This window comes from Thiopseudomonas alkaliphila, from assembly GCF_001267175.1.
GTDB classification, from domain to species: Bacteria; Pseudomonadota; Gammaproteobacteria; order Pseudomonadales; family Pseudomonadaceae; genus Oblitimonas; species Oblitimonas alkaliphila.
On the sequence record NZ_CP012358.1, the window covers coordinates 2,388,676 to 2,446,346 of the forward strand.

53 protein-coding genes and 1 tRNA gene (1 of these 54 running past the window's edge) are annotated in these 57,671 nt (G+C 47.8%); 50 read left to right on the top strand and 4 right to left on the bottom strand.

Going from position 1 to position 57,671, the window contains the following annotated elements; translation table 11 throughout:
• The first annotated feature begins 48 nt into the window (after positions 1-48).
• Entirely contained in the window at positions 49-3,873 is a 3,825-nt protein-coding gene (locus AKN87_RS11515) for a YhdP family protein (RefSeq protein WP_053103535.1), read from the top strand.
• A 56-nt stretch (positions 3,874-3,929) separates the two neighbouring features.
• On the opposite strand, the gene recN is transcribed toward AKN87_RS11515, so the two are convergent.
• On the bottom strand, positions 3,930-5,621 hold the full coding sequence (gene recN / locus AKN87_RS11520; protein ID WP_053103536.1) for a DNA repair protein RecN: 1,692 nt from the start codon (positions 5,619-5,621) through the stop codon (positions 3,930-3,932).
• A gap of 160 nt (positions 5,622-5,781) precedes the next feature.
• Here recN and grpE point away from each other — a divergent pair, with 160 nt between their 5' ends.
• From grpE to AKN87_RS11565, 9 genes are all read left to right on the top strand, one after another.
• Complete coding sequence (grpE, locus tag AKN87_RS11525) at positions 5,782-6,339, top strand: nucleotide exchange factor GrpE (RefSeq protein ID WP_053101331.1); 558 nt, start codon at positions 5,782-5,784, stop codon at positions 6,337-6,339.
• Positions 6,340-6,489: 150 nt separating this feature from the next.
• Positions 6,490-8,406 carry a molecular chaperone DnaK gene (gene dnaK, locus AKN87_RS11530; protein ID WP_053101333.1) on the top strand — a complete coding sequence of 639 codons (1,917 nt, stop codon included), beginning with the start codon at positions 6,490-6,492 and terminating at the stop codon, positions 8,404-8,406.
• Positions 8,407-8,528: 122 nt separating this feature from the next.
• Positions 8,529-9,656: a molecular chaperone DnaJ gene (gene dnaJ, locus AKN87_RS11535; protein ID WP_053103537.1), complete on the top strand. Its 1,128-nt coding sequence runs from the start codon at positions 8,529-8,531 to the stop codon at positions 9,654-9,656.
• A 146-nt stretch (positions 9,657-9,802) separates the two neighbouring features.
• Positions 9,803-10,606 carry a 4-hydroxy-tetrahydrodipicolinate reductase gene (dapB, locus tag AKN87_RS11540; RefSeq protein WP_053101339.1) on the top strand — a complete coding sequence of 268 codons (804 nt, stop codon included), beginning with the start codon at positions 9,803-9,805 and terminating at the stop codon, positions 10,604-10,606.
• 160 nt (positions 10,607-10,766) lie between these two features.
• A complete protein-coding gene (gene carA, locus AKN87_RS11545; RefSeq protein ID WP_053101341.1) occupies positions 10,767-11,897 on the top strand; it encodes a glutamine-hydrolyzing carbamoyl-phosphate synthase small subunit in 1,131 nt (376 codons plus the stop codon).
• Between the two features lie 5 nt (positions 11,898-11,902).
• Positions 11,903-12,574, top strand: a complete 672-nt coding sequence (gene leuE, locus AKN87_RS11550; RefSeq protein WP_231692627.1) for a leucine efflux protein LeuE — start codon at positions 11,903-11,905, stop codon at positions 12,572-12,574.
• 16 nt (positions 12,575-12,590) lie between these two features.
• Positions 12,591-15,812 carry a carbamoyl-phosphate synthase large subunit gene (gene carB, locus AKN87_RS11555; protein ID WP_053101345.1) on the top strand — a complete coding sequence of 1,074 codons (3,222 nt, stop codon included), beginning with the start codon at positions 12,591-12,593 and terminating at the stop codon, positions 15,810-15,812.
• The gene (gene greA / locus AKN87_RS11560; RefSeq protein WP_053101347.1) at positions 15,809-16,285 is read left to right on the top strand and encodes a transcription elongation factor GreA; all 477 of its coding nucleotides are present in this window, start codon (positions 15,809-15,811) and stop codon (positions 16,283-16,285) included. The genes carB and greA overlap by 4 nt, the downstream gene beginning before the upstream one ends.
• Positions 16,257-16,721 (top strand): hypothetical protein, encoded by a 465-nt coding sequence (locus AKN87_RS11565; RefSeq protein WP_148561509.1) that lies wholly within the window; start codon positions 16,257-16,259, stop codon positions 16,719-16,721. Before greA ends, AKN87_RS11565 begins: the two co-directional genes overlap by 29 nt.
• Here AKN87_RS11565 and yhbY read toward each other — a convergent pair.
• A complete protein-coding gene (gene yhbY, locus AKN87_RS11570; RefSeq protein WP_053101350.1) occupies positions 16,718-17,029 on the bottom strand; it encodes a ribosome assembly RNA-binding protein YhbY in 312 nt (103 codons plus the stop codon). The two genes, AKN87_RS11565 and yhbY, sit on opposite strands and share 4 nt — an antisense overlap.
• 85 nt (positions 17,030-17,114) lie before the next feature.
• On the opposite strand from yhbY, the gene rlmE reads away from it, so the two are divergent.
• The 17 genes from rlmE (at position 17,115) to AKN87_RS11655 (ending at position 33,983) form a co-directional block, all read left to right on the top strand.
• A complete protein-coding gene (gene rlmE, locus AKN87_RS11575; RefSeq protein ID WP_053101351.1) occupies positions 17,115-17,738 on the top strand; it encodes a 23S rRNA (uridine(2552)-2'-O)-methyltransferase RlmE in 624 nt (207 codons plus the stop codon).
• Between the two features lie 122 nt (positions 17,739-17,860).
• On the top strand, positions 17,861-19,780 hold the full coding sequence (gene ftsH / locus AKN87_RS11580; protein WP_053101353.1) for an ATP-dependent zinc metalloprotease FtsH: 1,920 nt from the start codon (positions 17,861-17,863) through the stop codon (positions 19,778-19,780).
• A 49-nt stretch (positions 19,781-19,829) separates the two neighbouring features.
• Positions 19,830-20,681 (top strand): dihydropteroate synthase, encoded by an 852-nt coding sequence (folP, locus tag AKN87_RS11585; RefSeq protein WP_053103540.1) that lies wholly within the window; start codon positions 19,830-19,832, stop codon positions 20,679-20,681.
• Between the two features lie 9 nt (positions 20,682-20,690).
• Positions 20,691-22,034, top strand: a complete 1,344-nt coding sequence (gene glmM / locus AKN87_RS11590) for a phosphoglucosamine mutase (RefSeq protein ID WP_053103541.1) — start codon at positions 20,691-20,693, stop codon at positions 22,032-22,034.
• Between the two features lie 57 nt (positions 22,035-22,091).
• Complete coding sequence (gene tpiA / locus AKN87_RS11595; protein WP_053103542.1) at positions 22,092-22,850, top strand: triose-phosphate isomerase; 759 nt, start codon at positions 22,092-22,094, stop codon at positions 22,848-22,850.
• 1 nt (position 22,851) lies between these two features.
• Entirely contained in the window at positions 22,852-23,217 is a 366-nt protein-coding gene (secG, locus tag AKN87_RS11600) for a preprotein translocase subunit SecG (RefSeq protein WP_053101364.1), read from the top strand.
• Between the two features lie 11 nt (positions 23,218-23,228).
• Positions 23,229-23,314 (top strand) — tRNA-Leu (locus tag AKN87_RS11605).
• Between the two features lie 234 nt (positions 23,315-23,548).
• Positions 23,549-24,007 (top strand): ribosome maturation factor RimP, encoded by a 459-nt coding sequence (rimP, locus tag AKN87_RS11610; protein ID WP_053101367.1) that lies wholly within the window; start codon positions 23,549-23,551, stop codon positions 24,005-24,007.
• A 50-nt stretch (positions 24,008-24,057) separates the two neighbouring features.
• Positions 24,058-25,539, top strand: a complete 1,482-nt coding sequence (nusA, locus tag AKN87_RS11615; protein ID WP_053101369.1) for a transcription termination factor NusA — start codon at positions 24,058-24,060, stop codon at positions 25,537-25,539.
• 27 nt (positions 25,540-25,566) lie between these two features.
• Positions 25,567-28,131, top strand: coding sequence for a translation initiation factor IF-2 (infB, locus tag AKN87_RS11620; protein WP_053101371.1), 2,565 nt, complete (start codon positions 25,567-25,569; stop codon positions 28,129-28,131).
• Positions 28,132-28,275: 144 nt separating this feature from the next.
• Positions 28,276-28,662, top strand: coding sequence for a 30S ribosome-binding factor RbfA (rbfA, locus tag AKN87_RS11625; RefSeq protein ID WP_053101372.1), 387 nt, complete (start codon positions 28,276-28,278; stop codon positions 28,660-28,662).
• A gap of 3 nt (positions 28,663-28,665) precedes the next feature.
• On the top strand, positions 28,666-29,592 hold the full coding sequence (gene truB, locus AKN87_RS11630) for a tRNA pseudouridine(55) synthase TruB (RefSeq protein WP_053103543.1): 927 nt from the start codon (positions 28,666-28,668) through the stop codon (positions 29,590-29,592).
• Between the two features lie 122 nt (positions 29,593-29,714).
• On the top strand, positions 29,715-29,984 hold the full coding sequence (rpsO, locus tag AKN87_RS11635; protein ID WP_053101374.1) for a 30S ribosomal protein S15: 270 nt from the start codon (positions 29,715-29,717) through the stop codon (positions 29,982-29,984).
• 234 nt (positions 29,985-30,218) lie between these two features.
• Complete coding sequence (pnp, locus tag AKN87_RS11640) at positions 30,219-32,330, top strand: polyribonucleotide nucleotidyltransferase (RefSeq protein WP_053101375.1); 2,112 nt, start codon at positions 30,219-30,221, stop codon at positions 32,328-32,330.
• A gap of 81 nt (positions 32,331-32,411) precedes the next feature.
• Complete coding sequence (locus AKN87_RS11645) at positions 32,412-32,594, top strand: hypothetical protein (protein WP_053101376.1); 183 nt, start codon at positions 32,412-32,414, stop codon at positions 32,592-32,594.
• A 32-nt stretch (positions 32,595-32,626) separates the two neighbouring features.
• Complete coding sequence (gene loiP / locus AKN87_RS11650) at positions 32,627-33,388, top strand: metalloprotease LoiP (protein ID WP_053101377.1); 762 nt, start codon at positions 32,627-32,629, stop codon at positions 33,386-33,388.
• Between the two features lie 82 nt (positions 33,389-33,470).
• The gene (locus AKN87_RS11655; protein ID WP_053103544.1) at positions 33,471-33,983 is read left to right on the top strand and encodes a SprT-like domain-containing protein; all 513 of its coding nucleotides are present in this window, start codon (positions 33,471-33,473) and stop codon (positions 33,981-33,983) included.
• A gap of 6 nt (positions 33,984-33,989) precedes the next feature.
• On the opposite strand, the gene AKN87_RS11660 is transcribed toward AKN87_RS11655, so the two are convergent.
• Both AKN87_RS11660 and AKN87_RS11665 read right to left on the bottom strand, forming a co-directional pair.
• Positions 33,990-35,309, bottom strand: a complete 1,320-nt coding sequence (locus AKN87_RS11660) for an ATP-binding protein (RefSeq protein WP_053103545.1) — start codon at positions 35,307-35,309, stop codon at positions 33,990-33,992.
• Between the two features lie 56 nt (positions 35,310-35,365).
• Positions 35,366-36,043, bottom strand: coding sequence for a response regulator (locus tag AKN87_RS11665; protein ID WP_053101380.1), 678 nt, complete (start codon positions 36,041-36,043; stop codon positions 35,366-35,368).
• A 156-nt stretch (positions 36,044-36,199) separates the two neighbouring features.
• Here AKN87_RS11665 and AKN87_RS11670 point away from each other — a divergent pair, with 156 nt between their 5' ends.
• The 23 genes from AKN87_RS11670 to AKN87_RS11780 form a co-directional block, all read left to right on the top strand.
• Positions 36,200-37,354: a pyridoxal phosphate-dependent aminotransferase gene (locus AKN87_RS11670; protein WP_053103546.1), complete on the top strand. Its 1,155-nt coding sequence runs from the start codon at positions 36,200-36,202 to the stop codon at positions 37,352-37,354.
• A complete protein-coding gene (locus tag AKN87_RS11675; protein WP_053101382.1) occupies positions 37,342-38,151 on the top strand; it encodes an amidohydrolase in 810 nt (269 codons plus the stop codon). The genes AKN87_RS11670 and AKN87_RS11675 overlap by 13 nt, the downstream gene beginning before the upstream one ends.
• A 101-nt stretch (positions 38,152-38,252) precedes the next feature.
• Positions 38,253-39,044, top strand: coding sequence for an RNA methyltransferase (locus AKN87_RS11680; RefSeq protein WP_053103547.1), 792 nt, complete (start codon positions 38,253-38,255; stop codon positions 39,042-39,044).
• Positions 39,037-39,831 (top strand): serine O-acetyltransferase, encoded by a 795-nt coding sequence (gene cysE / locus AKN87_RS11685; RefSeq protein WP_080995562.1) that lies wholly within the window; start codon positions 39,037-39,039, stop codon positions 39,829-39,831. Before AKN87_RS11680 ends, cysE begins: the two co-directional genes overlap by 8 nt.
• Before the next feature lie 106 nt (positions 39,832-39,937).
• Complete coding sequence (gene iscR / locus AKN87_RS11690; RefSeq protein WP_053103548.1) at positions 39,938-40,435, top strand: Fe-S cluster assembly transcriptional regulator IscR; 498 nt, start codon at positions 39,938-39,940, stop codon at positions 40,433-40,435.
• A 57-nt stretch (positions 40,436-40,492) separates the two neighbouring features.
• Positions 40,493-41,707 (top strand): IscS subfamily cysteine desulfurase, encoded by a 1,215-nt coding sequence (locus AKN87_RS11695; protein ID WP_053101385.1) that lies wholly within the window; start codon positions 40,493-40,495, stop codon positions 41,705-41,707.
• A gap of 28 nt (positions 41,708-41,735) precedes the next feature.
• The gene (iscU, locus tag AKN87_RS11700) at positions 41,736-42,122 is read left to right on the top strand and encodes a Fe-S cluster assembly scaffold IscU (RefSeq protein WP_053101386.1); all 387 of its coding nucleotides are present in this window, start codon (positions 41,736-41,738) and stop codon (positions 42,120-42,122) included.
• 11 nt (positions 42,123-42,133) lie between these two features.
• Positions 42,134-42,457 carry an iron-sulfur cluster assembly protein IscA gene (gene iscA, locus AKN87_RS11705; protein WP_053101387.1) on the top strand — a complete coding sequence of 108 codons (324 nt, stop codon included), beginning with the start codon at positions 42,134-42,136 and terminating at the stop codon, positions 42,455-42,457.
• A gap of 2 nt (positions 42,458-42,459) precedes the next feature.
• Entirely contained in the window at positions 42,460-42,984 is a 525-nt protein-coding gene (gene hscB / locus AKN87_RS11710; RefSeq protein ID WP_053101388.1) for a co-chaperone HscB, read from the top strand.
• Positions 42,985-43,022: 38 nt separating this feature from the next.
• Complete coding sequence (gene hscA / locus AKN87_RS11715; RefSeq protein ID WP_053103689.1) at positions 43,023-44,885, top strand: Fe-S protein assembly chaperone HscA; 1,863 nt, start codon at positions 43,023-43,025, stop codon at positions 44,883-44,885.
• Between the two features lie 4 nt (positions 44,886-44,889).
• On the top strand, positions 44,890-45,228 hold the full coding sequence (gene fdx, locus AKN87_RS11720) for an ISC system 2Fe-2S type ferredoxin (protein WP_053101389.1): 339 nt from the start codon (positions 44,890-44,892) through the stop codon (positions 45,226-45,228).
• A 29-nt stretch (positions 45,229-45,257) separates the two neighbouring features.
• Positions 45,258-45,458 (top strand): Fe-S cluster assembly protein IscX, encoded by a 201-nt coding sequence (gene iscX / locus AKN87_RS11725; RefSeq protein ID WP_096334868.1) that lies wholly within the window; start codon positions 45,258-45,260, stop codon positions 45,456-45,458.
• Between the two features lie 120 nt (positions 45,459-45,578).
• Positions 45,579-46,010, top strand: coding sequence for a nucleoside-diphosphate kinase (gene ndk, locus AKN87_RS11730; RefSeq protein ID WP_053101390.1), 432 nt, complete (start codon positions 45,579-45,581; stop codon positions 46,008-46,010).
• Positions 46,011-46,034: 24 nt separating this feature from the next.
• Positions 46,035-47,168: a 23S rRNA (adenine(2503)-C(2))-methyltransferase RlmN gene (gene rlmN, locus AKN87_RS11735; protein ID WP_053103549.1), complete on the top strand. Its 1,134-nt coding sequence runs from the start codon at positions 46,035-46,037 to the stop codon at positions 47,166-47,168.
• 31 nt (positions 47,169-47,199) lie between these two features.
• Positions 47,200-47,961, top strand: a complete 762-nt coding sequence (pilW, locus tag AKN87_RS11740) for a type IV pilus biogenesis/stability protein PilW (RefSeq protein WP_053103550.1) — start codon at positions 47,200-47,202, stop codon at positions 47,959-47,961.
• Positions 47,958-48,908, top strand: coding sequence for a RodZ domain-containing protein (locus tag AKN87_RS11745; RefSeq protein ID WP_053103551.1), 951 nt, complete (start codon positions 47,958-47,960; stop codon positions 48,906-48,908). Before pilW ends, AKN87_RS11745 begins: the two co-directional genes overlap by 4 nt.
• Complete coding sequence (gene ispG, locus AKN87_RS11750) at positions 48,898-50,010, top strand: flavodoxin-dependent (E)-4-hydroxy-3-methylbut-2-enyl-diphosphate synthase (protein WP_053103552.1); 1,113 nt, start codon at positions 48,898-48,900, stop codon at positions 50,008-50,010. The genes AKN87_RS11745 and ispG overlap by 11 nt, the downstream gene beginning before the upstream one ends.
• Positions 50,011-50,019: 9 nt before the next feature.
• Complete coding sequence (gene hisS, locus AKN87_RS11755) at positions 50,020-51,309, top strand: histidine--tRNA ligase (protein WP_053101395.1); 1,290 nt, start codon at positions 50,020-50,022, stop codon at positions 51,307-51,309.
• A gap of 24 nt (positions 51,310-51,333) precedes the next feature.
• The gene (locus tag AKN87_RS11760; RefSeq protein WP_053101396.1) at positions 51,334-51,984 is read left to right on the top strand and encodes a YfgM family protein; all 651 of its coding nucleotides are present in this window, start codon (positions 51,334-51,336) and stop codon (positions 51,982-51,984) included.
• A gap of 1 nt (position 51,985) precedes the next feature.
• On the top strand, positions 51,986-53,128 hold the full coding sequence (bamB, locus tag AKN87_RS11765; RefSeq protein WP_053103553.1) for an outer membrane protein assembly factor BamB: 1,143 nt from the start codon (positions 51,986-51,988) through the stop codon (positions 53,126-53,128).
• An 80-nt stretch (positions 53,129-53,208) separates the two neighbouring features.
• Positions 53,209-54,678: a ribosome biogenesis GTPase Der gene (gene der, locus AKN87_RS11770; RefSeq protein ID WP_053101398.1), complete on the top strand. Its 1,470-nt coding sequence runs from the start codon at positions 53,209-53,211 to the stop codon at positions 54,676-54,678.
• 162 nt (positions 54,679-54,840) lie between these two features.
• Positions 54,841-57,405, top strand: coding sequence for a TonB-dependent hemoglobin/transferrin/lactoferrin family receptor (locus AKN87_RS11775; RefSeq protein WP_053103554.1), 2,565 nt, complete (start codon positions 54,841-54,843; stop codon positions 57,403-57,405).
• Positions 57,406-57,515: 110 nt separating this feature from the next.
• On the top strand, positions 57,516-57,671 hold the 5' end (the start) of the coding sequence (locus tag AKN87_RS11780; protein ID WP_053103555.1) for a biliverdin-producing heme oxygenase. Its footprint extends 417 nt past the window's final position; only the first 156 of its 573 coding nucleotides appear in the window; its start codon is at positions 57,516-57,518; the stop codon falls past the right edge of the window.

A 57,671-nucleotide genomic window follows, 5' to 3' on the forward strand; every position in this document is an offset into this window, starting at 1 on the left:
CCGCTTACTTTAGTTTGCGGATTTCTTTGTTCATAAGGTTTAAGTGCCATGCAAATTCAACTACAGCATTTAGGGAAAAAACTCGCGTGGTTGATGGCTATGTTGTTGTTGCTGTTTGCTTTATTGGTGAGTGTTGGCCGGATTTTATTGAGTTACACCGAAGACTATCAGGCCGAGATAGTGCAGCAGCTAGCAGCAGCGCTAGGTAAGCCTGTTACCGTGGAGTGGCTCAGTGGTAACTGGCGTGGGCGTTATCCTCAATTGCAGGCACGGCACGTTACCTTAGGTAAAAGCCAAAGTTTAGCTCTAAAGCAAATCACGCTCGATATTCGTCCCTTTGCCAGCTTGTTTACAGGGCAGCTTAAACTGGCCAAAGTGCAGTTGGAGGGGGTGCAGTTAGCCTTTGTTGAGGATCAACAACAAAATTGGCGAGTACTGGGCTTACCTGAAAACAAAGATCAAGAAGTAGATCTTTCCTACGCTAGCGTGGTGCAGTATCTGGCGCAGTTAGGGCAGGTTGAAGTACGAGATAGTCGTTTTGCTTTTTTCCCTTATCAAGCTGGTCCTGTGGTATTTAAACAGGCCAACCTTGGGTTTAGTAATGGCTATTTGAGCCAGCAGTTACAGGCTTCTTTAAGTCTGCCCGATGACACTCAGGTACAGCTTAAGGCCAAAGGTAAGTTGCATGCGACTGATTGGCGGCAAAGTGACTTACATTTTTACTTAGCTTCAGAAGCCACGGATTGGGCTCGCTGGTTACCGGTTAAGCAGTGGCAAGACTGGCAGTTAGCACAAGCTGAGTTTGCGCTACAAGTATGGGGTGAGGCGAGCAATGGTTGGTTGCAGCAGGCCAGTGTGCAACTAGCTGCTGAGCGTGTGCAGTTAGTTACTCCCCAAGCTCAGCCACTGTCGGTTGAGCGTCCTGAGCTGGCTTTGTTTTATCAAAAACAGGGCGAGCGAGCTGAAATATGGCTCGAGTCGCTGAAGTTGCCCTTATCCAGTGATACGGGTTTACCGGTAGCTGAACCTTATCAGTTACAAGCTTTGATTAGCTATGAACCAGAGCCCGAGGGGCCGATGCTACGGTTGCAGGTTCCAGAGGTTGACTTGCCGGCAGTTAATCGCTGGGTTTTAGCCTTTTTGCCACAGCAGCACGCCGCCTATGAGATTGTTAAACGTTTAAATTTTCAGGGGCAATTACAGCAGCTTTGGCTGGAGTGGCGACCAGAGCATCCAGAGCTAGCTAAGCAGCTGAGTTTTTCGAGCGCAGTTAAGGATCTGAGTTATTCAGCCTGGGAGCATGTGCCCAGTGCATCAGGTATTAACGGTACTGTGCATGGCACGGCTTTGAATGGTGAACTACGTTTAGATACTCAGGCCTTTAGCTTGCATTTGGCTGAGTTATTCCCTCAGCCTTGGCAGTATCAACAAGCCCGCGCACAGTTAACGTGGTTATTTGATGAGCAAGGCTTTGAGTTGGCTAGTCCGTACTTGCAAGTTCAGGGGCAAGAGGGGCAAATTTCCGGCGATTTCGTGATTCGTCTATTTGATGATCCAGCCTTAGAAGATTACATGGACTTACGAGTTGGGTTGGTCGACGGCAATGCTGCTTTTACTGAAAAGTACTTGCCTACCCGCGCTCCTGGTTTTAGTAAAGAGTTAGGTGACTGGCTAAAACATGCGATTGTTGCGGGTCAAGTAGAGCAAGGTTATTTTCAGTATCAAGGGGCAATTAGCCAGCATCAAGATAAAATGGCCAGTGAAATGGGACTGTACTTTAAAGTGCGTGATGCAGAGTTGGCCTATCAGCCTGGTTGGCCAGCCTTAATCCAGGCTGATGCCGAAGTACTAGTTGATGGCAGCCAAGTGGTGGTTGAGTTGGCGCAGGGGAAAACTCTCAATACTCGGGTTACTGACGCTGTCGCTGAGGTGCCTTTAGCTGCAGGCGCGCCTCAATTACGGTTATCAGCTAAGCTCGACAGCAGCATGCAAGATGGCTTGGCTATTTTGCAGCAAACTCCGTTAGCTGAGGATTTATCTGCACTGCATAGTTGGCAAGGTAGCGGCCCCTTGCCCGCGACTCTGAATTTAGCGATACCACTGGATAAGCAAGCCCCACCGTTACAGGTGGTAGTAGATTTTCAGGCCCGGCAAGCTGAACTTAATTTAGTTAATTTAGGCGTGCCCTTGACTCAAGTGAACGGCGATTTTCGTTACGATTTGCAGCAGGGTTTAAGTGCTAAGCGTGTGGCAGGGCGGGTGTTTAATCAGCCATTTACCGGCGAAATAACCGCTCAGCGTAAAGCGCAGCAGGCTCATACCTTGATGCGTTTTAACGGCAAACTTCCGGTTAGCACGTTATTGACTTGGGGTGGATTGGATAGCCAGCTGCCAGTAGCCGGCCAGTTGCCCTATAACCTGGCAGTTAACTTACAGGGGGCTGATGCCAACCTTGAATTAACCTCCAATCTAGAGGGTGTTAGTTTAGATTTGCCGGCTCCTTTTGCGAAAAGTAAGAATCAATCTCGAGCGATCCAACTACAGATTCAGCTGCCTGCCCAAGGGACACCTAGCTATCAATTGCACTATGCTAATTTGTTGTCAGCCAATGCACGTGTACCCAATCATCAATTAGGGCAGTTGCGTGCACGAGTTAAATTGGGTGGGGGAAAAGCCGGGGCGCCTACGGCGAGTGGCATCAGTTTAGAAGGCCAGTTGGCTGAGGTACAGCTAGAGCAATGGCAGGCATGGGCTGAGCCGTATTTTAGTCAAGGGCAAGTGGCTGCTACTGGGAACCCAACGCCTAAACTGTCCACAGTGAATCTCTCAACCCCGCGTTTTAGTGGGCTAGGTATGAGTCGACAGCCTTTGAGTTTTCAGTTAAGACCTCAAGCCAATAATAGTTGGTTGGCCCAAGTGGATAGCCCGCTCCTTAAGGGGAGTCTGCGTTATTATGAAAATAACCATCAGCCCCATCAGATTACCTTAAGTCAGTTAACCTTGCCTCGTCCTGAAGATACAGCGACGTCTCAGAAACAAGATGCTTTAGCGGGCATCAATCCGAAAACTATTCCGAGTATGGATGTCAGCATTCAGCAGCTTAATCTTGGCTCGCAGCCGTTGGGTACTTTACGCTTTAAAGCACGTAAACAAACCCATGGGCTGCGCTTATTGGATATTGCCAGCAATTTACAAGGGTTGAGTGTGCATGGACGACTAGACTGGTTGCAGCCAGCCACCCGCGTCAGCTCTAGCTTTGCTGGGCAATTACAGGGAGGAGATATTGGCAAGGTGCTGAGTGCCTTTGGTTTTGCTAAAACCATCAGCAGTAAACAGTTTTTTGCTGCAATTAATGGTCGTTGGGATGGCTCACCGGCAGCCATCGGCACTGAAGCCTTTACCGGCGACATTGATGCCCGCTTTAGCCAAGGACAATTAACAAGTATCGAAGGAAATGCCCAGGCCGTACGCGTCTTTGGCTTACTCAATTTTGAAACTATTGGCCGGCGTCTACGCTTAGATTTCTCGGATATTTTTGATCGAGGTTTAGCCTATGACACCATTAAAGCCCGGCTACGTGCCGATAATGGTTTATTTAAAACGGTAGGGCCTTTAGTTATGGATGGGCCAGCCACTGACTTGCAACTAGAAGGCTTTATTGATTTTCCCCGGGATAAAATCAATGCTCAGCTAAGAGTTAGCGTGCCTTTAACGAGCAATTTAACCATTGCGGCCATTGCTGCTGGCGCGCCTTTAATTGGTGGGGCTGTTTATTTGGCGGATAAAGCGTTAGGTAATCGCTTAGAAAAACTTACCGCGGTGCGTTATCGCATTACTGGAGCTTGGTCTAAACCGACGGTGCGAATGCAGTAACCCGCTGCAGGTTTAGCCCGCTGCCACGAAAGAGTAACTGGCAGCGGGCTTGCAGTTTAGGCAGAAGCGGAAATCGGCAAACGCAGTAGTTGCTTAGCATGGGCTAGGGATTCGTTGGTGATTTGAATCCCCCCCAACATACGGGCGACCTCTTTAGTACGCTCATGGGTGGACAGGACTTTGACCGAAGTGTCGGTGCTGTGTTTGGAGTGTTTTTTATGCACATACAGATGCTGGTCACCATGGGCTGCTACCTGTGGTAAGTGGGTGACAGCAATCACTTGGCCACGTTGCCCGAGTTGATGCAGTAAGCGTCCAACGACTTCAGCGGTGGGGCCGCCAATGCCCACATCGACCTCATCAAAAACTAAGGTAGGCGTTTCGCTGCTAGCTGCAGACACCACTTGGATAGCTAAGCTAATACGTGAAAGCTCACCACCGGAGACGACCTTGGCCATTTCTTGCAAGGGTTGACCTGGGTTGGTGCTGACTAAAAAACTGACTTGTTCAAGGCCATGGCTAGAAAGCTCTTCGTTGGCTGCCCGCGGAAATAGGCCAATTTCAAATTGAATAGAAACTAACCCTAGCTGTTTGAGTTGCTTGGATACCGCCTGTGCAAAGCGGGGCGCTGCCCGGTGGCGCGCTTGGCTTAAGGCTTCAGCGGCGACCTGGTAGTTACTTTGTGCCTGTTCAATTTGTTGCTCAAGCTGCTCTAGATTGGCGGCTTGTTGATCAAGGGTGTTGAGCTCGGCGCGTAACTCTTGCTGCAGATTGAGCAAGTGCTCGGGTTGAATTTTATGCTTGCGCGCTAAGCTGTAGATGCTATCGAGGCGTTGCTCAATCTGTTCTTGACGTATAGGGTCGGCATCAAAACTATCGGAAAAACGGCGCAATTCGCCCATGGCCTCGTCAATTTGAATATGAGCGCTGCTAAGTAAATGCCGTGCGCTTTCAAACTGGTTTAATTGTTTAGCCGCTTGGCTATTGCTTAGTTGTTGCAGGCAATAGTTAAGACTGCTGAGCAGTGAGTTTTCAGGGTTATCACTGCAGATATCCAGCACAGTTTGCGAGCTGCCTAGCAGCTGAATGGCGTTATCTAGTAAGCGCTGCTCTTGTTCAAGTTCGGCAAGCTCAGTTTCTCCTAGATTTAGCTGATCCAGTTCTTCCAGTTGGTAACGCAGTAATTGTAATTGAGCTTCGTGCTGAGCAGCGGCTTGTTCAGCGTTGTGCTTGGCTTGGCTTAATTGTCGATAGCTGAGCGCAGCCTGCTTGACTTGCGCAGCTAAGGCATCGGCTTGGGCGTAGTCGTCAAGTAATAAGCGGTGCTGATCGAGTTTCAGCAGGGCTTGTTGGGCATGTTGGCCGTGGATATGGACCAGCATTTCGCCTAGGGTTTTAAGGTCAGCTAGTGGGCAGGCGATACCATTAATGTAGGCGCGTGAGCGGCCTTCTTGGGTAATGACTCGGCGTAAAATGCACTGCTGATCATCCGCTAGATCGCGTTCTTGCAACCATTGTTGAGCAGCAGGTAACTGGGTTAGGTCAAACAGCGCTTGAATTTCAGCTTTTTCTCGCTCGGGCTTAACCGCATGACTATGGGCGCGTCCACCTAAGACCAGTCCAAGGGCATCGAGCATAATCGATTTTCCTGCCCCTGTTTCACCGGTAATTACACTCATCCCTGAGCGCAAATCAAGTTCTAGGTGTTCAACAATGGTGTAGTGGGAAATCGTTAGATGAGTCAGCATGAAATTCACCTGTAACAATAAACAGTCTGTGAATTTATACAGTATTTTTTATGGCTTGCAAAGGACTTTTTAAATCACCTGGTTTAGTGCCTTGAATTTGTAGGAGCTAGCCCTCATATAAAGCGTAACTTGTAAAAAATACTGCACTGAGGACAGGGCAATGACAGAACAGCAGAAACCAGAAACACCAGAAGTTGAAGTAGATGAAGCTTTGCTTGAGAGTGAAGCAGCTGAGGCGCCTGAGCCAGCGGTGGAAAATGACCTAGAAGCACAGTTAGCGGCGTTAACTGATCAGTTGGCAATGGCTAAAGATCAAGAACTGCGATTAATGGCTGAGGTACAAAATACCCGTCGCCGCGCCGATCAGGATGTAGAAAAAGCCCATAAGTTTGCTTTAGAAAAATTTGCTAAAGACTTATTAGCGGTGGTGGATACCTTAGAGCGTGCACTTGAGGTACAGATTACTGAGGATACGGCGGTGCAGTCGATGCGGGAAGGGATTGAACTGACCTTAAAGCTGTTGCTTGATACCTTAAAGCGTCATCAGGTAGAGCAAATTTCACCAGAGGGTCAGCCCTTTGATCCAGAGTTACACCAAGCCATTTCAATGGAATCTAATGCTGAGGTTGAGCCAAACTCGGTGGTGAAGGTATTCCAGAAAGGTTATTCCATCAGTGGCCGTTTACTGCGTCCGGCTATGGTAGTGGTGAGTCAGTAAGTACCAGCAATAACAGCGTTACGAAATAATAAGCGACACAATAAATAGCCGAGGGCTTGAAAAGTTAAAAATAGCCCCCATTTATTAGTCAAGCATTAAGAATTAGCGGCTCATAGCGAGCATAAGACTTAGATCAGTTTGGAGAACATCATGGGTAAGATTATTGGTATTGACTTGGGTACAACTAACTCCTGCGTGTCAGTGTTAGAAAACGGTACTGCAAAAATTATTGAAAACGCTGAGGGTGGTCGTACTACGCCATCAATCGTTGCTTATGCCAACGACGGTGAGGTGTTAGTAGGGCAATCAGCTAAGCGTCAGGCGGTGACTAACCCAACCAACACCCTGTATGCGGTGAAGCGCTTAATTGGTCGTCGGTTTGACGAAGAAGTAGTGCAAAAAGACATCAAAATGGTGCCTTTCGCTATTGTTAAAGCGGACAATGGTGATGCCTGGGTTGAAGTAAAAGGCGAAAAAATGGCACCGCCACAGATTTCTGCGGAAGTCTTGAAGAAAATGAAGAAAACCGCTGAGGACTACCTCGGTGAGCCAGTTACCGAAGCCGTAGTTACGGTTCCTGCATACTTTAACGACAGTCAGCGTCAAGCCACTAAAGATGCGGGTCGTATTGCCGGCTTAGATGTTAAGCGGATTATTAACGAGCCGACAGCAGCAGCCCTAGCTTACGGTATGGATAAAGCCAAAGGCGACCGTACGGTGATCGTGTATGACTTAGGTGGTGGTACCTTTGACGTTTCGGTGATTGAAATTGCTGAAATTGATGGCGAGCACCAGTTTGAAGTGTTGGCCACCAACGGTGACACCTTCTTAGGTGGTGAAGACTTTGATATTCGTTTAATCGACTACTTAGCCGATGAGTTTAAGAAAGACAGCGGTATGGATCTTAAAGGTGATCCATTGGCGATGCAGCGCTTAAAAGAAGCGGCTGAGAAGGCTAAAATTGAGCTCTCTTCAGCGCAGCAAACCGACGTTAACTTGCCTTACATCACGGCTGATGCCAGTGGTCCTAAGCACTTAAACGTGATTATTTCTCGCGCTAAATTAGAGTCATTGGTAGAAGATTTAGTCCAGCGTACTTTAGAGCCGTGCCGCACTGCGTTAGCCGATGCAGGCCTTGAAGCCAGCGCGATTGATGAGGTGATTCTGGTAGGTGGTCAGACCCGTATGCCATTAGTGCAAAAAGCGGTCGCTGATTACTTTGGTAAAGAAGCCCGTAAAGACGTTAACCCTGACGAAGCAGTAGCCATGGGTGCGGCCATTCAGGGTGCGGTATTAGGTGGTGATGTTAAAGACGTTTTACTGCTAGACGTGACGCCTCTGTCCTTGGGTATTGAAACCATGGGCGGCGTGATGACTAACCTGATTGAGAAAAACACGACGATTCCAACCAAGAAATCCCAGGTGTTCTCAACGGCTGATGATAACCAGCCGGCAGTAACCATTCATGTGTTACAAGGTGAGCGTAAGCAAGCAGCGCAAAACAAATCCTTAGGTCGTTTTGACTTATCGGATATTCCGCCTGCGCCACGCGGTGTGCCACAAATTGAAGTGACCTTTGATATTGACGCGAACGGTATTATGAACGTGTCAGCCAAAGATAAGGCGACCGGTAAAGAGCAGTCGGTAGTGATTAAGGCTAACTCTGGCTTAAGCGATGAAGAAGTTGAGCAAATGGTGCGTGATGCCGAGGCTAATGCTGAGGAAGATCGCAAGTTTGAAGAGTTAGTAACGGCGCGTAACCAAGGTGATCAGCTGGTCCATGCGACCCGTAAGATGGTGACTGAGGCAGGCGACAAGGTGACTGACGAAGAAAAAACAGCCATTGAAGCGGCGGTCGCTGAGCTTGAAGAAGCGATTAAAGGCGACGATAAAGCACTGATCGAAGCTAAAGTCGAGGCTGTATCGCAAGCGACTGCACCGGTGGCGCAAAAAATGTATGCCGACCAAGCTCAAGCAGCTGAGGCGGGTGCAGATCAGGCTCAAGCTGGTTCAGACGATGTAGTTGATGCAGAGTTTGAAGAAGTGAAAGATAACGACAACAAGTAATTGTTGCCTAGAGTGTTCACTTAATCGATGTGGCCTGTAATAAGCTGCATCACTGTTCGCGCGGGAGCTTGCTCCCGCGTTGACGTGTTTAAGGTGCAGTTTTAAGTCAGAGAGTAAGTTTTATGTCAAAGCGTGATTATTACGAAGTGCTTGGGGTTGAGCGCGGAGCCAGTGAAGCGGAGCTAAAAAAAGCTTATCGCCGCTTAGCGATGAAGTTTCACCCAGACCGTAATCCCGACGACAAAGACGCGGAAGAAAAGTTTAAAGAAGCTAACGAAGCCTATGAGGTGCTGTCCGACGCAGAAAAGCGTGCGGCTTATGATCAATACGGCCATGCCGGAGTGGATCCGCAAATGGGCGGTGGCGGTTTTGGTGGTGGCTTCTCCGGCGGTAACTTTGGCGATATTTTCGGTGATGTATTTGGCGATATCTTTGGTGGTGGACGCAGCCAGCGTGGCGGTCCTCAGCGTGGTTCCGATCTACGTTACACCATGGATTTAAGCCTAGAAGAGGCGGTGCGTGGTACCACTCAGAAGATCACCATTCCAACGGCAGTCGAATGCAAAACCTGCCATGGCAGTGGGGCGAAAAAAGGCACCAGTCCAGTCACCTGTACGACCTGTAATGGCGTAGGACAGGTGCGTATGCAGCAAGGTTTCTTTGCTGTACAGCAAGAGTGTCCGCGTTGTCATGGTAGCGGTAAGATGATTACTGATCCTTGCGGCTCTTGCCATGGTCAAGGGCGGGTGGAAGAAACAAAAACCTTGTCGGTAAAAATTCCTGCTGGCGTGGATACGGGTGATCGCATTCGCTTATCGGGTGAGGGCGACCTTGGAGTAAAAGGCGGTCCTGCAGGTGATTTGTATGTGGTGGTGAATGTGCTGCCCCACGATATCTTTGAGCGTGATGGCGCTGATTTGTACTGCGAAGTGCCGATCAATATTGCCGATGCAGCCTTAGGTGGTGAGCTTGAAGTGCCGACTTTGGATGGTCGGGTTAAATTAAAAATTCCTGAGGGTACCCAAACCGGCAAAATGTTCCGTTTGCGCGGTAAAGGTGTTAAGCCTGTGCGTGGGCATGCTGTCGGTGATTTGATGTGCCGTGTGGTGGTGGAAACGCCGGTTAAACTCGATAAACGCCAGCGTGAAATGCTCGAGGAGTTTCGTACCAGCTTGCAAGGTGATGCTTCGCACTCACCTAAAGCTAGCGGCTTCTTTGAGGGAGTTAAACGTTTCTTTAATGACCTGTAGTCGTTAGTGGTCATGGCTGAGTTGAGTGCTCAGCGGAAACAGGCGTAACAGATAAAGTCAGTTTGCGGCATAATAGGCTCAAACTGACTTTTTTTATCGTCGCGAGTTTAAAGCGGGCGGTAAATCACTAATCAAAGGATTCCTCTATGCTTCGTATTGCAATTATGGGCGCTGCTGGGCGCATGGGTAAAACCTTAATTGAGGCCGTGCAACAGTTAGACGGTTGTCAGTTAACAGTGGCGGTTGACCGTCCTGATAGCAGTTTAATTGGTGCTGACGTAGGTGAGCTGGCTGGTGTTGGGCGGTTAGGGGTTAACTTAGTCGCTGATCTAGGCAGTCAGCTAGAGCACTTTGACTTAGTGATTGATTTTACTCACCCAACCGTCACGGTAAATACGTTAGAAGTCTGTCGTCAGGCTGGCAAAGCAATGGTGATTGGTACCACCGGCTTTAGTCCTGCTGAGCGTGAGCTATTAACCCAGGCTGCCCAAGAGATTCCGATTGTCTTTGCGGCCAACTACAGTGTGGGCGTGAACCTATGTCTTAAATTGTTAGACATGGCGGCGCGGGTGATGGGTGATGATGCAGATATCGAAATTATTGAAGCTCACCATCGCCATAAAGTTGATGCGCCTTCAGGTACCGCACTACGGATGGGCGAAGTGGTGGCAGAAGCATTAGGTCGTGATTTGCAGCAAGTGGCAGTGTATGGTCGAGAAGGGCAAACCGGTGCCCGCGAGCGTGAGACCATAGGCTTTGCAACAGTGCGTGCGGGCGATGTGGTGGGCGATCATACGGTGCTGTTTGCCACTGAAGGTGAGCGGGTAGAGATTACCCATAAAGCCTCCAGTCGTATGACCTTTGCTAAAGGGGCGGTGCGTGCAGCGAGCTGGTTACAAAAGCAGCCTGCAGGACTTTACGATATGCAAGACGTACTTAGCTTACGTTAGCCTTTCGGTTTAGGAAAAATTCCAGTAGAATGCCGTTTTAGTTTATTACTAAAGAAGCGCACACTATGAATTGTATTTAAAGCGGAATGATGTTTACTCACGTCATTCCGCTTTTTTGCGAGAAAAAAGCGCACCATTGCTACTATATCGGGAGGTCTTCTTGACTAAGCCAGCCATACTCGCCCTTGCAGACGGCAGTATTTTTAAGGGCGAATCCATTGGAATTGACGGACAGACCGTTGGTGAGGTGGTATTCAATACCGCCATGACCGGCTATCAGGAAATTCTAACGGATCCATCCTATGCACAACAAATGGTTGCTCTGACCTATCCACATATCGGTAACTCAGGGACAACGCCTGAAGATGCTGAGTCTAATCAGGTGTGGGCAGCAGGACTTATTATTCGTGACTTACCGTTAATTTCTAGCAACTGGCGTGATCAGCAGCCACTAGGCGAGTATTTAAAAGCCAATAAAGTCGTGGCTATTGCCGATATTGATACCCGTCGCTTAACTCGCATTTTGCGTGAAAAAGGGGCGCTTAATGGCTGTATCTTAGCCGGTGAAGATGCAACTGAAGAGCAAGCGTTGGCCTTAGCTCAGCAGTTTGCCGGTATTCAAGGTAAAGACCTAGCCCGTGAAGTGAGCACCGCTGAGATCTATGAGTGGCGTTCAGGCCCTTGGTGCTTACAAACTGACAGTCACCCAGAAGTTCCGGCAGCAAAACTGCCTTACCATGTGGTGGCCTATGATTTTGGCGTGAAGCGTAATATTTTACGTTTATTAGTGGCGCGCGGTTGCCGAGTAACCGTAGTACCAGCTGAGACGCCAGCCAGTGAAGTGTTGGCGCTCAATCCGGATGGGGTGTTCTTATCTAATGGCCCTGGCGATCCAGCACCTTGCAGCTATGCAGTACAAGCCATTGAGCAAGTGATTGCCGCAGGCAAGCCCGTATTTGGTATCTGTTTAGGTCATCAGCTATTAGCGTTGGCTTCCGGTGCGCGCACTGAAAAGCTGCCAAATGGTCATCATGGGGCTAATCACCCGGTACAAGACTTAGCTACCCAGCGGGTCATGATTACCAGTCAAAATCATGGTTTTGCCGTTGCTGAAGACAGCTTGCCAGCTAACCTGCGGGTTACTCATCGTTCTTTATTTGATGGCACCGTGCAGGGCGTTGAGCGTACCGATGTAGTGGCCTTTGGCTTCCAAGGGCATCCAGAAGCAAGCCCTGGTCCAAATGATGTGAATGGCTTGTTCGATCGTTTTGTCGCAGCGATGGCTAAGTAGTTATGATGGCGAGTTTGGGAGTGGTGGAACTCTGGGCCTATGTCATAGGTACAGTGTTGATTGTATTGCTGCCAGGCCCTAACTCGTTATTTGTGCTTAGCACTGCTGTGCAGCGCGGGGTAGCCGCTGGTTATCGCGCAGCTGCGGGGGTATTTATTGGTGATAGCTTGCTGATGCTGTTTTCAGCGCTCGGCATGGCATCGCTGCTAAAGACACACCCGATGCTGTTTGATGTTTTTAAAATGATTGGCGCTGCTTACCTTGGTTATCTTGGTTTGCGGATGTTAGTCGGCGCTTGGCGCACTTATTGCTCTAAAGCGTTGAACAGTAAGCCAGCAGTGGCTGCAACTGAGCCGTCTGCCTCGCACAAACTGAGTCATCCGTTGCGTAAAGCCTTGGTGCTGAGTTTGTCGAATCCTAAAGCTATCTTGTTTTTTATGTCTTTTTTTATCCAGTTTGTTGACCCAGGTTACGCCTATCCTGGAGTGTCCTTTCTGGTGTTGGGCATTATTTTACAAGTGATTAGCTTGTTGTACCTTACGGTACTGATTTTTATGGGTGCCCGCTTGGCCCACTGGTTTGCACAGCGTAAGCGTATTGCAACCGGTGCTGGAGCCGCAGTAGGTACTCTGTTTGTCGGCTTTGGCGTGAAGCTGGCGACTGCAACTTTGTCCTGAATATTACGAGAATCCCATGCCAAAACGCACAGATATCAAAAGCATTTTAATTATCGGCGCCGGTCCGATTGTCATTGGTCAGGCTTGTGAGTTTGACTACTCGGGCGCGCAGGCGTGTAAAGCACTGCGTGAAGAGGGCTATCGAGTCATTTTGGTTAACTCGAACCCAGCCACCATTATGACTGACCCTGCCATGGCCGATGCCACCTACATTGAGCCAATTCAATGGCAAACCGTGGCTAAAATCATTGAAAAAGAGCGTCCAGATGCGCTGCTGCCAACCATGGGCGGACAAACCGCGCTGAACTGTGCGTTGGCGTTAGAGCGTGAAGGTATTTTGGAGAAATTTGGCGTAGAAATGATCGGTGCTAATGCCGACACCATCGATAAAGCTGAAGACCGCTCACGTTTTGATAAAGCTATGCGTGATATTGGCTTAGCTTGCCCGCGCTCGGGGATTGCGCACTCGATGGATGACGCCTACCGAGTGTTAGATGAAGTAGGTTTTCCCTGCATTATTCGCCCTAGTTTCACCATGGGTGGTACCGGTGGCGGGATTGCTTATAACCGCGAAGAGTTTGAAGAGATCTGTACCCGCGGTTTAGATTTATCACCAACTAAAGAGCTGTTGATTGATGAATCACTGATCGGCTGGAAAGAGTACGAAATGGAGGTTGTGCGTGATAAAAACGACAACTGCATTATCGTTTGCTCAATTGAAAACTTTGATCCTATGGGAGTGCATACCGGTGACTCAATCACCGTAGCGCCAGCCCAAACCTTAACCGATAAAGAATACCAAATCATGCGCGATGCCTCGTTGGCGGTAATGCGTGAAATTGGTGTTGAGACCGGTGGTTCAAACGTACAGTTTGGAATTGACCCTAAAGATGGTCGCATGGTGGTGATTGAAATGAACCCCCGTGTGTCCCGCTCATCAGCACTGGCTTCAAAAGCTACAGGCTTCCCGATTGCTAAAATTGCCGCTAAGTTAGCTGTGGGTTATACCCTAGATGAGCTAAGCAACGACATTACCGGTGGTCGTACGCCCGCTTCTTTTGAGCCAGCAATTGATTACGTAGTTACTAAGATTCCACGCTTTGCTTTTGAAAAGTTCCCTAAAGCCGATGCCCGTTTAACCACCCAGATGAAATCGGTGGGTGAAGTGATGGCGATAGGTCGCACCTTCCAAGAGTCGTTACAAAAAGCCCTGCGCGGCCTAGAAGTGGGCGTGAATGGCTTAGATTCAATTATGGATATTAAAGCTGCCGATGCCGAATCAACCTTGCGCCGCGAATTAACCGTGCCAGGAGCTGATCGCATTTGGTACTTAGGCGATGCCATTCGTTTTGGTATGAGTCGCGATGAAATTTACGAGCTGACCAAGATTGATCATTGGTTCTTAATTCAGTTAGAAGACTTAGTTAAAGAAGCCGAGCGTCTGAAAACCATCGGTTTGAATGATGTGGATTACGCCTTAATGCGTAAACTTAAGCGCAAAGGTTTTGGTGATGCGCGCTTAGCTAAGTTGTTGTCGGTCACAGAAAAAAGCGTGCGTGCCCGTCGCCAGCAGTTAGGTGTATTGCCAGTGTACAAGCGAGTAGATACCTGCGCTGCTGAGTTTGCTACTGATACTGCTTACATGTACTCCACCTATGAAGAAGAGTGCGAAGCTAATCCGTCAGACAACAAGAAAATCATGATTTTAGGTGGTGGTCCAAACCGTATTGGTCAAGGTATCGAGTTTGACTACTGCTGTGTACATGCGGCCTTTGCCATGCGTGAAGATGGTTACGAAACCATTATGGTGAACTGTAACCCTGAAACGGTTTCCACCGACTATGACACCTCTGACCGCCTCTACTTTGAGCCGGTGACTCTAGAGGATGTATTAGAAATTGTGCGGATTGAAAAGCCAGTGGGTGTGATTGTGCAGTATGGTGGACAAACGCCACTTAAAATCTGCCGCGCGTTAGAAGAAGCCGGGGTGCCGATTATTGGTACTAGTCCTGATGCGATTGACCGTGCGGAAGACCGTGAGCGTTTCCAGCAAATGGTGCAGCGCCTTAACTTGCTACAGCCGCAAAATGCAACCGCCCGCAGTGAAGAGGAAGCGATTATTGCTTCCCGTGAAATCGGTTATCCATTGGTGGTGCGTCCTTCCTATGTGTTAGGTGGTCGCGCGATGGAAATTGTGTATGACGAGGAAGAGCTTAAGCGTTATATGCGTGAAGCGGTGCAAGTTTCCAATGACAGCCCAGTGCTGCTGGACTACTTCCTCAACAGTGCAATTGAAGTGGATGTAGATGCGGTATCGGATGGTAAGCAAGTGGTGATCGGCGCCATTATGCAGCACATTGAGCAAGCCGGGGTGCACTCCGGTGACTCAGCCTGTTCATTGCCACCGTATTCCTTAACCCCTGAAGTGCAAGATATCATTCGCGACCAGGTATCACGCATGGCACTAGAGCTAGGCGTTGTTGGTTTAATGAACGTACAGATGGCGGTTCAGGGCGATGATATCTATGTGATTGAAGTCAACCCACGTGCTTCCCGTACTGTGCCTTTTGTTTCTAAGTGCATTGGCGAATCCATTGCTAAAGTAGCGGCCCGCGTAATGGCTGGTAAAACCCTTGAGGAAGTAGGCTTTACCAAGGAAATTATTCCGCCGTTCTACAGTGTTAAAGAGGCGGTGTTCCCCTTTGCTAAGTTCCCTGGGGTAGATACCATTCTTGGCCCTGAAATGAAGTCTACCGGTGAAGTGATGGGCGTGGGCGATAGCTTTGCTGAAGCCTTTGCTAAATCACAAATGGGTGCTAGCGAGACGTTACCTACTGAGGGCACGGTATTTTTGAGCGTGCGTGAAGATGACAAGCCCTATGTGGCCGCTTTAGCCCGTGATTTAATCGAATTAGGCTTTGAGGTAGTTGCGACTTCTGGCACAGCTCGTATCATTGAGGCAGCTGATTTACCGGTACGCCGAGTAAATAAAGTAACTGAAGGTCGTCCTCACGTGGTTGATATGATCAAAAATGCTGAGGTGACGTTGATTATTAATACGACGGAAGGACGTCAGTCGATTGCTGACTCGTTCTCGATTCGTCGTAATGCCTTGCAGCATAAGGTTTACCTCACCACCACCTTGGCTGGTGGGCAAGCCGTATGTGAAGCGTTGAAGTTTGGTCCTGAAAAGACTGTTCGTCGCTTGCAAGACTTGCACTCAGGAATTAATGCGTGACTAAATTTCCAATGACTGTCCAAGGCGCTCGCGCCTTGGAAGATGAACTTAACTTTTTGAAAACCGAGCGTCGTCCGCAAATCACTGAAGCTATTGCCACTGCGCGTGAGCTAGGTGACCTCAAGGAAAATGCTGAATATCATGCTGCTCGTGAGCAGCAGGGTATGGTCGAGGCGCGCATTCGAGACATCGAAGGCCGCCTTTCAGCCGCTCAAGTGATTGATGTAACGACCATCGCTCACACTGGTAAGGTGATTTTTGGTACCACCATCGACATTATGAATGTGGATACCGATGAAGAAGTCTCTTACCAGATTGTGGGTGAAGATGAAGCTGACATCAAACAAGGAAAAATCTCAGTCACCTCACCGATTGCCCGTGGCTTAATTGGCAAAGAGGAAGGTGAAGTGGTAGCTATCCAAACGCCGAGTGGTGTTGTGGAGTATGAGATACTTGAAGTTAAGCACATCTAAAGCCGTACTGACTCCAGCATTAACCAGCTCCCAAGTGATTTGGCAGCTGGTACAAATGCTGTGGGTTGGTAGTTTATTTTTAACCCATTTTCTGTTGCTGCCCGCTTTGCAAACAATGGCTTTGGCGCCAATGTTAGTGCAAGAGGTGGCAGAGAGTTTAAGGCCAGTTTTGGTTGGCTTGGCAGTGGTGGGTGTGATATTTCAGCTGGTGCTGTTGATGCAAGCGCGTAAAGCACGCTGGTTAAGCGATCTACGAGGGTGGCTATTGCTTAGCAGTTTAGTGTTAGCGGCAGTGTTTTATGCTTTGCCAGTGATCGATTCGCAGCTGCAGATAGTCCAAGGGTACAGTTATTTAGCATTGAGTTGCGTGGGTCTGCTCTTGCTGGTACAGCCGTTTCCAGCAGTAGAGCAGAATCATCAAGCGCGCGAAAATTAAGCTTGGTAGCGTAAAATATTCGACAGATTTTTATTGGGCTTAGGATTTTTACGGTAGATAACAGCCACCTTACCAATACTTTGTACCAATTCAGCGCTGGCTGATTGGCAAAGTTGGTCTAAAATAGCTTTTCGATCTTCGCGCTCACCAATACGGAGCTGAACTTTAATTAATTCGTGATCATTAAGTGCACGATCTAATTCAGCCAGTACACCTTCTGATAGACCGTTATCTGCTACAGTCAGCACCGGTTTTAGAAAGTGGCCAATAGCTTTAAATTGTTTTTTTTGCTCTTGGGTGAGCGACATAGTGAACCTCTGCAGTGTAACGGTTTGAATAAACGCCTAGTTTACCCGACCTAGCCATGAAAGAGGTATTTTTACGAGGTATTCTGTGGCACGTTCAAAAAGTAGTGGCCGCTGGCTAAAAGAACACTTTGATGATCAGTATGTTAAGCAGGCGCAGAAAGACGGTTATCGTTCGCGGGCTAGCTATAAATTACTGGAGATTCAAGATAAAGACCGTATTTTGCGCCCTGGCATGACCGTAATTGACTTAGGCAGTGCGCCTGGGGGCTGGTCTCAAGTAACCAGTCGGGTGATTGGTGATAAGGGGACCTTGATTGCTTCGGATATTTTACCGATGGATAGTATTGCTGATGTCACCTTTATTCAGGGCGACTTTACTGAAGACTCGGTTTATCAAGAAATTTTAACGGCGGTAAATAATCGGCCGGTTGACCTTGTTATTTCGGACATGGCCCCCAATATGAGTGGTATCCGTACTGCAGATCAGGCCAGTGCTATGTTTTTGTGCGAACTAGCTTTGGACCTTGCCAGTAAAGTATTAAAGCCAGGCGGGGATTTTTTAATTAAAATTTTCCAAGGTGAAGGATTTGATGCTTACTTAAAACAGGTGCGCGAGCAGTTTGAGAAAGTACAGATGCGTAAACCTGCTTCCTCAAGGGACCGTTCGCGTGAGCAATATTTGTTAGCACGAGGCTATAGAGGAGAGTAAAGGTGAACTCTCAGCCGATACATCACCTAAGCTAGGAATAGAAATTTTGATACAACTGGAACTCGATTTTAATCAGGCGGTTGCCGCAACAAGCAGCTGCAGAGGGTGGCTAAGTGAATGATATGACTAAAAACCTATTGCTCTGGGTGGTAATTGGCGTGGTGCTGATTACGGTGATGAATAATTTTTCATCCCATAATGAAGCCTCCAAGCTCAATTACTCCTCTTTTATTGAGCAGGTTAAAGAAGGCAAGGTGAATCAGGTCACTGTTGATGGTTATATCATTAGCGGTAAGCGCCTCGATGGCAGTAGTTTTGAAACGGTGCGTCCGGCAATTCAAGATAATGGCTTAATGGGCGACCTGATTGATAACAATGTAACCGTAGTGGGTAAGCAACCAGAACAGCAAAGTATTTGGATGCAGCTGCTTGTGGCTAGCTTCCCAATTTTGGTCATTATTGCCGTGTTTATGTTCTTTATGCGGCAGATGCAGGGCGGCGCTGGCGGTAAGGGCGGCCCGATGAGCTTTGGTAAAAGTAAAGCGCGGATGCTATCTGAAGACCAAATTAAAACCACATTAGCTGATGTGGCCGGTTGTGATGAAGCTAAAGAAGAAGTGGGTGAGCTGGTAGAGTTTCTGCGTGATCCAAGCCGTTTTCAGCGCTTAGGTGGAAAAATTCCCCGCGGCGTATTGATGGTGGGTCAGCCAGGTACAGGTAAAACTTTATTGGCTAAGGCGATTGCCGGTGAAGCCAAGGTGCCATTTTTCACTATTTCTGGTTCTGATTTTGTTGAAATGTTTGTCGGGGTTGGTGCTTCTCGGGTGCGTGATATGTTCGAGCAGGCCAAAAAACACGCCCCGTGCATTATCTTTATTGACGAGATTGATGCGGTCGGTCGTCACCGTGGCTCGGGTATGGGCGGCGGTCATGATGAGCGTGAGCAAACCCTGAACCAATTGCTAGTTGAAATGGATGGTTTTGAAGGCAATGACGGCGTAATTGTTATTGCTGCGACTAACCGTCCAGACGTGCTGGATCCTGCGTTATTGCGTCCAGGGCGCTTTGACCGCCAAGTGGTGGTGGGTTTGCCTGATATTCGTGGGCGTGAGCAAATTTTACATGTGCACATGCGTAAAGTGCCGGTGAGTAATGATGTGGATGCGGCGGTGATTGCCCGCGGTACGCCAGGTTTCTCCGGTGCAGATTTGGCCAACTTAGTAAACGAAGCAGCCTTGTTTGCCGCTCGTGGTGGCAAGCGCGTAGTAGAAATGGCTGAGTTTGAACAAGCCAAAGATAAGATCATGATGGGTGCCGAGCGCAAATCCATGGTGATGTCAGAGAAAGAAAAGCTGAATACAGCCTATCACGAGGCGGGACATGCGATTGTTGGCCGTTTAGTGCCTGAGCATGACCCAGTCTATAAGGTGTCCATTATTCCCCGTGGCCGCGCCTTAGGTGTGACCATGTTCTTGCCTGAAGAAGACCGTTATAGCTTGTCTAAGCGTGGTTTGCTCAGTCAGATCTGCTCACTTTATGGTGGTCGGATTGCCGAAGAAATGACTTTAGGCTTTGATGGGGTAACGACAGGGGCGTCAAATGACATCATGCGCGCCACCCAAATTGCTCGCAATATGGTAACCAAGTGGGGACTGTCGGAAAAATTAGGGCCTTTGCAGTATGCCGAAGATGATGACGCTGGCTTTTTAGGTCGGGGTGGTTCCGGTGCGGCGGCTAATGTATCGGGTGAAACAGCTAAACTGATTGATCTTGAAATACGAGAAATCATTGATAGCTGCTATGCCAAAGCCAAGCAGTTGCTGGAAGATAATCGCGACAAGCTAGATGTCATGGCGCAAGCCTTGATGAAGTATGAAACCATCGACTCCGATCAAATTGATGACATTATGGCGGGGCGCGAAGTGCGTGAGCCTAAAGATTGGAGTGGCGGTAATGGGCCGCAATCAGGTGCTCCTGCAGCGCCAAACACAGAACCTCCAACCGCTCAGCCTGACTTAACGGATCCGGCGAGCGAACATTAATCCTTGATGCCGCTGATTCCAGCGGCATTTTTTTTACCGAAAGCGTTAGGTGGTAAAAGTGGCACAGCAATCGTGGTTACAGTGCGGCGCACGGCGTTTAGATTTAACTGAGCCCAAGGTGATGGGTATTGTGAATATGACGCCTGACTCTTTTTCTGATGGTGGGCATTATAATCATCTCGATCAAGCGCTATTACGGGCACAGCAGTTATGTGCTGAAGGCGCAGCGATTGTCGATATTGGTGGTGAGTCTACCCGGCCAGGCGCCGCTCAGGTTTCTGAGCAGCAAGAGTTAGATCGTGTAGTGCCGTTGGTTGAGCGCATTGCCCAAACGCTCGATGTGGTGATTTCTGTTGATACATCCACCCCGAGTGTTATGCGTGAGTCAATTGCAGCCGGTGCCGGGCTGATTAATGATGTGCGCTCGTTGCGCCGTGAAGGTGCATTTGAGGCAGTGCAGGATACTCAAGCGGCTGTTTGTTTAATGCATATGCTAGGTGAGCCGCAAACCATGCAGCAGCAACCTGAATATGCTGATGTGACGGCCGAGGTGTTGCAGTTCTTGCAGGAGAAGGTTCAGTTGTGCGAGCAAGCAGGAATTGCTAAAAGTCGCTTATTGATTGATCCAGGTTTTGGATTTGCGAAAAATTTAACGCATAATTTGACCTTGTTTAAGCAACAGCAACAGTTAGCTGTTTTGGGGTTACCCTTGTTGGTTGGGGTTTCCCGCAAAAGTATGATTGGCCAAGTATTAGATAAGCCGGTTGAGCAGCGTTTGTTTGGTAGCTTAGGGTTGGCTGTAATGGCGCTTGAGCGTGGAGCAAAGGTGCTTAGAGTGCATGATGTGGCTGCTACTGTAGATGCAGTCAAACTGTTTAATGCTGTAATGGCAGCGCAATAGGAAGTGGATATGACGCGTAAGTATTTTGGCACCGATGGCATTCGTGGGCGTGTAGGAACGGCGCCGATTACCCCAGAGTTTATGTTGAAATTAGGCTGGGCGGCGGGCATGGCATTTCGTAAGCAGGGTAAATGCCGGATTTTAATCGGCAAAGATACGCGTATTTCTGGCTATATGTTTGAGTCTGCGTTGCAAGCAGGGTTATCGGCTGCCGGCGCGGATATTTTATTGTTAGGCCCGATGCCGACCCCCGCGGTTGCTTATTTAACCCGTACTTTCAAGGCGGAAGCAGGGATTGTCATTAGTGCCAGCCATAATCCGCATTATGATAACGGGATTAAGTTCTTCTCCGCGCAGGGTACTAAGCTGCCAGACGAAGTTGAGCTAATGATTGAAGAGCTGCTAGACACACCGATGAGCGTGGTTGATTCTGAGTTGTTAGGTAAGGCGTCACGGATTAACGATGCGGCAGGTCGTTATATTGAGTTTTGTAAGAGCAGTGTGCCTACTAGCAGTGATTTTTCAGGCTTTAAAATTGTCTTGGACTGCGCCCATGGTGCCACCTATAAGGTAGCGCCTAGTGTGTTTCGTGAGCTTGGTGCAGAAGTTATCGTCACCGCGGCTAATCCTGATGGGGTGAATATCAACCATGGCGTAGGTTCAACTTCACTCGGCTCGTTATGCCAAGCAGTGGTTGAGCACGGCGCCGACTTTGGTATTGCCTTTGACGGTGATGGTGACCGAGTGTTGATGGTGGATCACACCGGGGCTGAAGTGGATGGCGATGAGCTGTTATATATTATTGCGACTGACCTGCAGGAGCGTGAACGTTTGCCAGAAGGCACAGGGGTAGTCGGCACCTTAATGAGCAACCTTGGATTAGAGCTGGCGCTGAAAGAGCGTGGCATCCCGTTTGTGCGGGCTAATGTGGGCGATCGTTATGTGATGGCAGAAATGCAGAGTCGTGGCTGGGTGCTTGGCGGTGAAAACTCAGGGCATATCCTTTGTGCCCAGCATGCCACCACTGGTGATGCAATTATTGCTGCCTTGCAGGTCTTGCTGGCGCTAAAGCGTCGGGGACAAAGCTTAGCCAAAGAGCGTTTGGCGTGGAAAAAATTGCCCCAGGTGTTAATTAATGTGCGTTTTTCTGGAGAAAAAAATCCGTTAGATGCATCAGAAGTGCAAGCAGCCTGTGATCAAGCCACTGAAGCGATGGCGGGGCGTGGACGTGTATTGCTGCGTAAGTCTGGAACAGAACCTTTGATTCGGGTGATGGTGGAAGGCGAAGATGAGCAGTTAGTGCAGCAGTATGCAGAACAGATTGCTCAAGTCGTGGAAACGGTTTGTAGCTAGCTCGGTCTAGCAACTTCAAGTATAATTTGCGCCCTTATTCTGATGGAGAGCCTACTAATGCGTCGAAAACTTGTAGCTGGTAACTGGAAAATGTTTGGTGAGCAAGCGCGGGTGAATGCATTAGTGGCGGAACTTGCGGCGCAAGATTTTAGTCAGGCTGCAGTGGATGTGGCGATTATCCCAGGCTTTATCAATTTACAGTCTGTACAACAGCAACTAGCTGATACTGGGATTGAGTTAGGTGCGCAAGATTGTGCTGAGCAGCTAGAGTATGGGGCCTTAACGGGTGAGGTAAGTGCGCTGCAGCTAGCAGAGCTAGGTTGTCGCTATGTTTTAGTCGGGCACTCAGAGCGTCGTGCATTGCAATCTGAGTCAGATCAGGTAATATGCCGCAAGTTTATCGCTGCGCAAAAAGCAGGTTTAATCCCTATTTTATGTTTGGGTGAAACCTTGGCTCAGCGTGAAGCAGGTTTAGCTACGGCTACTGTGTGTGAGCAATTGGAAGCGGTGGTGGAGCAGGTTGGAGTAGATGCTTTTGAGCAAGCCGTGATTGCCTATGAGCCGGTTTGGGCAATTGGCACAGGCTTAACTGCAACACCTGAGCAAGCCCAAGAGATTCATCAGCAGATTCGTCAGCGAGTGGCTGAAGAGTGCAGCGACGTTGCAGCTCAAGTACAGATTCTCTATGGCGGTAGTGTTAAGGCAGCCAATGCAGCCGAACTATTTGCTATGGCTGATATTGATGGGGGGCTAGTCGGTGGTGCCTCTCTGGATGCCAAAGAATTTAGCGCTATTGTTAGCGCGCTAGGAAACTAACATGTTAGAAAACGTTATTATTGTTGTGCATTTGTTGGCTGCACTGGGTGTGGTCGGTTTTGTTTTAATTCAGCACGGTAAAGGTGCTGATGCGGGTGCTTCCTTTGGTTCGGGCGCATCAGCGACGGTATTCGGTTCGCAAGGCTCGGGCAGCTTTTTAAGTCGTACCACTGCTGTGTTGGCAACGATTTTCTTTGCCTCAAGCATGGTGTTGGCTTACTACGCGAAAGATCGTGCAGCATCAGTTTCTGATTTAGGTGTGCCTGATCCTTCAGTGTTAGAAGTGCCGAAGCCTGCTGTGGAAGATGTGCCGCAAATTCAAACTCAGGAAAAGCTTGATTCGGCGGATGTGCCTGTGGTAGAGTGACGCACGTTTTTGCCGAGGTGGTGGAATTGGTAGACACGCTACCTTGAGGTGGTAGTGGCCTAAGGCTGTAGGGGTTCGAGTCCCCTTCTCGGTACCATACAAAAAAGACCCGCAATCGCGGGTCTTTGCGTATACTAAGGGCTTAGATGATCTGTGTTATAAGACCTGTCATCAGCTTAAGCAGATAAAGCTTAAGCCGTAATAGTTATTAGTTATCTCTAGAGCCCCGGTTATTAGGGGCTTTTTATTGGCTGTTTGAAATAAAAAATAGCCATCTTGATGGGCACAGTGCCCATTTTTTATTTATCCACTTACCTATTTAGGAGGGCGAATGACAAGCAGGCTAGACCAGCTGCAAGCCATGCTAGCCCCTGTGATTGAAGGGCTTGGTTACCGCTGTTGGGGAATTGAGTTTATTTCTCAGGGACGACATTCGTTGTTACGCGTCTATATTGACAGTGATCAAGGTATTTTTATTGATGACTGCGAGAAAGTTAGCCGTCAGATTAGTGCGGTGATGGATGTTGAAGATCCAATTTCAAGCGAGTACACCTTAGAAGTATCTTCTCCTGGAATGGATAGACCGTTATTTACGTTAGAGCAGTACGCAGCGCACGCTGGCGATGTAGTGAAGATTCGATTGCGTACACCCTTTGAGGGGAAGCGTAATGTACAAGGGCTTTTGCAAGGTGTGGAGGATGATGAGGTCGTGGTGCGGGTTGAGCAGCACGAGTATCTGTTCCCCATTGAGCAAATTGATAAAGCAAACATTGTTCCTCAGTTTGAATAACTTGAGATAACAATCGCCAGTCCAACGGATTGTGCAAGACGAGGCAAGTAATGAGTAGAGAAATATTACTGGTCGTGGAATCAGTATCAAATGAGCGCGGCGTGCCCCCTGGAGTTATTTTTGAAGCTCTAGAGGTAGCGTTGGCGACTGCTACTAAAAAGCGCTACGACGAAGAAGTGAATATTCGGGTAGAGATTGATCAGAAAACCGGAAATTACGATACCTTCCGTTCATGGGTTGTGGTAACCGATGAAGAGCTGGATGATCCGGCCTTCCAAGTGACTGAAGATATGCCGAAGGCGATTGAGCATAACGCTAAAGTCGGTGAGGTAATCGAAGAGCAGGTTGAGTCGATCGAGTTCGGTCGTATTGCAGCGCAAACGGCTAAGCAAGTGATCGTACAAAAAGTACGCGAAGCAGAGCGTGCGCAAATGGTTGAAGCTTACCGCAGTAAAGTGGGTGAGATCCTGTTTGGCACGGTGAAGAAAGTTACGCGCGACAACATCATTGTCGATTTAGGCAATAACGCTGAGGCGCTCTTAGCCCGTGAAGAAGTGATCCCACGGGAAACCTTGCGCGTAGGTGCCCGTATTCGTGCTTTATTGAAAGAAATTCGCACTGAAAACCGTGGTCCACAGCTGATTTTATCGCGTACTGCCAATGAAATGCTGATGGAGCTGTTTCGTATTGAAGTTCCGGAGATTTCAGAAGGCTTGATCGAAATTATGTCTGCAGCACGTGACCCTGGTTCACGAGCAAAGATTGCAGTACGTTCTAAAGATAAGCGGATTGATCCGCAAGGCGCCTGTATTGGTATGCGCGGTTCGCGGGTACAAGCTGTATCTGGCGAGCTAGGTAACGAGCGTGTGGATATTGTGCTGTGGGATGACAGCGATGCCCAGTTTGTGATTAATGCCATGGCACCGGGTGAAGTAACGGCGATTATCGTCGATGAAGATGCACACTCCATGGATATTGCTGTGCCTGAGGATAAGTTGGCTCAGGCCATTGGACGTGGTGGTCAAAACGTGCGGTTGGCTAGTCAGTTAACTGGATGGACCTTAAACGTCATGACAGAAAAGGATATTCAAGCACGTCAACAGGCTGAAACAAGTGATTTGTTACAGTTATTCATCAATGAATTAGAAATTGATGAAGATCTGGCTCAGGTTCTAGTGGATGAGGGCTTCTCTGATTTAGAAGAGGTGGCTTATGTCCCAATGGAAGAGATGCTAGATATTGATGGGTTTGATGAAGAGTTAGTAAATGAGCTGCGTAAGCGCGCCAAAGACCGTTTATTGGTACGTGCGCTAGCGACGGAAGATAAACTGGCAGAGGCCCAACCGGAGCAAGATTTACTAGACCTTGAAGGGGTCAGTAAAGAGCTAGCCGTTGAGCTTGCCGTTCGCGGAGTGCTCAGCCGCGAAGACCTAGCCGAGCAGTCGATTGATGACTTGCTCGAGATCGAGGGCATGGACGAAGACCGTGCCGGCAAACTAATTATGGCCGCCCGCGCCCATTGGTTTGAATAAGCACTAGCGGTCTGAGGAGATAAGAGCATGACTCAAGTCACGGTTAAAGAGTTGGCCCAAGAGGTCAATATGTCAGTTGATCGTTTGCTGGAGCAAATGAAAGAAGCTGGTTTGTCGCATCAGAGCGCCGAACAAACAGTAAACGATACTGAGAAACAAAAGTTACTGAGTTACTTACAGGCAGTGCCTGGTAAAACCAGTGAGCGAAAAATTACTTTGCAGCGTAAAAAAACCAGCACTATCCGTAATCCGGGTAGCAAGGCAATTAGCGTTGAAGTGCGTAAAAAGAAAACCTTTGTGCAGCGTAGCGCCGAAGATATCGAGGCAGAAAAGCGTCGTGAGCAAGAAGCTCAGCGAGTAGCTGCTGAGAAAGCTGCGGCAGAAAAAGCGGCAGCAGAAAAGCGTGCAGCGGATGAGGCCAAAGCTAAAGCTAAAGCGGAAGAGCGCGAGAAAGAGCGGGAAAAAGCGTTAGCGCAGAAAAAAGCGCAAGAAGCCCCGACCATTAAAGCGGTAGAGATTACTCCACGCGCGGCAGAGCCTGTCGCAGAGCCTAAAGCTAAACCTGCTGCTAAGGTTGAGCCTAAGGTAGACGTTGAGCCAGAAGCGGCTCCAGCAGTCGCTGAGCGTAAAAAAGAAGAGCCGCGTCGTGCTCGTCGGGAAGAAGATGAGCGTCGTGAGCGTAAGCCTGCAGCTGCCCGTCCTGCGCCTAAAGGTAAAGTATCGCCACGCGTAATTGATGGTGATGATGATGGCTTTGGTCGTCGTGGTGGCCGTGGTGGCCGTAATCGTCAAAAGAAACGTTCTAATCAGCATGGTTTCCATACCCCAACGGGGCCGATTGTGCGTGAAGTACAAATTGGTGAAACCATCACCGTAGCTGATCTCGCCGACCAGATGTCCGTTAAAGGCGTGGAAGTGGTTAAGTTTATGTTTAAACTTGGCTCGCCAGTGACCATTAACCAAGTCTTAGATCAGGAAACTGCCATTTTGGTGGCCGAAGAGATGGGACACAAGGTCAAGCGCGTCAGTGATGATGTGATTGAAGAGCAGCTGGCTGAATCCTTGCAAATGGAAGGTGAAGCAATTCACCGTGCGCCTGTCGTGACTGTGATGGGCCACGTTGACCATGGTAAAACTTCATTGCTCGACTACATTCGTCGCAGTAAAGTGGCAACCGGTGAAGCAGGCGGTATTACTCAGCATATTGGTGCGTACCATGTGAAAACCGAAGGCGGTATGGTGACCTTCTTGGATACTCCAGGTCACGCAGCCTTTACTGCTATGCGTGCTCGTGGTGCGAAAGCGACCGATATTGTAATTCTGGTAGTGGCTGCAGATGATGGCGTGATGCCACAAACGATTGAGGGGATTCAGCACGCGAAAGCGGCTGGTGTACCTTTAATTGTTGCAGTGAACAAAATTGATAAGCCAGAGGCTGATCCCGATCGGATTAAAAACGATCTGGCTGCCCACGATGTGATCCCAGAAGAATGGGGTGGCGATACTCAGTTTGTTCATGTTTCGGCGAAACAAGGTACTGGTATCGATGAGCTGCTAGAGGCGGTATTACTACAAGCAGAAGTGCTTGAGTTGACCGCTATCCCAAGTGCTTCAGGCCGCGGTGTAGTCATTGAATCCCGTTTAGATAAGGGTCGTGGGCCTGTGGCTTCGATTCTGGTGCAAAACGGAACCTTACATCAAGGCGATATGGTATTAGTAGGAGTTAACTACGGTCGTGTTCGTGCCATGTTGGATGAAAATGGTCAGGCAATTAAAGAAGCTGGCCCATCGATTCCGGTAGAAATCTTAGGTTTAGATGGTACGCCTGAGGCCGGTGATGAGATGACTGTTGTCGCTGATGAGAAGAAAGCCCGTGAAGTGGCATTATTCCGTCAGGGTAAATACCGCGAGGTTAAACTGGCCCGTGCCCATGCTGGTAAGTTAGAAAATATCTTCGAAAGCATGGGGCAAGAAGAGAAGAAGACCCTGAATGTGGTTATTAAAACCGACGTTCGCGGTACTTTAGAAGCCCTGCAGTCCTCTTTAACTGAGCTCGGTAACGATGAAGTTCAAGTTAACGTAGTGGCAGGTGGTGTCGGTGGTATTACTGAAAGTGATGCTAACTTAGCCCTAGCCTCTAATGCGGTGATCTTTGGCTTTAACGTACGTGCGGATGCCGGTGCGCGTAAAATTGTTGAAACCGAAAGTCTTGACATGCGTTACTACAACATCATCTACGACATTATTGAAGACGTGAAAAAAGCACTTTCAGGTATGCTCGGTAGTGATGTTCGTGAAAACATCATCGGTGTGGCTGAAGTGCGTGATGTCTTCCGTTCACCAAAAATTGGTGCAATTGCCGGTTGTATGGTGATTGAAGGCCATGTTTTACGTAGCCGTCCAATCCGCGTGTTGCGTGATGATGTGGTGATCTTTGAGGGCGAGTTGGAATCTCTGCGTCGCTTTAAAGATGATGTAAACGAAGTGCGTTCAGGCATGGAGTGCGGTATCGGCGTTAAGAGCTACAACGACGTAAAAGTTGGTGACAAGATCGAAGTATTCGAGAAGGTCGAAGTGGCCCGTACGCTGTAATCGTTACACGGTTACAGGAGCGGCAAGTGTCGATTTAGGGAAACCTTTATCGCGCTTGCCGCTCATTATTTGTAGCGATAAAAAGTACTATAGCGACTAATCTAAAACAAAGATTAAAGCGCACTTCTTATTAGGCAGGTTGATATGGCAAAACAATACAGTAGAACCCAGCGGATTGGCGATCAGATGCAGCGTGAGCTAGCCACTATGATTAGCCGTGAAGTGAAAGATCCGCGCTTAGGCTTTATTACCATTACGGCAGTTGATGTGACCCGTGATCTTGGGCATGCCAAGGTGTTTATTACGGTAATGGGTGATAACACTGCAGAACAGATTCAGAGCAACTTAGATGTGCTTAACGATGCGGCTGGCTTTTTACGCATGCTGCTAGGTAAAGCCATGAAGCTGCGTACTATTCCGCAGCTGCATTTTCATTACGACAGCAGTATTGAGCGTGGCGCGCACTTGTCAGCCTTGATTGATAAAGCTCGCGCTGCAGATAAACAGTTAATCAGCTCAGACGAGGAGTAATCTGTGGCGCAGCAGATCAAACGTAAACGTCGCAATGTCAGTGGCATTATTTTGCTCGATAAGCCGCTAGGCGTTAGTTCTAATGGTGCTTTACAAAAAGTGCGTTGGCTGCTGAATGCCGCTAAAGGTGGGCATACTGGCAGTTTAGATCCGTTAGCCACTGGCGTACTGCCGTTATGTTTTGGTGAGGCAACAAAGTTTTCGCGTTATTTATTAGATGCCGACAAAACCTATGAAACGGTAGTTCAGCTAGGCGCTACGACAACTACGGCAGATGCCGAAGGCGAGGTCTTAACCCAGGCTGCGGTTAACTGCGATGTAGCACAAATTGAAACAGCATTGGCGCAGTTTTGGGGTGATATTTTACAGGTGCCACCGATGTATTCGGCGCTGAAAAAAGATGGTCAGCCGTTGTATAAGCTAGCGCGCAGTGGCCAAGTGGTTGAACGGGAGCCCCGTCCAGTGACGATTTTTAGCTTGGAACTGTTGGCTTTTGATTCTGCTGTTAACCAACTTAGTTTGCGTGTGCATTGCAGTAAAGGCACCTATATTCGTACTCTAGCTGAAGATATTGGCGCAGCTTTAGGTTGCGGTGCCTATGTAGCTAAACTACGTCGTACCCAAGCGGGGCCTTTTACCTTAGAGGGTGCAGTAACCGTTGCTGAGCTTGAGCAGTTGCATGAGCAGCAGGGGGATGAGGCGTTAGATCAATTTCTAATGGCTTGTGATAGTGGTTTGCATCATTGGCCAGCGATTAGTTTAACTGAAAGTAGCAGTTACTATTGGTTGCAGGGGCAGCCAGTGCGAGCTCCGGGCGCGCCCGCTTTTGGTATGTTAAGAGTGCGTAATGCTGAGCAAGAGTTTATCGGTATCGGTGAAATAGATGAAGATGGACTAGTTGCGCCAAGACGAGTAATTCGTACAGAATAGGATCTAATTCTAGGGTATACTAGAAACACAGGTTGGCTGTTGGCAGGCACGGTCAAACCTTTATTTTTAGCACAAGGTAAAGTTCAGGCTTGCCTTGGCCTGTCCCAAACTAGGAGCCCATCATGGCACTAAGCGTAGAAGAAAAAGCCCAGATCGTTAACGATTACAAGCAAGCAGAAGGTGATACCGGTTCTCCAGAAGTGCAAGTTGCACTGCTGACCGCTAACATCAACAAGCTACAAGAGCACTTTAAGGCCAACAAAAAAGACCACCACTCACGTCGTGGTTTGATTCGTATGGTTAACCAACGTCGTAAATTACTCGACTACTTAAAGGGCAAAGACTTAGGTCGTTATAGCTCGTTAATTGCTCGTTTAGGCTTACGTCGCTAAGACGTCTTAGACGATGATTGAGAGCCCGAAGTTAGTTTAGCAGTTGATTGACTGTTAGCGCTTCGGGCTTTCAGTTTGGATGCCTTGAGTTCATAGTTTTAAGTTAAGCGGTTTATAAAAGTAAGTCACACTTGATCAGCACCTAGGTGCAGAGTAAGTGGCATAAGAAATAACAGGGCCGATACCCGTTTTTCTTACAATTTCCCCAAGGGTAACAAAGAGAAGGAACAATCCGTGAATCCGGTGATTAAGCAATTTCAATTTGGTCAGTCGACCGTTACGCTTGAAACAGGTCGCGTTGCGCGTCAGGCTTCAGGTGCTGTATTAGTTAGTGTTGATAACGATGTCACAGTATTAGTGACTGTGGTTGGCGCTAAGCAAGCCGATCCAGGCAAAGACTTTTTCCCGCTGTCTGTGCATTATCAAGAAAAAACCTATGCTGCGGGTAAAATTCCTGGTGGTTTCTTCAAGCGTGAAGCACGCCCATCAGAGAAAGAAACTTTAACCTCACGTTTAATTGACCGCCCAATTCGTCCGTTATTTCCAGAAGGATTTAACAACGAAGTGCAGGTGATCTGTACGGTAATCTCTACCAGTAAGAAAACCGATCCCGATATCGCAGCGATGTTAGGTACTTCTGCAGCGTTAGCTGTTTCAGGTATTCCATTTGCTGGTCCAATCGGTGCCGCGCGAGTGGGCTTCCACCCTGAAGCGGGTTACTTGCTTAACCCAAGCTATGAGCAAATGGCTGTGTCTAGTTTAGACATGGTAGTAGCCGGTACTAAAGACGCGGTATTAATGGTTGAGTCAGAAGCTCAAGAGTTAACCGAAGATCAAATGCTCGGTGCGGTACTTTTTGCCCACGACGAGTTCCAGGTGGCGATTCAAGCGATTAATGAGTTTGCTGCTGAAGCTGCTAAGCCACGTTGGGATTGGCAGCCACCAGCTGAAAACACGGCATTACTTGAAGCAATTAAAGCAGAGTTTGGCGCGGCTATTTCAGAAGCCTACACCATCACGATCAAGCAAGACCGTTATGCTCGTTTAGATGAATTGCGCTCTCAAGTGATTGAACGCTTTGCGAGCGAAGAAGAAGGTCAGCCATGTGAAGCAGAGGTGAAAGAAGCCTTTGGTATCATGGAATACCGCACGGTTCGTGAAAACATCGTTTCAGGTAAGCCACGAATTGATGGCCGCGATACCAAAACAGTTCGTCCACTAAACATTGAAGTGGGTGTATTAGATAAAACCCACGGTTCAGCGTTATTTACCCGTGGTGAAACCCAGGCTTTAGTAGTGGCCACTTTAGGTACTGCACGTGATGCACAGCTGCTTGACACCTTAGAAGGTGAAAAGCGCGACCACTTTATGCTGCACTACAACTTCCCTCCATACTCGGTAGGTGAGTGTGGCCGCATGGGTGCTACCGGTCGTCGTGAGATTGGTCACGGTCGTTTAGCCCGTCGTGGTGTTCAAGCCATGCTGCCAAGTGACACTGAGTTTCCGTATACCATTCGTGTGGTATCGGAAATTACTGAGTCTAACGGTTCAAGCTCCATGGCTTCCGTGTGTGGTGCTTCATTAGCATTGATGGATGCGGGTGTACCAATGCGTGCTCCGGTAGCCGGTATCGCTATGGGTCTGGTTAAAGAAGGCGAGAAATTTGCTGTATTAACCGACATCTTAGGTGATGAAGACCACTTAGGTGATATGGACTTTAAAGTAGCAGGTACCGCTAACGGTGTCACAGCACTGCAAATGGACATTAAAATCCAAGGTATTACTGAAGAAATCATGGAAATTGCGTTAAACCAAGCCCATGAAGCGCGTCAGACTATTTTGGATCAAATGAACCAAGTGATTGCGACCTCGCGTACTGAATTATCTTCAAACGCACCGACGATGATCGCGATGAAGATTGACCAAGATAAAATCCGCGATGTGATTGGTAAAGGTGGGGCGACGATTCGCGCGATCTGTGAAGAAACCAATGCTTCGATTGATATTGAAGACGACGGCTCAATCAAAATCTTTGGTGAAACTAAAGAAGCGGCAGAAGCTGCGAAAGCACGTGTTGAAGGCATTACCGCAGAAGCCGAGATCGGCAAGATTTACCTGGGTAAAGTAGAGCGTATTGTTGACTTCGGCGCCTTTGTTAACATTCTTCCAGGTAAAGACGGCCTAGTGCACATTTCTATGCTGAGCGATCAGCGGGTAGAAAAAGTGACTGACGTGCTGAAAGAAGGAGAGCAAGTTGAAGTATTAGTTGTTGACGTAGATAACCGTGGCCGCATTAAGCTATCGATTAAAGACGTGGCAGCAGCTAAGGCTAACCAAGCCGAGTAAACACTTGCTGGCTTGACTCAAGCGCAAAGGCCCGATAGTTTTATCGGGCCTTTTTTGTGGCTGTGAAATACGAGGTGAGCGATGCGCGAAACCGATGAGCAGATAGCCTTAGATCAAGCACTGGCTAAGCAAAATCAAGTACAAAATCCAGTCGAGCAAGTGCAAGCCATGCGTAAGCAACAACTGGATGTGTGTGCCCTTAAGCGTAGTGATGCGATTGATGAGCTGTTAAAGAGTGCGCTAGAGCCTACTCAAGAGCAATAATCAGTTGTTAATAAATAATAGGAAGATAACAGATGCTTAAACAATCCAAGCGACTGCTGCTAAGTGCAGCTCTGGGCTCAGTATTAGTGGCCGGCTGTTCGGGAATGTCCAGTGAGGGGCTGATTGAGTCCGGTATGTTGGGGGTGAAAGCCTTAACCTTTAGTGATGCCGAAGCCCGTGAGCTGGCAAACGCTGCCTGTGCTGAAATGGATGCGCAAGCTAAATTGGCGCCAAGTAATAGTGCTTATACCCAACGCTTAGCCAAAATCTCCCAGCGTCTAGGGCAAGAGGCAGGTGGGGTAGCGCTAAACTATAAGGTCTATCAAAATCCAGAGCCTAACGCATGGGCGATGGCCAATGGCTGTATTCGGGTGTATAGCGGTTTAATGGATCTGATGACCGACAACGAGATTGAAGGAGTACTAGGCCATGAAATTGGCCACGTCGTCTTGGGTCATACTAAAAAGCATATGCAGGTAGCCTACGCTACAGCTGCCGCGCGTACTGCTGCAGCAAGTGCTGGTAATGCTACAGTGGCTCAGCTGTCCCGTTCACAGTTGGGAGATATAGGCCATAAGTTAATTGATGCTCAGTTTTCTCAAGCACAAGAAACTGCAGCGGATAATTATTCTTTTGAGTTGTTAACTCAACGCAATATTGATCGTCGTGGCTTGGTCAGTGCATTTGAGAAGCTAGCAGAGTTAGGCGGCGGTCAGAGCAGCTTGTTCAGTAGCCATCCGGGGGCCAGTGCCCGTGCCGCAGCGATGCAGCAGCGGATTGATCAGCAGAAGTAATACGCACTATCAGTAATGAATGAGTGACCGATAAAGCGCTAAGCCTAACTCTGCTTAGCGCTCAAGGTTAAGAGGTAAGAGCATGCAGGTTATTGTTGATGCTGTGGAGCAGTGCTTTTTACGCGCTGAAGCTCACTTTAAGCAACGCTTTACCCGTCCAGTGATTAGCCTGCAACTCAGTGGTAAAAGTGCCGGTATGGCCCATATCACGCAGAACAAATTACGTTTTAACGAAGGAATTTATCGACTGCAGCCCGAAGGCTTTGTCGCGCAAACAGTGCCCCATGAAGTGGCACATCTAATTGCTTATCGGGTATTTGGCTTGGGTATTAAGTCCCATGGCAGCGAGTGGCGATATGTTATGCAGCAGGTGTTTCAACAGCCGGCTAACCGCACCCATAACTTTATTGTGCCCAGCTCCCATAAGCCCAAAAAACGCTACCTCTATCAGTGTGCTTGTGCGTCTAATGGACAGCATTTTCTGACAGGGCAGCGCCATGCCTTGATTACCCAGAAAAATTATCGTTATTTTTGCCAGCGCTGTCGTGCTGAGCTAAGTTTTGTTCGGGCTGCGGCGGTGGTGGTTAACCAATAGCTTGGTTTAACTTAGGGGAAAAGTCATACGAAAGGCTGCACCGCCTAACACTGAGTCTTCTAAAAACAACTGTCCTTGATAACTTTCAATAATATCTTTAACTACAGCGGTGCCAATACCTTGACCAGGATACTGGGTATCTAAGCGCTCTCCGCGCTGCAAAATGCGTTCGCGCTGATCGTAAGGTACGCCCGGACCATCATCTTCTACGCTAAGTTCGCAGTAGCCATCTAGGACATGACCGCTGATTTTAATATGGCCAATACATAGGCGATAGGCGTTTTCGAGTAAGTTGCCTAAAAGCTCCAGCAAGGCATCGTGTTCGATCGGCAGCATGAGCTGCTCAGAAAAGTCTTTTTCGATGGTGACAGATTTATCGCGATACACTTTATTGAGTGCTTCCGTGAGGCTTTCTAAAATCGGTGCTAAGGCTACACGGTGACGGACTAAGCCGCTTTTGCGTAAGCTAGCGCGTTGTAATTGATAGCTGATTTGCTGACTCATGCGAGAGATTTGAGTTTGTACGGTACGGACTTGCTCACGATTACTGCCTTGCTTGTCTAGCACTTCACTGGCGCCTTGGAGTACCGCCAACGGTGTTTTTAGACTGTGCGCTAGATCATCCAATGAGTTGCGATAGCGCTGGCTTTGGTGGCGCTCGCTTTCTAATAAGCGGTTGAGTGAGCGGGTTAAGCGAATCAGTTCACGGGGATGATGATCACTTAGGGCATTGCGGGCACCGGCTTCAATTTCATCTAGCTCAGCACTGATGCTGCGCAAACTGCTAATACCCCAACTTAAGCCGAGCCATAAAAAACTGATCAGCACTAACATCGAAGCGCCTAGGCCTAAGGCTAGGTGGCGGCGTAGATTACGGAACATATGCTTGTAGTCACTAACTGCTTGCATAGTCACGATACTCAGCGCTGCACTTTTTCCTCTGAGTAAGTCTATTTCTACGTCATAGACATAATATTCACGGCCACGGGCATCTTTTACTCGTAAAAACTCATGGCCTCGGCCATCGTAACGGGGTTGATAGTTGATGTTTTCTTGGGTAGTGGATGAAGACTTCCATAATAAATTGCCTTCATGATCATAAATGAGCCCCAACTGTTTGGAGCTTAGTAGCTCGTACTCTTCATCCGGTAACTTTTGTGGCATATGTAACTTGCCGTCAATCACTCGAGTAGCCGAGATGATAGCACTGGCATCAGCTGCAAGGCGTTGTTCGATCGACTCTTCCAGTGCAACAATAAATACTCGTTGTAGAGCTGGAAGCAGAGCTAATACAAAAAGTAAAGTGATCACACTTGCGCCGAGCATTAATCGTAGGCGCAGCGAAAATCCACTGGTTTTTCTTTGGTTGCTGAATAAACCTCTCAATGACAAGCCTCGGTAAAGATATAACCAAGGCCACGTACAGTTTCAATGGGCTTGAAATTATTGTGAGCTTCTAATTTACGACGTAAGCGGCCAACTAAAACCTCTATAACGTTAGGGTCACGCTCTTCATCATCAGGATACAGCTGCTCCATTAAACGGACTTTGGAGATTACCTGCTGATGATGGCGCATTAAGAACTCTAAAATTCGATACTCATAGGCAGTCAGACTTAAAGGCTCTTGATTGAGTGTGGCTTGCTTGCGGTGAATATCTAGCACTAAAGGTCCTGCTTCAATATTGGATTGCACAAAGCCTGAAGAACGGCGCAATAATGCATTTAAACGCGCTTCCAGTTCTTCAAACTGAAACGGTTTAACGACGTAATCATCGGCACCAGCTGCTAGGCCAACAACTTTATCTTGCCAGCTGCCACGTGCCGTTAGAATCAAGATTGGAAAAGTATAGTGCTCTGATCGTAACTGCTCAATGAGTTCTAGGCCATTCATTTGTGGTAGGCCTAGATCAATAATGGCTAAGTCATAGTTGTACTCAGCAGCATGAAACAGGGCATCTTCGGCGTTGGCAACAGCAGAAACTACATGGCCTTGCTCACCTAGTCTGGTATACAGGTGGTGACGCAATAATGCCTCATCTTCGACCACCAATATTTTCATGACTAACTCCCTAAATATTTTTATTAGAATATATGTATATGTTTAAGTAATGACGACTATATGAATCAATTAATAGGGCCTATGATGCCAAACTATCACTGAACCTTGCCTGAACTTTGCAAGCCGCGCGGATTTAACCTTGACGAGACACTGAACATGCTCACCTTGAATAGCAAGCTACCCCATGTCGGAACCACGATTTTTGCCCAAATGTCACAGCTGGCCCAGCAGCACCAGGCGCTGAATTTAGCCCAAGGCTTTCCAGATTTTCCTGCGCCTGAGCCATTATTAGCCGCATTAGGTAAGCATGCTTTAGCAGGGCAGAATCAGTATGCGCCTTTAGCAGGCTTGCCTGAGTTACGTGAGCAGGTCGCAGCTAAAATAGCCCGTTTGTATCGCCAGCAGGTATCGGCTGAACAGGAAGTAACCATTACTCCTGGTGCTACTGAGGCAATTTTTTGTGCGATTCAGGCTTTTGTTGGGGCGGGGGATGAGGTGCTGGTGTTCGATCCTTGCTATGACAGTTATGAGCCGAGTGTGCAGCTGGCCGGTGGCTACTGTATTCATTTACCTTTGCGTTTGCCTGAATTTCAAATTGATTGGCAGCAGGTAGCTGAAGCTATTAGTCCTCGCACGCGGATGATTATTTTAAACAGTCCGCATAATCCCAGTGGTGCGGTGATGAGTCATGAGGATTTGCTGCAGCTGACGGAGTTGGTGCGCGATACCAATATTATTATTTTAAGTGATGAAGTGTACGAGCATTTAGTATTTGATGGGGCGTCACATCAAAGTGTATTGGCCTATGAAGAGTTATATGCCCGTAGTTGTGTGGTGAGTTCGTTTGGCAAAACTTATCATGTAACAGGCTGGAAGACAGGGTATATCGTAGCGCCTGCCCAGTTAACTGAAGAAATTCGCAAGGTGCATCAGTTTGTGAACTTCTGTGGCGTGACCCCGGTACAGTATGCCCTGGCCGATTTTATGCGCGCTCATCCCGAGCATGTCGATGAGCTTCCGAGCTTTTATCAACAAAAGCGTGATCATTTGTGTCAGCTTTTAAAGCCTTCGCGATTTAAATGGGTGCCAACCCAAAGCACTTACTTTCAGTTACTGGATTATTCAGCCATTCAGCCAACATTTTCTGATTTACAGATGACTGAATGGTTAGTGAAAGAGGGTGGGATTGCGGCGATTCCGTTATCGGTGTTTTATCAACAGCCGCCCGCTGAACAGCGCTTAATCCGGATTTGCTTTGCCAAACAAACTCACACGCTAGATCAAGCAGGAGCCTTATTGTGTCAGATTTAATGTTAAAACCTGATTTACGTTTAGCTATTGTTCAGGGCCCCATGGTGTGGCAGAACATTCCGGCCAATCTTGAATACTACGCAAAATTACTCAAGACCTTAGCTACGCAGCCTGCGGTGGACTTAATTGTGCTGCCAGAGATGTTTAATACCGGCTTTAGTATGGAGTCAGCTAAGTTGGCTGAGCCGATTGATGGGCCAACCACCCGTTGGTTGCAGCAGCAGGCAGCATTATATAACTCAGTGATTTGCGGCAGTTTTATTGTGCAAGTAGGTGATCAAGATTATCGCAATCGGCTGCTTTGGGTGCAGCCTGACGGGCACTATCAATATTATGATAAGCGCCATTTATTTCGTATGGCAGGTGAGCACCAGTATTTTACTGCCGGAACAGAGCAGCTGCAGCTTGAGTTAAAGGGCTGGCGTATTCGTCCGCTGATTTGTTATGACCTGCGTTTTCCAGTTTGGAGTCGAGACCCAGAAACCACTGACTTACTAATTTATGTGGCTAACTGGCCTGCCGCACGGCGTAATGCGTGGAATCGCTTATTGCCGGCAAGGGCAATTGAAAATCTGTGTTATGTGGCTGCCACCAACCGCACAGGCCAAGATGCTCAGGGTTACCCCTATAGTGGCGATAGTCAGGTGCTGGACTTTATGGGTGAGCCATTGGTTGAAGCTAGTGATCGTGAGGGTGTTTTTGTCACTCAATTATCAGCGCAAAAACTAGCGGCCTTTAAGCAAAAATTCCCGGCCTATTTAGATGCTGATGCTTTTAGCCTAAATCGATCAAATTAAGGCAGATAGGAGTTTTTTGTGACAGTGGCCCCTGCTCTTAGGTAAAATGCCGCATTTGATTTTTTAGCGCTCGGTGTGAGCGCAGCGGCCGAGGAGCTTCTGTGTTAGATAAGATTCGCGTGGTACTGGTTAATACCAGTCATCCAGGAAATATTGGCGGCGCGGCGCGCGCTATGATGAATATGGGCTTGAGCCGCTTGGTACTGGTGCAGCCGCAGAAGTTTCCTAGTAGCGAAGCAGTAGCACGGGCCTCCGGCGCGGTGGGGATTTTAAATAACGCCAGGGTGGTAGACACCTTAGAGCAGGCACTGGAAGGCAGTCATGTCGTGTTTGGTACCAGTGCACGTATTCGTTATATTTCCCTGCCTACCGTTGATCCGCGGGGCTGTGCTGAGCAAAGCTTGAAGCAAATTCAACAAGACAGTGATTGTGAGATCGCTATCGTGTTTGGTCGTGAGCATGCGGGTCTGACCAATGAAGAGTTGCAGCAGTGCCATTATCGGGTGCAGGTGCCAACTAATCCTAACTTTAGCTCCTTAAACCTTGCTACCGCTGTGCAGGTAGTGGCGTATGAATTGCGTATGCAGTGGTTAGGTTTAACCGAGCAAGCAAGCGGCCTTGAGCATCAAGCGCCAGAAGATCTACCCGAGTCAGAAAAATTGGCCAGTCATGATGAGCTTGAGCGCTTATTTGAACACTTAGAGCAGGCTTTGATTGATATTGAGTTTTTAGATCCGGCTAAACCCAAGTTGTTGATGTCTCGCTTGCGGCGACTCTATGGTAAGGCACACCTACAAAAGTCCGAAGTTAATATTTTACGTGGTATCTTAACCGAAACACAAAAAGCGGCCCGTGGCGAACTGATTAATCGAGGTAAAACACCCCATGCTTAAACGAATGCGAGAAGATATTCAAAGCGTATTTCATCGTGATCCTGCGGCTCGGCATGCGTTTGAGGTGTTAACTTGTTATCCAGGGCTGCATGCGGTGTGGCTGCATCGAGTGGCGCATTGGTTATGGACTAAAAATTGGAAATGGCTGGCGCGGGTGATTTCTAATTTAAGTCGTTGGTTAACCGCCATTGAAATTCACCCAGGGGCTAAAATTGGCCGTCGCTTCTTTATCGATCATGGGGTGGGAATTGTAATCGGTGAAACTGCTGAGATTGGCAATGACGTTACCCTTTATCAGGGAGTTACGCTCGGTGGTACCAGTTGGAATAAAGGTAAACGTCACCCGACCCTAGAAGATGGGGTAGTCGTGGGTGCAGGAGCCAAGGTGCTTGGGCCTTTTACTGTCGGCGCTGGCGCTAAAATCGGCTCGAATGCAGTGGTGACTAAGGCGGTGCCCGCAGGGGCAACAGCCGTTGGGATTCCTGGGCGCATTATTGAAAAGGCCAGTGATGAGCAAGCCGCTAAACGCCAAGCCATGGCTGAGCGTTTTGGTTTTGATATGTACGCTGTAGGTCAGGATATGCCTGATCCCGTAGCACGCACAATTGGTCAAATGCTCGATCATTTAGCGGCAGTGGAAGAGCGTCTAGAAGGTATGTGCGGTGCTTTAACTGAGCTGGGGAGTGACTTCTGCGCCAAAGAGCTACCCGACTTACCGAGTAATCCATTAAATGGTAGTGATGATTCAGAGACTGCCAGTGCCGATCAGGTAACGACTCGCGAGTAAATAACGCTCTAGGACTATAGTTGAGTGCTTTACTGGGATATATACTTGACTTAAATGCTAGGGTATTGCATGCTGAGTGCCATGTTTAATGCGTATGGTGTTTGTTATGCGGCTGACCACTAAAGGACGTTATGCAGTAACAGCGATGCTTGATCTGGCAATTAACGCGGGTCAGGGTCCTGTTTCATTGGCTGACATATCCGAGCGTCAAGGCATATCACTGTCTTATCTTGAGCAATTATTTGCTCGACTGCGCCGTAGTAATTTGGTGAGCAGTGTGCGTGGCCCTGGTGGTGGTTATCAGTTGGCGCGCGCCCAGCAAGAGATTCAAGTGGTGCAGGTGATTGATGCGGTTAATGAGTCGGTTGATGCGACACGTTGCCAAGGCCAAGGGGATTGCCATCAAGGTGGTAAGTGTTTAACCCACCACCTGTGGTGTGACCTAAGCCAACAAATTCATGATTTTTTAAGTAACATCAGTTTGGCAGATCTCATGGCACGTAGTGATGTACAAGAGGTTGCTCAGCGCCAAACAAGTCAGGCGGTTTATAAAAAAGAACCAGCCAATACTTTACAAGAAATACGTACCGCTGCTGTTGAGTAATGCATAAGTAAAGCAACCGATACAGCGGGTAGCCAGACTGATTGAGGAGAAGTGCAAATGAAATTACCGATTTACCTAGACTACTCGGCAACTACGCCAGTAGATCCACGCGTAGCAGAGAAGATGATTGCCTGTCTCACCATGGAGGGTAACTTTGGTAATGCGGCTTCTCGTTCGCATATTTACGGCTGGAAAGCCGAAGAGGCAATTGAAGAGGCACGCCGCCAAGTCGCTGATTTAATTCATGCGGATCCGCGTGAGATTGTCTGGACTTCAGGTGCTACCGAGTCGGATAACTTAGCGATCAAAGGTGTGGCACATTTTTATGCCTCTAAAGGTAAGCACATTGTTACCTCAAAAATTGAGCATAAAGCAGTGTTGGATACGTGCCGTCAGCTAGAGCGTGAAGGTTATGAGGTAACCTACATTGATCCTACCGAAGAAGGGATCGTCACGCCCGAAATGGTTGAGCAAGCGCTGCGCGATGACACTATTTTAGTGTCGATTATGCACGTGAACAACGAAGTGGGAACCATCAATGATATCGCCGCAATTGGTGAGCTGACGCGTGCCCGCGGTATCATTTTCCATGTGGACGCTGCTCAGTCAGCTGGTAAAGTTGAAATTAACATGGAAACCATGAAGGTGGACTTGCTGTCCCTTTCAGCGCACAAAATGTATGGCCCCAAAGGTATTGGTGCGCTCTATGTTCGTCGCAAACCACGTATTCGCTTAGAGGCACAAATGCATGGCGGTGGACATGAGCGTGGTATGCGTTCAGGTACTTTAGCTACTCACCAGATTGTCGGAATGGGTGAAGCGTGCCGCATTGCTAAGGCGGAAATGGCTGAAGAAAATGCACGGATGAAACAGTTAAGTGAGCGTTTTTACAGCCATGTAAGTGACATGGAAGAGCTCTACCTGAATGGCAGTCAGACCCAGCGAGTGCCGCATAACTTAAACCTTAGCTTCAACTATGTTGAAGGTGAGTCATTAATTATGGCGTTAAAAGATATGGCCGTGTCTTCAGGTTCAGCCTGTACTTCAGCCTCTTTAGAACCTTCGTATGTATTGCGTGCTTTAGGCCGCAATGACGAGCTAGCACACAGTTCTATTCGTTTCACCTTTGGTCGTTTCACCACCGAAGAGGAAGTAGATCGTGCGGCGAGTCAAATTAAAGAAGCAGTGAATAAACTGCGTGAATTATCACCACTTTGGGATATGCATAAAGACGGCGTAGACCTAAGTCAAGTGGAATGGCAAGCGCATTAATGCGTGCCTATGAGTGAGGAAGAGTAAAATGGCATATAGCGATAAAGTTTTAGATCATTACGAGAACCCACGTAACGTAGGCAAGCTGGATGACAGTGCAGAAAACGTTGGAACCGGCATGGTGGGTGCACCTGCTTGTGGCGATGTGATGCGTTTACAAATTCAAGTGGGTGACAACGGCGTTATTGAAGACGCTAAGTTCAAAACCTACGGCTGTGGTTCAGCCATTGCATCAAGCTCGTTAGCAACCGAATGGATGAAGGGTAAAACCCTTGAGGAAGCAGAGCAGATTAAGAACACCACCATTGCCGAAGAGTTGGCGTTGCCACCAGTGAAAATTCACTGCTCGGTATTGGCTGAGGATGCAATTAAAGCTGCAGTACGTGATTACAAACAGAAAAAAGGCTTAGTCTAAGGAGTGCCCCAATGGCCATTAGCATGACAGAAGCAGCAGCTAGTCATATTCAACGCTCACTGGCTGGGCGTGGAAAAGGATTAGGAATTCGGCTTGGAGTGCGTACAACTGGCTGTTCAGGAATGGCATACGTTTTGGAGTTCGTTGATGAGCTACAAAATGAAGACCAAGTATTTGAAGAGTATGGCGTTAAGGTGATTGTTGATCCTAAAAGCTTAGTGTACTTGGACGGTGTACAGCTCGACTTCGTTAAAGAAGGGCTGAATGAAGGCTTCAAGTTCACCAACCCTAATTCGCGCGGTGAGTGCGGATGCGGCGAAAGCTTTAGTGTTTAATTATGACTGACGCGCCTAACTACTTTGAGCTCTTATCCTTAACGCCTAGTTTTGAAGTGGATCTTTCAAAACTAGGCGCAGATTATCGAGCTCTAGCAAAAACTGTACACCCAGACCGTTTTGTGTCTGCTTCCGATACTGAGCGGCGTGAAGCCTTGGCGAAAGCCGCGAGCTTAAACGATGCTTATCAAACGCTCAAAAATACGACCTCTCGAGCACTGTATTTATTGGCTTTGCAAGGACGTCCTGTCTCCACTGAAACCACTATTCAAGATGGTGAGTTTTTATTTCAGCAGATGCAGTGGCGCGAAGAATTAGAAGATCTCCAAGCATTGGCTAGCTTTGATGCAATTGCTCCCTTTAAGCAGCGTTTAACTCAGGCACGCGCCGAGTTAAATCAGTTGTTCGCTGCAGTTTGGCAAGATCCTGAGCAGTTAGAGCTGGCTGAAAAGTACGCCAGACGCATGCAGTTTTTAGATAAGCTAACAACCGAAATCAGACAGCTTGAAGAGCGTTTGGACGATTAACCTGCACCTGAAGTCGCAGGTGCCTGATGATGAAAGTTATGGCCTTACTACAAATAGCTGAACCAGGACAAAGCCCGCAACCCCACCAACGTAAGTTGGCCGTAGGGATTGATTTGGGTACCACTAACTCGCTCGTTGCTACCGTGCGCAGCGGTGTTGCTGAACCTATCGCTGACCTAGAGGGTAATAAATCACTGGCTTCAGCAGTGCGTTATCACGCGGATCGAGTGGAGGTAGGTGCCAGTGTTCGACAGACTGCGGCGCAAGATCCTTTAAACTCCATTTTATCGGTCAAGCGAATGATGGGGCGAGGGCTGGCCGATATTCAGCAGTTGGGTCAGCAAATGCCCTATGAGTTTACTGCGGGTGACTCTGGTATGCCCTATATTCAGACGGTGCAAGGTGCTAAGAGTCCGGTAGAAGTTTCGGCGCAAATCTTAACGGTGTTACGGCAGCGAGCGGAGCAAGCCTTAGGTGGTGAGCTAGTTGGAGCGGTGATTACCGTGCCAGCTTATTTTGATGACGCTCAGCGTCAAGCTACCAAAGATGCAGCTAAGGTAGCTGGTATTACCGTACTGCGACTATTAAATGAGCCCACTGCCGCGGCGGTGGCTTATGGTTTAGATCAGCAGGCCGAAGGTATTGTGGTGATCTATGACTTGGGCGGCGGCACCTTTGATGTATCTATTTTGCGCTTAACCCAAGGGGTGTTTGAGGTATTAGCCACCGGTGGTGACAGTGCTTTAGGCGGTGATGACTTTGATCACGCTATTGCCAACTGGCTAATTGAGCAAGCCGGAGTCTCAGATGACTTAACGCCCGCTGCCCAGCGCGAACTGTTGCAGCAGGCTTGTGCAGCTAAAGAAGCTTTAACCGAGCAATCGCAAGTAGCCGTAAGTTTTGCTGGCTGGCAGGGTGAATTTTCCCGTGAGCAGCTCAATCTATTACTTGAGCCATTGGTCGCGCGCAGTTTGCGTGCGTGCCGACGGGCAGTGCGCGATGCGCAGATTGAGTTGGATGAAATCAGTAATGTGGTGATGGTGGGGGGTTCCACCCGTGTGCCTTATGTCCGTCAGCAAGTCGGTGAGCAATTTGCTTGCGAGCCGTTAACCTCGATTGATCCAGACCAGGTAGTAGCTATTGGTGCCGCAAGGCAAGCTGATGCGCTAGTGGGAAATCAACAGGGTGATGAGTTGCTGTTGTTGGATGTGATTCCATTGTCCCTTGGTTTAGAAACCATGGGTGATCTGATGGAAAAAGTAATTCCACGCAATAGCACTATTCCGATTGCCCGAGCACAAGAATTTACGACCGCCAAAGATGGGCAAACAGCGATGATGATCCATGTGGTTCAAGGGGAGCGTGAGCTGGTAAGTGATTGTCGCTCCTTGGCACGTTTTGAGCTACGTGGTATTCCGCCGATGGTAGCGGGCGCAGCAAAAATTCGCGTAACCTTTCAGGTAGATGCCGATGGTTTGCTCAGCGTGAGTGCGCGCGAAGTGAACTCTGGAGTAGAAGCTAGCATTGAAGTTAAGCCTTCTTATGGTCTAGGTGATGATGAAGTGGCCCGTATGCTTCAAGAATCATTTGAGTTTGCTGAAGCCGATAAACAGCAACGCGCATTGCGTGAGTTTGTGGTTGATGCCGAGCGTTTAATTGATGCGGTACAGGTGGCGTTAGCCGCTGATGGTGAGGCGCTATTAGCGCCAACTGAACAAGCAGAGATTGAGCAGGCCATCAGCAAGTTACAGCAGGCGGTTAGGCAAGCAGATGCTGGAGCGATTCAGGCGGCAACTCAGTACTTATCCAAAGCCACTGACGAATTTGCTGCCCGCCGTTTAGATCGTACCGTAAAAGCTGCCTTAACCGGTCGACAGTTAACTGAACTAGAGAGTGATTAGACAGATGCCACAGATTATATTTTTACCCCATGAAGAACTCTGTCCTGAGGGAATGGTGGTTGACGCTAACCCAGGTGAAACAGTAATAGAAGCCGCTCTACGTAACGGGATTGAGATTGAGCACGCGTGCGAAATGTCCTGTGCCTGCACCACTTGCCATGTGATTATTCGTGAAGGTTTTGCCAGCATGGAAGAGTCTGATGAGTTAGAGGACGATATGCTGGATAAGGCCTGGGGATTAGAGCCTGACTCGCGTTTGTCGTGTCAGGCGGTGGTTGCTGATACAGATTTAACCGTGGAAATTCCAAAGTACACCATTAACCAGGTGTCTGAGCGCCAATAAGGCCAGTTTAGCGTTGAGGAGAAAAGGCTATGGGACTGAAATGGGTTGATGTGCAAGAAATCGCCATCCAGTTAAGTGATCTGCATGAAGAGATTGATCCGCGTTACATTAACTTTGTGAAGCTGCGTCAGCTAGTGCTAGAACTACCAGAGTTTGAGGATGATCCTGAGCGCAGTGGCGAGCGGGTATTAGAGGCAATTCAGGCGGCCTGGATCGAAGAGCTGGACTAATTTTCCCCAGTTAATCGGTTAAATTGTATAAAGCCTTTGCGTACCCTACGCATTTATCTTGAACCCGCGTATAATTCGCGGGTTCACTTTTTGTGTCCTATTTTATTTGGAGTTTTAACAATGGCAGTTCAACGCACTTTTTCTATCATTAAGCCTGACGCAGTTGCTAAAAACGTGATTGGTGAAATCACCACGCGTTTTGAGAAAGCGGGCTTACGTGTAGTGGCATCAAAAATGGTTCAGCTCTCTGAGCGCGAAGCGGGTGGTTTCTACGCTGAGCACAAAGAGCGTCCTTTCTATGGTGACCTCGTTAAGTTCATGACTTCAGGTCCGGTTATTGTGCAAGTATTAGAAGGCGAAAACGCGATTGCCAAAAACCGTGAATTAATGGGTGCGACTAACCCTAAAGAAGCAGAAGCGGGCACTATTCGTGCAGATTTTGCTGAATCAATCGATGAGAACGCAGTACACGGTTCAGACTCAGAAGCGTCTGCAGCCCGTGAAATTGCTTTCTTCTTCGCTGAAATTGAACAGTGCGATCGCATTCGTTAATTTTAGTTAAGTAGAGATGAATCCATGACATTAGCAACACAGCAGAAAACCAACTTATTGGGCTTAACTAAGCCGCAAATGGAAGCGTTTTTTGAATCCATTGGTGAGAAGCGTTTTCGCGCCGGTCAAGTAATGAAGTGGATTCATCACTTTGGCGTCGATAACTTCGACGACATGAGCAACATCAGTAAGGTGTTGCGCGATAAGTTAAAACAAACAGCGATCATTCAGGGACCTGAGATCGTTAGCCAAGATATTTCCGCAGATGGCACCCGCAAGTGGGTGATTCGGGTGGCTTCAGGTAGCTGCGTGGAAACTGTGTATATTCCGCAGGCAGGGCGCGGCACTTTATGTGTGTCTTCCCAAGCTGGTTGCGCCTTGGATTGCAGTTTTTGCTCTACCGGTAAACAAGGTTTTAATAGTGACCTAACCGCCGCAGAAATTATTGGTCAGGTATGGGTGGCTAATAAGTCTTTTGAAGGCTCCATACCTGCTACTGTTGATCGAGCCATTACTAACGTAGTGATGATGGGCATGGGCGAGCCCTTATTAAACTTTGATAATGTCGTATCAGCCATGACACTGATGATGGATGATCTTGGCTATGGCATTTCTAAGCGCAAAGTGACTTTATCTACCTCGGGGGTGGCTCCGATGATTGATCAGTTAGGTGAAGTAACTGATGTTGCTTTAGCCTTATCGTTGCATGCGCCGAATGACGAGTTGCGCAATCAGTTAGTACCGATTAATAAAAAATATCCATTGGCGGTAGTGCTGGATGCGTGTAAGCGCTATATGGATAAGTTAGGCGAAAAGCGTTACCTGACTATTGAATACACGCTATTAAAAGATGTGAATGATTTACCTGAGCATGCCGAGCAAATGATTCAACTGCTGCGTCATGTGCCTTGTAAAATTAACTTAATTCCTTTTAATCCTTTCCCTCACTCGGGTTATGAGCGTCCAAGTAATAATAGTATTCACCGCTTTAAAGAACTATTAATCCAAGCGGGTTATAACGTGACGGTGCGCTTAACCCGTGGCGAAGATATTGATGCTGCTTGTGGTCAGTTAGTGGGTAATGTACAAGATAGGACCCGCAGAAGTGAGCGCTATATTGCTATACGCCAAGTAAACTCAGAACTAGAAGAAGTATAGTACTAACCAGCAGGCAAGTAAGGGAGAGGTGATGAAGATGCGCATAGTTTTCTCGATAATATTTGCTACTTTATACTTAACGGCTTGCGTATCTTCAGGAAGTGAAAGTCCCCTTAAGTCAAGCGAGGGTAAAGAGCAGGCAGTTAATGCTTATGTGCAGCTTGCCATTGGCTATTTGCAAGATGGTTTACCTGAGCAGGCTAAAAGGCCTTTACAAAAAGCATTGGAAATAGATCCTAAAAATGCTCATGTTAACGGCACTTTGGCCTATGTTTTTCAGCATGAAATGGAGTTTGAGCTAGCTGAACAATACTATCTTAAAGCTATTGCTCAAGAGCGCAGCTCTCGCACTCTAAATAATTACGGTAGTTTTTTATACGAGCGCAAAGAGTATGCTAAAGCTTATCAACAGTTTACCGAAGCGGCTAAAGACACTATGTATGCTGAGCGGTCAAGGGTCTTTGAAAATTTAGGATTAACTGCCTCTAAATTAGGCAAGAGCAGTGAGGCAAAATATTATTTTGAGCGTTCATTGCGTTTAAATCCAGAGCAGCCAAGAGCCTCTTTAGAATTGGCGAGCTTATTGTTTGAACAGCAGCAATATGTGGCGGCACAAAAAAACTATGAAAACTTTCAACGGCTTGGTGAACACACTCCGCAAAGCTTAGTACTAGGTATTCGTTTAGCGCATATTTTTAACGACTCCAGTCAGGCTGCCAATTTAGAGTCACAGTTGCAACGCCTATATCCTGTATCGACAGAGTATAGGCAATATCAGCGAGAGCATTTATGAGTGAAGTTGAGCAGCAAGTCATTGCTGGCCCAGGCAATACTTTAAAAACAGCACGTGAGACTCGGGGCTTAAGTTTAAAAGAAGCTGCCGAGCGTTTGCGTTTAACTCCGCAAGTCATTATCGATTTAGAAGCGGATGATTACACGAATTTAGCCAAGGTTTATTCCCGTGGATACCTGCGTACTTATGCGCAGTTTTTGCAGTTAGATGTTGCCGCTTTACTTGAGGCCCATGATCGTATTCAACAGCAAGCAGGGCCAACAGTGCAGCGGGTGAAAGTCATTCAAACGTTACCCGATGAGTCCAAGCTGTCGTGGAAATTGATGCGTTTTAGTGTGTTAGCGTTAATTTTATTGCTGCTTGGTTTGGTTTTGTTTTGGTGGTTTGAGCAAGATCGTAAGGAGCAGGCGCTGAACACTGCACCTAACGCATTACAGCAAGTGGAAATTCAGGGCTTAGATGGCAGCAGTGAAATTCACTCATTCCAAGCCCCGCTTGCAGAAACTCAAGTGTCTACGGTGGAGCCGGAACCAACTGAGTCAGCGGATATTGAATCAGAGTCGCCCTCTTCAGAGCCACATGCAGCAGAGATAGCAGAAAGCGAACCAGGCAGTGAGACTGCTGCAGTGGCAACAGAACAGGCTGAGCCGGTGCTGGATGAAGCAGTGGCGTTACCGGTGTTAGCTGAAGGACATGGGCAATTTGTGGCAGAATTTAGTGGCGAGTGCTGGTTAAGTGTGACCGATGCTAAAGGGAAAGTACTGTACTCAGGTACCAAGCGTGCTGGTGAACAATTAGAGGTAACAGGGTATGCACCCTTAGCGGTGCGCATTGGGTTAACTAGCTCAATCGCTAAAGCGACTTACAATGGCGAGCACATTGACTTTAGTCATTATGGCAATGGTAAGACCGCTAGACTGAAATTGGGGCAAGAACATGCACGGTGAAAATCCGATTAAACGTCGTCAATCACGCAAGATTATGGTGGGAAATGTTGCCGTTGGTGGTGATGCACCGATTAGCGTGCAAAGCATGACCAACACTGAAACCTGTGATGTAGCAGCGACAGTGGCGCAGATTAAACGCTTAGAGCAAGCCGGAGCGGATATTGTCAGGGTTTCGGTGCCGACTATGGAAGCTGCTGAAGCCTTTGGCAAAATTAAGCTACAAAGCGCGGTGCCTTTAGTAGCTGATATTCATTTTGATTATAAAATTGCTCTGCGAGTGGCTGAACTAGGTGTTGATTGCTTACGCATTAATCCGGGCAATATTGGCCGTGAAGACCGAGTGAAAGCCGTGGTAGAAGCAGCGCGAGATCGCGGCATTCCAATTCGAATTGGGGTTAATGCTGGATCTTTAGAAAAAGATTTACAAAAAAAATATGGCGAGCCAACGCCTGATGCGCTGGTTGAATCAGCATTGCGGCATGTGGAGCACTTAGATCGGTTAAACTTTCCTGATTTTAAAGTCAGTGTAAAAGCCTCGGATGTATTTATGGCCGTTGAGGCCTATCGTAAACTGGCGCAGCAAATCGAGCAGCCATTGCATTTAGGTATTACCGAAGCCGGTGGACTGCGCTCAGGTACCGTGAAATCAGCGGTTGGCTTAGGCATGTTACTGGCTGAAGGCATTGGTGATACCTTGCGTATTTCTTTGGCTGCAGACCCAGTAGAAGAAATTAAAGTTGGCTTTGATATTTTAAAATCACTGAAGTTACGTAGCCGTGGAATTAACTTTATTGCTTGTCCGAGCTGCTCACGGCAAAACTTTGATGTGGTGAAAACCATGAATGAGCTGGAAGCCCGTCTGGATGATTTATTAGTGCCGTTAGACGTTGCAGTGATTGGCTGTGTGGTAAATGGGCCAGGCGAAGCTAAAGAGGCTGATATAGGCCTGACGGGTGGCTCGCCAAACTTGGTTTATATTGATGGTAAACCGGTTAGTAAATTAAATAATGAGCAGTTGGTGGATCAGCTCGAGCAAACGATCCGTCAGCAAGCAGCCGCGAAATTGGCTGCGAACGCTAATCTTATCGCGCGAAGTAAATAAGGATTCCTAGTGAGTAAAGCGTTGCAAGCCATTCGTGGCATGAATGATATTCTCCCAGAGCAAACTCCGGTTTGGCGTTATTTTGAGCAAACCGTAGCGGATTTATTAGATAGTTATGGCTATCGTCAAATTCGTATGCCGATTGTAGAGTTTACTGAGTTGTTTAAACGCTCGATTGGTGAAGTGACTGATATTGTTGAAAAAGAAATGTACACTTTTGCCGATCGCAACGGTGATTCCTTAACCTTGCGTCCAGAAGGCACAGCCAGCTGTGGCAGGGCGGTAATGGAACATGGCTTAATTAATAACGGGCAAGTGCAAAAGTTATGGTATATCGGCCAGATGTTCCGTCACGAACGACCACAAAAAGGCCGCTATCGTCAGTTCCACCAAATTGGAGTTGAAGCTTTTAACCTACCGGGGCCTGACATTGATGCTGAGCTAATTATTCTAACTTGGCGGTTATGGAAGCAATTAGGTATTCAAGAGGTGGTTACTCTTGAACTCAATAGCCTAGGTACAGCAGAAGCTCGTGCGGTGTATCGTAAAGCGCTGGTTGAATACCTAGAGCAGCATTTTGATCAGTTGGATGAAGACAGTCAGCGCCGCTTAAGCACTAATCCATTACGCGTGCTCGATAGCAAAAATGCACAAACCCAAGCGTTATTAGAAAACGCACCCAAGCTGGATCAGTATTTGGATCAAGAGTCGGTTGAGCACTTTAACGGAGTCAAAGCGCGCTTAGATGCAGCGGGCGTGCCCTATGTAATTAACGCTAAGTTGGTGCGTGGACTCGATTACTACGGTAAAACAGTGTTTGAGTGGGTAACCACTGAATTAGGCGCTCAGGGTACGGTGTGTGCCGGCGGACGTTATGACGGGTTAATTGAACAACTTGGTGGTAAACCGACCACGGGTGTTGGTTTTGCCATGGGCATTGAGCGCTTAATTCTATTACTGGAAACATTGGATAAAATTCCAGCCAGTTTAGCTCGTACGGTGGATGTGTTTGTTTGTGCATTTGGTGAACAAGCTGAGTTGCAAGCGCTGAATTTAGTTGAGGCTTTACGCGATCAACAGCCGCAGCTACGGATTCTAGTAAATGCCGGCGGCGGTAGCTTTAAAAGCCAGTTTAAAAAAGCCGATCGCAGTGGTGCATTATATGCGTTAGTGCTGGGTGAAGATGAGTGCACGCAGCAAGTGGTGGCGATTAAACCGCTACGCACAGAGGGCGAGCAAATTAGCGTTCCGTGGGATCAGTTGTCTGAGTATTTAACTCAACAGTTTTCCTCTCATTAATTGAATTAAAATAGGAGTATCGGCGTGTCTGATCGTACTGAAGAAGAACAAATAGCGCTGATTAAAGACTGGTGGAAGCGCAATGGCACCTCATTAGTAGTGGGAGTATGTGCTGCAGTTTGTTTAGTCGTAGGCTGGAATTTTTGGCAAAACTCACAAACTACGCAGGCGCAAAATGCATCGGCATTGTACCTAAGCTTGTTAGAAAACTCGTTAAATACAAAAGATGCGGTTGATATTAGCGAGGCAACTAGTATCGTGGGTGAGTTGCGCACAACCGCTAAAGGAACCCATGCTCAGCAATATGCTGAGCTGATTTTAGCTAAACTTGCGGTTGAAGAAGATCGCCTTGAAGAAGCGGCGCAGATTTTAGCGCCTGTGGTTGAGAAGCCTGCTGACTCTATTACTGGTGAGTTAGCGCGTCAACGTTTAGCACGAGTATTAAGTGCTCAAGAAAAATACGAAGAAGCTTTGGCGTTATTTAATAGTCAAGCACCGGAAGCTTTTTTAGCTACCCGTGAAGAAGTGCGTGGAGACATTTTGGTGATGGCAAATCGTCTTGAGGAAGCGTATACCGCTTACGATAATGCACGCAAAGCATTGAGTAACTCTGCAGCAGAAAGTGCTTTATTAATGAAACTTGATGATCTGCCAGCCCCCAATAAGGATGCTTAATATGAAGTTATCACATAGTTTAGCTGTACTGGCGTTGTCATTATTGGCGGTCGGATGTAGTAGCACTGGCAGTAAAGAGTTGCCGCCATTAGCCTTGCAAAAAATCCAGCAGGAAGTGGGCTTAAAAACCGAATGGTCACGTTCGGTGGGTGTTGGGCAAGGTAAACTGTGGAATAATCTAACACCAGCAGCTGAAGGTGATACGCTCTTTGTTGCTGATGCTAAGGGTCTAGTGCAATCGTTAGATCGCTTTACTGGTAAAAGTAAGTGGCAAACTAAGCTGAAGAGCGATATTTCAGGTGCTGTCGGGGTTGGCTATGGCATGGTGCTGTTAGCCGCATTGGATGGCAGCATTATTGCTTTAGATAGCCAGACTGGTGAACAGCACTGGATCAGTCAGATTGATAGTGAGGTATTAAGTGCCCCTGCTATTAATGGGGATGTAGTAGTGGTACAAACCCAGGACGATCGCCTTATTGCTTTAGATGCCTATGATGGTCGTCAGCGTTGGGTATATGACAATACTCCTGCACTTTTAACTTTACGTGGTACCAGTGCGCCAATTATTACGGATCAAGTGGTATTTGCCGGATTATCTACCGGTAAAGTGATTGCCGTAGATACCGAGCGTGGTTTACCTATTTGGGAGCAAAGGGTCGCTATTCCTAGTGGTCGCACTGAGCTTGAGCGTATGGTCGATGTAGATGGTGATTTGTTACTGAATGACGGCATTTTATATGTTGCTAGCTACCAAGGGCGTTTAGCCGGTCTTGATGCACAAAGTGGCCAGGTGTTGTGGCAGCGTGATGCCTCTAGCTATGTGGGACTTGCCGAAGGCTACGGTAATGCTTATGCCAGTTTGGCCGATGGCCGTGTAGAGGCAGTAGATCAACGCTCATCGGTAGTGCTTTGGAGTAATGAAGATCTATTACGTCGTCAACTATCAGCGCCTGCCACCTTAGCTAGCTATATTGCTGTAGGTGACTTAGAAGGTTATTTGCATCTATTAAGCCAAGTAGATGGTCGTTTTGTTGCACGCACCCGAGTTGACTCCAAAGGGTTGCGTGCACAACCCTTAGTCGTAGGTGATTGGATTTATGCTTATGGTAATGGCGGCAAGCTTGTCGCATTAACCATTAAGTAGTAGGTACGCCTGTATTGTGAGCCGCTATCTAATTGTTGGTAGCGGCTTTTTGTTTTTTTGATTTATCGCTGGAGGAACTCATGGTTCCTGTAATTGCTTTGGTAGGCCGACCGAATGTTGGCAAATCAACCCTCTTCAACCGCCTAACCAGAACCCGCGATGCCATTGTTGGTGATATTCCAGGTTTAACCCGTGATCGTCAGTATGGCGACGCTAAGTGGCAAGGTCGTAGTTTTATTCTGATTGATACCGGAGGTATTTCCGGTGATGAAGAAGGCATTGACGCCAAAATGGCTGCTCAGTCGCTGCAGGCGATTGAAGAGGCTGATGCAGTCTTTTTCTTGGTCGATGCCCGCGATGGTTTGTGCGTGGCTGATGAGTATATCGCGGAACATTTGCGCAAACGCAATAAGCAAACCTTTGTTGTAGTGAACAAGGTCGATAGCTTAGATGAGGAAGTGGCGCGAGCGGAATTTAGCCCATTAGGCTTGGGTGATTCATTTGCGATTGCGGCTGCCCATGGCCGTGGGATTAATCCGTTAATGCAGCATGTCATTGGCCATGTTCAGGAAGAAGAACCTGAAGTAACCGATGCAGAGTTAGCCGCAGTTGAACAAGGTCAAGAGCTGGCTAGAATTCCAGGTCCTGATGAGAAAGATGGGATTAAAATTGCCATCATTGGTCGCCCTAACGTGGGTAAGTCCACCTTAGTGAACCGCATGCTCGGTGAAGAGCGCGTGGTGGTGTATGACCAACCCGGTACCACTCGCGACAGTATTTATATTCCCTTTGAGCGTGACGACGAAAAATACACCCTGATTGATACCGCAGGGGTGCGCCGCCGCGGCAAGATTCATGAAGAGGCGGAAAAGTTCTCGGTAGTGAAAACCTTGCAAGCCATTAAAGATGCCAACGTGGTGATCTTTGTTATGGATGCCCGCGAAGGGGTGGTTGAACATGATCTCAGCCTCGTTGGCTTTGCTTTAGAGGCAGGGCGTGCGATTGTAGTCGCGTTAAATAAATGGGATGGCATGCAACCGAGCGAGCGCGATTATGTAAAAACCGAATTAGAGCGTCGACTGTACTTTTTAAACTTTGCTGATATCCACTTTATTTCGGCGCTGCATGGGACAGGCGTAGGGCACTTATATCAGTCGGTGCAAGCGGCGTTTAAGTCAGCCATCACTCGCTGGCCAACTAACCGCTTAACGCAAATTTTAGAAGATGCAGTGCAAGAGCATCAGCCACCGATGGTGAATGGCCGCCGTATTAAATTACGCTATGCCCACTTAGGTGGCGCTAACCCGCCGTTAATTGTGATTCATGGTAATCAAGTAGATGGTGTGCCTAAAAGCTATACCCGCTATTTAGAGAATACATATCGTAAAGTGCTTAAGTTGGTAGGGACGCCGATTCGTATTGAATACAAGGGCGGTAGTAACCCTTACGAAGATAAGAAAAACAAGCTCAGCGAGCGGCAAGTGAATAAGAAAAAACGGTTGCTGGCGCGGAAAAAAGAAATGGAAAAAAGAAAGAAGAATAAGCGTTAAGCCATCGCTAAACTGGCTGTTCATACCCGCTCAGTTATTCAAGACTGTGCGGGTTTTTTATTTCTAGCAGAGTTTTTGTTAAACAAATTTACTGTTTCGATTGAACTTTACGTCTTACATGCGAGTGATTCTTATTACTGGATATGGTAGGACCTATTGTTCATGCTTTCTAATTTCAACAAAACGATATTAGCCGTAGCGCTACAAACTTCCTTGATCTTAACTGTTGTGGTGACCCCCAGTTCATTGCTGGCGGCCGCTGAGACTACTGCAGTACAAGCGGCAAGTAAGCGCCAAGACTTTGCTATAACCGGCCTAAGTCTCGATCAGGCCTTGCTTCAATTTGCCGAGCAGGCAAGGCTACAGCTGTTATTTAAACCCAGTGCTTATCGGCACTGGCCAGCTCCAAAGGTGATAGGAAAATTCACAGCAGAACAAGCGCTGGAGCAATTAATCAAAGGTTTACCGGTGCATTATCAATGGCTCAGCGAGCGCCAATTGCGCATGAGTACAAAGCCCGTGGCAACCCTTAGTTTAGCTACAGAGCAGGTAGTAGCCGAAGCGTTAGACGCGAGCGATACTCAGCAGATTACCCATTCAGCAACTGACTTAACTCGTTTAGCCATTCAAGATGAGCGTGATTTAGTGCGTCTAAGCACCGGAGTGAGCGTGGTAGAGGGTGGTCGTAGCGGTAGTAATGGCTACGCTATTCGTGGGGTGGATGCGGATCGGGTGGCAATTACAGTAGATGGCGTACCCCAAGCTGAAAGCTTTGCTCCCGATGTATATCAAGGTTACGGTTACTTTAATGGCACCCGTAATACCACGGAGCTAGAAAATATCCAGCAGGTAGTGATTAGTAAAGGCGCTGATTCACTGAGTGTGGGCAGTGGTGGGATTGGTGGAGCGGTGCAGTTTCGTACCAAAAACGTAGCCGATTTTATTCGGCCTGAGCAGAATTTTGGCTTGCTGGCAAAAGTGGGTTATTCCTCTAAAAATGCTGAATGGCGACAGGTTGCGGGGGGCGCTGTACGTCAGGATAACACTGGGGCATTGCTGCAATATACCAAGCGCCAAGGACATCAGCTCAAGCACTTCGGCGGTGGCTTTAATGGCTATGGCGCAGAGCGTGAACGACCTGATCCCCAGGATACAAAAAGTGAGTCTTGGCTTGCTAAAGTTGAGCATTGCATAACGGCTACACAGTGCTTGGATATCGGTTATGAACAGCGAAAACAACAGGCTGACACTCAAGAAAAATCCTACTCAAAAGTATTTGGCTCACTGCGAACGGCCCAAGACTCATCGCCGTATCAGCGCTGGAGTGCAGGCTATACTTGGCTGCTTGATGACTACGGTGTAGATGAATTTAACGTGCGCTACGCCAAGCAAAAAATTGAACAGCATTCGGTGACCAAAAACTATTGGGAAACCGATCCCAGCCATGCTTATCAAATTTATGACCGCATTATTTATCAAGATCGTGATCAAGTGGATGTGGGCCTAAAGAGCCAAGAGGTTGCGTTAGGTAATACAAGCCATCAATTGGCAATGGATGTGCAGTATGCAAAGAATCAGTTTACTAATGAAAACCACGACACCACGCAGCTAAAAGGCAGCAAGGTGTCGGTCATGAGCTACAACATTATTCATCCGGTTAAAACCACTGATATTAATCTTCGCCTGCAAGACAGTATTCAGTTCAATCAGGACTGGTCTGGCTTTGTTGGGCTACGTTACGACCGTTATCAACATCAGCCGCAATTAGATTCGATGCGCTCATTGCACCTGCGGGAAACCCGAGCCTTAGAGGAGAAAACCTTTTCCGCCGTTACTTGGAATGCCGGACTAAATGTTCAGCTAACCGATAATCTGGCATTGCAATATAAAGTAGGCACCGGTTTTCGTGCACCTAAAGCGGCTGAAATGTATTTTGAATACACCTCGCCACCGAGCTTTATTGATGCCAACCCTGACTTAAAAGCAGAACATGCGATGAATCATGAGTTGTCATTGACGTTTAATGGCGATTTAGGTCAGGCCACGGTCAGTGGTTTTATTAGCCGTTATAAAGACTTTATTGAAGAACGTCACCAAACCCAGTGGGGCAAAAACCCATGGTTTGGACATCCTTTAGTGCCCAATGCCCAAGAGTTTCGAGAAGAGGATCATTTTCAATTCGTGAACATTGATCGCGCAACCGTGAAGGGAATTGAATTTAATGGTCGGCTCTATTTAGATCAGCTGTGGTCAGCATTGTCACAAGGGGCTGAGGCACGCTTAAGCTTTACCCAAGCCCAGGGGCGCTTAAAAGGCGGTGATGGCATGCGCGCCTTGCAGCCCTTTAAGTTAGTCAGTGGAGTAGGTTTTAATGCGCCCAGCCAAAACTGGGGCATTCATTATGATCTGAGCTATTTTGCCGGCAAAAGAAAACGTGATACTCAGCAAACCACTAATGATTGGCGCGGCGAAATTAAGCACTATGCAAAATACTTAAATCAGTCAGCTTATGTTTCTGATGTACGTGGCTACTGGCATGTGACGGATAACTTCACCCTCAGCGGTGGGGTATATAACCTGTTTAATAAAAAATACAGCACTTGGGATAGCCTACGTTCGATTCCTGAATTTGGCACCACCAATATGATTGGTTGGCAGGATAAAGGCTTGCATCGCTTTACCGCGCCAGGTCGAAACTTTGCAGTAGTTATGGAGGCGCGTTATTAATTAAGGCCTGCAGAGGTGTGTGAGTAAATCGTGAAGCAATAATTTTTACTGCTTATTGAGATTGATTCGTCTTTAGCTTTGAAGTCTTAATTATTTATCAGGTAGCTATCATGACCTCTGCATTATTGTCTCAACGTTTAAACACTGCGACCGATTCTCCACATCAGCAATTAGATGCCAAAGTAAAAAGCTATCAACCCTTTGATAACTTAGAAAACTTTGCTCACTTTGCCGCTACGCAATACCTGTATCAGCAAGATATTGAT

Bases quoted from the DNA above. Each gene is read 5' to 3' on its own strand.
- ispG (WP_053103552.1), top strand. From the start codon at position 48,898: ATGCACGGTGAAAATCCGATTAAACGTCGTCAATCACGCAAGATTATG.
- carB (WP_053101345.1), top strand. From the start codon at position 12,591: ATGCCAAAACGCACAGATATCAAAAGCATTTTAATTATCGGCGCCGGT.
- grpE (WP_053101331.1), top strand. From the start codon at position 5,782: ATGACAGAACAGCAGAAACCAGAAACACCAGAAGTTGAAGTAGATGAA.
- AKN87_RS11670 (WP_053103546.1), top strand. From the start codon at position 36,200: ATGCTCACCTTGAATAGCAAGCTACCCCATGTCGGAACCACGATTTTT.
- loiP (WP_053101377.1), top strand. From the start codon at position 32,627: ATGCTTAAACAATCCAAGCGACTGCTGCTAAGTGCAGCTCTGGGCTCA.
- secG (WP_053101364.1), top strand. From the start codon at position 22,852: ATGTTAGAAAACGTTATTATTGTTGTGCATTTGTTGGCTGCACTGGGT.
- dnaK (WP_053101333.1), top strand. From the start codon at position 6,490: ATGGGTAAGATTATTGGTATTGACTTGGGTACAACTAACTCCTGCGTG.
- AKN87_RS11695 (WP_053101385.1), top strand. From the start codon at position 40,493: ATGAAATTACCGATTTACCTAGACTACTCGGCAACTACGCCAGTAGAT.
- hscB (WP_053101388.1), top strand. From the start codon at position 42,460: ATGACTGACGCGCCTAACTACTTTGAGCTCTTATCCTTAACGCCTAGT.
- rlmN (WP_053103549.1), top strand. From the start codon at position 46,035: ATGACATTAGCAACACAGCAGAAAACCAACTTATTGGGCTTAACTAAG.
- iscA (WP_053101387.1), top strand. From the start codon at position 42,134: ATGGCCATTAGCATGACAGAAGCAGCAGCTAGTCATATTCAACGCTCA.
- iscX (WP_096334868.1), top strand. From the start codon at position 45,258: ATGGGACTGAAATGGGTTGATGTGCAAGAAATCGCCATCCAGTTAAGT.
- yhbY (WP_053101350.1), bottom strand. From the start codon at position 17,029: ATGTCGCTCACCCAAGAGCAAAAAAAACAATTTAAAGCTATTGGCCAC.
- rbfA (WP_053101372.1), top strand. From the start codon at position 28,276: ATGGCAAAACAATACAGTAGAACCCAGCGGATTGGCGATCAGATGCAG.
- rpsO (WP_053101374.1), top strand. From the start codon at position 29,715: ATGGCACTAAGCGTAGAAGAAAAAGCCCAGATCGTTAACGATTACAAG.
- ftsH (WP_053101353.1), top strand. From the start codon at position 17,861: ATGACTAAAAACCTATTGCTCTGGGTGGTAATTGGCGTGGTGCTGATT.
- AKN87_RS11645 (WP_053101376.1), top strand. From the start codon at position 32,412: ATGCGCGAAACCGATGAGCAGATAGCCTTAGATCAAGCACTGGCTAAG.
- AKN87_RS11655 (WP_053103544.1), top strand. From the start codon at position 33,471: ATGCAGGTTATTGTTGATGCTGTGGAGCAGTGCTTTTTACGCGCTGAA.
- AKN87_RS11660 (WP_053103545.1), bottom strand. From the start codon at position 35,309: ATGCTCGGCGCAAGTGTGATCACTTTACTTTTTGTATTAGCTCTGCTT.
- nusA (WP_053101369.1), top strand. From the start codon at position 24,058: ATGAGTAGAGAAATATTACTGGTCGTGGAATCAGTATCAAATGAGCGC.
- bamB (WP_053103553.1), top strand. From the start codon at position 51,986: ATGAAGTTATCACATAGTTTAGCTGTACTGGCGTTGTCATTATTGGCG.
- AKN87_RS11565 (WP_148561509.1), top strand. From the start codon at position 16,257: ATGAGATACTTGAAGTTAAGCACATCTAAAGCCGTACTGACTCCAGCA.
- iscR (WP_053103548.1), top strand. From the start codon at position 39,938: ATGCGGCTGACCACTAAAGGACGTTATGCAGTAACAGCGATGCTTGAT.
- infB (WP_053101371.1), top strand. From the start codon at position 25,567: ATGACTCAAGTCACGGTTAAAGAGTTGGCCCAAGAGGTCAATATGTCA.
- glmM (WP_053103541.1), top strand. From the start codon at position 20,691: ATGACGCGTAAGTATTTTGGCACCGATGGCATTCGTGGGCGTGTAGGA.
- dapB (WP_053101339.1), top strand. From the start codon at position 9,803: ATGCTTCGTATTGCAATTATGGGCGCTGCTGGGCGCATGGGTAAAACC.
- fdx (WP_053101389.1), top strand. From the start codon at position 44,890: ATGCCACAGATTATATTTTTACCCCATGAAGAACTCTGTCCTGAGGGA.
- recN (WP_053103536.1), bottom strand. From the start codon at position 5,621: ATGCTGACTCATCTAACGATTTCCCACTACACCATTGTTGAACACCTA.
- AKN87_RS11775 (WP_053103554.1), top strand. From the start codon at position 54,841: ATGCTTTCTAATTTCAACAAAACGATATTAGCCGTAGCGCTACAAACT.
- dnaJ (WP_053103537.1), top strand. From the start codon at position 8,529: ATGTCAAAGCGTGATTATTACGAAGTGCTTGGGGTTGAGCGCGGAGCC.
- cysE (WP_080995562.1), top strand. From the start codon at position 39,037: ATGCTTAAACGAATGCGAGAAGATATTCAAAGCGTATTTCATCGTGAT.
- ndk (WP_053101390.1), top strand. From the start codon at position 45,579: ATGGCAGTTCAACGCACTTTTTCTATCATTAAGCCTGACGCAGTTGCT.
- AKN87_RS11745 (WP_053103551.1), top strand. From the start codon at position 47,958: ATGAGTGAAGTTGAGCAGCAAGTCATTGCTGGCCCAGGCAATACTTTA.
- leuE (WP_231692627.1), top strand. From the start codon at position 11,903: ATGGCGAGTTTGGGAGTGGTGGAACTCTGGGCCTATGTCATAGGTACA.
- rimP (WP_053101367.1), top strand. From the start codon at position 23,549: ATGACAAGCAGGCTAGACCAGCTGCAAGCCATGCTAGCCCCTGTGATT.
- iscU (WP_053101386.1), top strand. From the start codon at position 41,736: ATGGCATATAGCGATAAAGTTTTAGATCATTACGAGAACCCACGTAAC.
- AKN87_RS11665 (WP_053101380.1), bottom strand. From the start codon at position 36,043: ATGAAAATATTGGTGGTCGAAGATGAGGCATTATTGCGTCACCACCTG.
- tpiA (WP_053103542.1), top strand. From the start codon at position 22,092: ATGCGTCGAAAACTTGTAGCTGGTAACTGGAAAATGTTTGGTGAGCAA.
- AKN87_RS11515 (WP_053103535.1), top strand. From the start codon at position 49: ATGCAAATTCAACTACAGCATTTAGGGAAAAAACTCGCGTGGTTGATG.
- der (WP_053101398.1), top strand. From the start codon at position 53,209: ATGGTTCCTGTAATTGCTTTGGTAGGCCGACCGAATGTTGGCAAATCA.
- hscA (WP_053103689.1), top strand. From the start codon at position 43,023: ATGGCCTTACTACAAATAGCTGAACCAGGACAAAGCCCGCAACCCCAC.
- pilW (WP_053103550.1), top strand. From the start codon at position 47,200: ATGAAGATGCGCATAGTTTTCTCGATAATATTTGCTACTTTATACTTA.